The following is a 57,671-nucleotide window of genomic DNA, read 5'->3' as shown; positions in this document are numbered from 1 at the left end:
TCACTCCGGTATCTGTTGCCAAAGACCAGTTATTGTGTTTTCCGGAACCGTTAACTCCTTTGAATGGTTTTTCATGGAACAGCACTTTGAAATCATGGCGTTCTGCTACTTTCTGCATCACATCCATTAATAAAGAGTTATGGTCAACCGCAAGGTTTGTTTCTTCAAAAATAGGAGCCAATTCGAACTGATTTGGTGCTACTTCGTTGTGACGGGTTTTTACCGGAATTCCCAAAAGCATACATTCGTATTCCAACTCTCTCATATAAGAAAGTACTCTTGTTGGGATGGAACCGAAATAGTGGTCATCAAGCTGTTGTCCTTTTGCAGAAGTATGTCCTAATAAGGTTCTTCCCGTCATTAATATGTCCGGTCTTGAGTTTGCCAATGCAGAGTCAATCAGGAAGTATTCCTGTTCCCAGCCTAAGGTAGCGGTTACCTTTTTTACATTCTTATCAAAATAACGGCAAACCGATGCTGCTGCTTCGTCAATAGAGTGTAACGCTCTTAATAAAGGTGTTTTATAATCCAATGCTTCACCCGTATAGGAAATAAAAACAGTAGGAATACATAATGTTGTACCAAAAATAAAAGCAGGCGATGTAGGATCCCAGGCCGTATATCCTCTTGCTTCAAATGTGTTTCTGATTCCTCCGTTAGGAAAACTCGAAGCATCCGGTTCCTGCTGAACCAATTGTCCTCCTCCAAATTTTTCTACCGGGTCGCTGCCATCGAATGAAGTTTCAAAAAAAGCATCATGCTTCTCTGCCGTTGTCCCTGTTAAAGGCTGAAACCAGTGCGTATAATGTGTTACTCCTTTTGACAACGCCCATTCTTTCATTCCAAGAGCAATATAGTCTGCTAATTTTCTATCGATTTTCTTTCCATGCTGTATTGCATCTTTTACACCCTGATAAGCATCCTGCGTCAGGAACTGGCGCATTGCCTTGTCATTAAATACATTGCTACCAAAAATTGCAGATTTTTTCTCCAATTCCTCAAATTTGACAGGCTTTCTTCCGGCTGTCTGCGCTAATGCTTGAAAACGAAATGTCGACATATGAATTGTTTTAGATTTGACTAATTTGATGCAAAGATATAATTTTTGAATAAAAAAATAATTTATACCCCTATTTTTTTAGGGTATAAAATAATAAAAATAAAAATATACCCTAATCACCCCTTAAAAAACAAGCAAAAAAAAGAAAATAAATCTTCATCCCTTTTTACAATATGTATTTCACCTGCCAAATCTTATAACTTAATCTAAAAACTATATAATATTCATTAAAAATGAAAAATCCTACAAATAAATACACATAAATCAACGATTTGTTAATTATGTTAAACATTCCATAACAGAAATACACTTTTCCATTCATTATAATTAATTTTAGAAGAAAGAAAAAAATAGTAACTCAAAAAGATTAATCATGAGCTCAAAAAAATTAGTTATCGGGATTGCAGCCGGAGTTGCTGCTTTAGCCATTGTAGGACTTATAGTCGCAAAAAAGAAATCCAAAAAAGATAAATTTTCAGAAAAGGCCAGAGAAGCGCGGGATAATTTCAAAAGCAAACTGAATGACCTGCAACGAAAAGCAAAAAGAGAATTCAATGATGCTTTGGAAGAAGGTGAAAATTTAGCCAATAAAGCAAAAGATAGAGCCAACGAATGGGCTAATCGTATTACATCATAATTATTTTTAACTGATTTCAGAATCGTCAAACTGCCAAAAACTGAATAACACATGAAAAACCTACCACACAGCTCAACATTAACTGATTTAAATCCAGAGGCTCCTGCCTTTCCTTCACGTGCTAATACACTTACGGACGAAGAGCTATTACCTGAAATTCTGTTTATCACTTCATATCCGCCAAGAGAATGTGGTATTGCTACCTATTCACAGGATCTGATGAAAGCACTGAACAATCAGTATGTAAGTTCATTTTCTTTGACTGTTTGCGCCCTGGAAAACGATCATGAAAGACATCACTATTCTGATGAGGAAGTAAAATATACTTTAAACACTTCAGATCCTTCTTCTTTTAAGGCCATTGCAGCAACAATCAACAGCGATCCTACTATTAAGGTTGTGGTAATTCAACATGAATTCGGGCTTTTCCGCGATCATGAAAGTTTTAATTTGTTTCTCACTGAAATCAAAAAACCTTTGGCTGTCGTATTTCACACGGTCTTACCAAGACCGGATGAGGCATTTAAACAAAAAGTACAGCAGATTCTTGACCGGGCAGATTCGATTATCGTAATGACCAAAAATTCTGAGGCTATACTTTTAGAAGATTATACGGTAGTTTCTGAAAAAATCTCTGTGATTCCACATGGTACCCATTTAGTACCCCACAATGATAAAAATGCATTAAAGGCTAAATACGGGGTTAAGGGTAAAAAAATACTTTCAACGTTTGGTTTATTAAGCTCCGGAAAAAGCATCGAAACTACTTTAGAAGCCTTGCCCAACATTGTTGACAAGAGCCCTGATGTCCTTTTCCTTATTATAGGAAAAACCCATCCGGGTGTCGTTGTTAATGAAGGTGAATCCTATCGCGATTCGCTTAAAGAAAAAATCAAAGAACTGAAACTTGAAAACCACGTTCAGTTTGTAAACAAATACCTTCCTCTGGAGGAATTGCTGGACTATCTTCAATTGACGGATATCTACCTTTTTACCTCGAAAGACCCAAATCAGGCTGTAAGCGGTACTTTTTCTTATGCCATGAGTTGCGGATGTGCCATTGTTTCTACTCCAATTCCCCATGCCAAAGAAATGCTTCAAAATGGCTCGGGACTTACTTTTGATTTTGGAAATTCCAAACAATTGGCCGAAGCCGTCAACCAGTTGATTTATGATATTGGTCTTCGAAAAAATATGATATTGAACGGACTTCACAAGATTATGCACACCGCATGGGAAAATTCTGCCGTTGCGCACGCTATCTTATTCCAAAAAGTATCCGGAGGAAAAATAGAACTGCATTACAGGAATCCTAAACTGAATCTGGACCATATCAAAAAGATGACGACTGAATTCGGAATATTGCAGTTTTCCAAACTCAACCGCCCGGATCCTAATTCCGGCTACACGCTGGATGATAACGCACGCGCGCTTATTGCCCTTTGTCAGGATTATAAACTGACCCGTGATATTGAAGATTTAAAATACATCAGTATTTATCTGAATTTTATTTCTTTTTGCCTGAGTGAAGATGGCAAATTCAAAAATTATGTGGATATCGACCATAATTTTACACCACAAAATAACAGCGTAAATCTGGAAGACAGTTCCGGTCGTGCTATATGGGCTTTGGGATATCTGATTTCACTGGCTCCTATACTGCCTTCAAATTTCACCAAAAAAGCAGAAACTTTATTCCGAAAAGCCATGCCGCAAACTGAAAAGATGCATTCTACAAGGGCGATGGCATTTATTATAAAAGGACTTTATTATTTCAACCGACATATTAAAGATCTTGATTATAAAATTTATATTGAAATATTTGCAGACAGGCTCGTACAGATGTATAAACACGAAAGTTCTGAAAACTGGAAATGGTTTGAAAGCTACCTGACCTATGCCAATAGCGTACTTCCGGAAGCGTTGCTTTGCGCTTATGCTGTAACCGATAATGAAGAATACCGCGAAATTGCTAAAGATTCTTTCGACTTCCTTTTAGGAAATACATTTTCGGAAAACCAAATCAAAGTTATCTCTAACAAAACCTGGCATTTTAAAGGGCAGGAAAAACACAGCTACGGGGAGCAGCCTATTGACGTGGCGTATACTATATTAGCACTCCGAAAATTCCATGATATTTTTAAAGATGAGGAATACCTCAACAAGATGGAAATAGCTTTCAACTGGTTTCTGGGTAATAACCACCTGAAACAGATTATCTATAATCCATGTACGGGGGGTTGTTTTGACGGACTGGAAGAAACCAATGTCAACCTGAATCAGGGAGCAGAATCAACCTTAAGCTATCTTATGGCAAGGCTGACCATTGCGCGCTATTTTGGAAATCCAAATACCATATACTTCCGCAAAAAATTAAAAGCAACCAAACTTTTACTTCTTAAGAGTTAATTATTAATTCGCAAAAAGTCCCGCTTTGAGCGGGACTTTTTTAACTTTCGTGCTTATTTGTTTTATGATGTTAAATGATTAGATAAAAACAAAAGACTGTAGTACAATGCAATACCACAACCTTTAATGATTTTATTTTTGGTTTTAATCTTTAAAAACCATTCAACACAAGAAGCTATGCTGCTATAGTGAGATTCGCAGTAAATTAATGATTATGGTCGTGAGCAATTACCTCTGCCTTCGTAGTACACAATACCAAAGCATCATGTAAGTGTGCCGGTGTTTCCAACTGGATAGTTACGTGATGTATTTTTAAGTGCTCCAAATCGTGTTCTATTTTACGAAGCATAATCTCTCCTGCTTCAACTGTCATTTTTTCATCTACTACCGCATGGCAGGTCAATGCGTTTAGTCCGCTTGTAATCGTCCAGATATGTAGGTCGTGGATACTGATAATACCTTCAGTTTCCAATATTTTTTGTGTTACTTTTTCAACTTCAACATTATCCGGTGTGCCTTCCATCAACACATGTACCGATGATTTCGTAACCAAATAGCCGCTACGCAATACCAACACAGAAACGATAACACTTGCGAATGCATCTGCCCAGACCCAACCAAAAAACATAATGAGCAAAGCCGCGATGATGGCGCCTACCGAACCAAGCATATCACTTATCACGTGCAGATATGCCCCTCTCATGTTCAAATTTTCCTTGACATCTGCACCACGCATCATTATCCAGGCTACAAGCACATTTACGGCCAGACCTATAACAGCGATGATGAGCATTCCGCCGGAAGTAATCTCCGGTGGCTTTTGAAAACGTTCAATAGCTTCATAAATAATATAGACTGAAATCAGTATGAGTGTTGCCCCATTGATAACAGCAGCTAATATTTCAAATCGTTTGTAACCATACGTTTTGCTATAATCTGCTATTTTGCTGCTGAATGTAAAAGCCATCAGAGCTATAAAAAGTGATATGGCATCACTAAGCATATGCCCGGCATCTGCCAGCAGAGCCAGACTGTTTGTAATCAATCCGCCTACAACCTCTATAACCATATAAGCCGTAATAATAACAAGGCTAATGATTAAGGTTTTTTTATTTGTGCTACCAGAATGATTGTGGTCGTGGTCATGTCCCATAACTGTATTTGCTGTGAATTATTTAATGTCGTATTTCTAATTTATTTATGTAATACGATACAAAACTGGCGACAATCTACGTAACTAATGTTGTGGAATTCTTTGATAGATTTGTAAGATTTACCTTTTGTCAAAAAAAAAGAGACCGAAGTCTCTTTTAATTATTTTCTTGTTACTATATTTTCTTCCTTAATGCCATATGCTTTAACTACAGCTTCATAATCTTTATAATCGACTGTCTGAGTTACTGTCTTACCTTTACTTCCTGCAGACCTTGCGAATATTGGGTTTTGCCCAGGAACAACTATAACTCTAAAGAACTGGCCTACACTATAATTTGGGATGGAAGCAAGGTTAATATCAGTTTCTGTCCAAATTTTAGCCTCCGTAGTTGTAAAATCATAGTTATAAGTTAAATATCCTGATATACTTGGATATTCATTATTAGGGAAATAAATATTTTGCGGAATTAATCTCCAAACCGGATTTCCGTTAGTAGTAGTACTTTCCATCCAGTAGATTAAAACTACATCGCCAGAAAAAACTTCACCTGCATTAAACGGGAATATAATTTCTCCTTGTGCATTAAAGCTTTTATTAATATCAAAAACTAATCCGACTGTATCGTTATCAACGCGGTCGTCATCATTGCTACAACCTTGTAATGCCGTCATTCCGACGATAGCTAAAAGTAAAAGTATTCTTTTCATAATATTATTTTTTAATATGTTCATTACTTATGTTTCAAAAATAAGGCCAAAAAAATAATTTTTTAAAAAATAAATGCTAATATTTTCCTACAGCATGATTTTAAAGAAAAAACCTACTATTTTTGTTTTATTTTTTTTAACTTATTCAAAATAAAAACAAAATTCTTAAAATCATGAAAAAAATATTATTATTTTTTACAATACTAATTTCTAATTATCTGTTTTGTCAAGTTACTATAGACGGAATAACAGTAAATAATGTTGGAATTAGTGGCACAACAATTAATTTAGGTACATCATCATCTGTAAGTGTCTATCTAAATGCGGCAGTTAATCTCAACACAGTACCTAGCGATAGTTCTCCCGGAACAATAACAATTTATTACAAAAAGGCTCCTTCACTCCCGGCCATAGTTGCAAATGGTGGAGATGGTGGTTCACTTCTCTTTCTCGGATCGACTTTTGCTATAAAAAGTTTTCGTCTAACTCTTGACAGTGCCCAATTTGATACAACAGGAGGAATACTTTATGCAGAATATAAGACATTTTCAGGTATAATAACTAAAAGCGCAAACATATCTATAAAAAAAGATACTACAAGTGAGCCTGGAGGACAACCTGGTGGCGGTGGAAACGCTTGCCATACCTGTGGTTTTGAACGTATTCCATTTGGAGGCATACCAATATTGCCATGGAATAGCCCAAGCGTTAATACTGATTATTTAAAATGGTTTATTAAAAGACCCTCAGGAGAAACTGTTCCTTATTCAACAGATAGAGGTAAAGAAATTTATGAGCCTGTTCAAATGCATTTAAAAGAAAATCAATCTACCACTAGTCCAACTTATGTATTTAATATATACACTGAAAGGCCATATTCTCGATATGATAATTATATTAAACGTCTTAATATCTCAAACTCAATAGAACAGAATCAAACAATTGAATATGGTGGTACCCCCGAAACTATTATAGGAACAGCAGGAAATGTAAACGGCCAACCAAACAATACTTACCAGTGGCAAGAAAGAGTCGTTGCAGAACATCAAGCTTATGGTGGCTATGCATCATATAATGTTTGGTATAATATTTATGGCTGGAAAAATATTCCAAATGCTAATCAAATAAATTATACTCCTCCCATCAACGCTACTGAGGTCAAAGCTTACAGAAGATTAATATTTGACACTTATAATATTCCAATGTCAAGTAATGAAGTAACAATTTATGTGGTATCTACTGGAGGCATTAACAATACTATATGTTGTGACAAAACTTATTTTTCAAACAACTCAATTGATCCAATCGTTGGGTCTCCTATGCATAATGCTGAATTTTATATTCAATGGCAAAAAGGCATCATAGTTAACAATCAGATTATTTGGTATAACATAGATGGTGCTAATTCGCAAGATTATACTCCTACTCGCCCTGGAGGCAGAAACTCTAGCGGGACCTTTTATTACAGAAGAGCTTTAATAAGTTTGATTAATAACAAATTTTACGTAAGTAATACTACAACTATTATATTCAGCAATGCTAGCGGTAGAAACAGTTCTGAAATCTTAAAAAACAAAGAAATATCAGATATAAATATTATGCTTTATCCAAACCCAAGTTCATCAGTTGTAAATATTGAAAGTGAACATGACTTATCATCTTTTAATGCTAAAATCATAGATGTGACCGGAAGACTCATCCTAAAAAACAACTATGAGTTAAGCGGATATTCAACTCAATTAAATATTTCAGATCTGCCGACAGGGATCTATACTATCATAATAGAAAATGGTCAGGACAAAATAATTAAAAAGCTAATAAAAAAATAAACAGTAATAAAAAAATTTGTAAAGATTAATTACCACTACTCTTTCGTTTTTGCTTTCAAATAATTTTGCAAAAAAGAACTCAAATCTACTTTATGCAATTTCTGCGTTTTATTGATAAATGGCTTTCTCGAAAAATTTTCATTGGTTACATAATAATGGAATCCGTCTTGTGTAGCAATACCTTCAATCTGATGAAAAGGCAATCGTAGTTTAATTCTTCTTTTATTTCCGGTAAAAAAATCGGTTCCGTGAAAATCATACAAGAGATATAAAAAAGGCTTGAGGTGTTTTGAGTAGCCGCACAAAACAATGGTACTTTCTGCTTGTAAAAATACCGCACCCGTAACTAATCCACGAATGTCATGTACTGTTTTTAGTTGGGCAACATGATTTCCCGGAGTTTTAGGCAATGAATAGAGGGCCGTTTTTTTGGATGTCCATTGTTTGGTAAAAATATAAATACTGTCTTTTGAAACTACCATAGCCTCGCCGTCATAATCGGTTTGGTTGGCTTTTGATGGTATGAGGAGATTGGCCTGGTCTGAATAACGGAAAGAGATAGTATCTATGACAGGGTTTATGGCAAGGGATTTCTTTTCAATTCTTAAAATATGCAGGTCCGTTCTGTTACCGCCCACATTGTTGCCAAAATCGCCTATATACAGATAACTGCTGTCCTGGGAGATTTCTTCCCAATCTTTATTGACTACTTTTTTTAGTCCATAACTTTCCTGGATATTTCCCGAAATGGTACCAATTCCATAAATAACCGTGTCTTTATCATCATTATGTGTCCATAATTTTCCATTCCAAAAAATCAATCCCGAAGTTTCGTGTAATTTTTCATCCAGCTTTTTTGAAAATTCAGGTCGAATTGCTGCTCTTTTATATTGGCAACTCCCGTCATTTATTGTTGCTTCCGGATTGTAATTTTTAGATAACGGGTCTGTACAACCAGAAATTTGCGCTGCCATATCAGCTATAAAAAAAAGATTCAAAAAAAACAGCCAGCCGCAAATCGTTTTCATACTACCCAATTAAATCGTTTTTCCTTTGGCAGTCCTGGCACGTTCAATATCTTCCAATGTCGCACATTTGGTGTTGATTTTTACCTCATCTACAACAAAAGGCAGGTGAATATATTCTACTTCAGAAAGGTCTTCATTTAAATAATCGGCAACGTCCTTCAGGTCATAAAACCAATATTTATCAAATTGTATCTTCTTTATTGAAGCGTCCTTTAGGAGGATTTCTTCTTTTAGCTTCTTTACCATAACAATATCCGCTGATTTCTTTTCCTGCAAATTACGTTATTTGAATTATAGGAATGTTCAGTTTTTAGGTGTTTTAACAAAAAAAGACTTCTGCTAGGAAGTCTTCTATTTGATGAATTTTGCATCTCTGCGTTTTTGCGAGCAGCTGTTTTCACGCAAAGACGCAGAGACGCTAGTTAGGGTATAGCACATTTCGATGTAAGGTTTCTAAACTTAGCATCTTGGAACCTTAGCAACTTAGCACCTCTTTCTAAGATGTCAAAAAGTAATCAATTAATATCTCATTTTCTTGTTTCCAACGAATCCATCCTGATTTTATGGGATTTCCGTCATCATCACAATGCGAGCCCGTAAAAATCTGAATCCAGTCGCCTTTCATAGACTTGACCTGAAAGCAATCTTCGCCATCAAAAGGAATTGTTCTGGCTGAATCATTAGGTTGTGCTTTGATTTCTTGCGGGAAAGAATTTCGGGAAATCATAAATGCATTTTTCAGAAAACCTTCCCAAGTATCCAAGTCAACCGATTTTGTCTTTCTTATCCAGTAAGACTCACCGGTTTCGTTATTTACGATTACCTCAATCCAAAAACGTTCTTCTGATTTGCATCGGAAAACCAATTGGTCATAGTCCAAAAAGAAACCTTCCGGTTTCAGCCATTTTTCAACTGATTCAATATCGCGTATGTCAGGGCTTCCTGTTACTTCGTCCTGGTAAAACTGAATAATCTGTTTTGGCTCTTTATCATAAGCGGCTGCATACAAATTCAAAACAGAGTTACTTGTATATTTTATAGTTGCAATTCCAATTCCTAATTCTGATTGTGCGGTTGCATTGACTGCAAATAGAATAAATAGTGCTTGTAAAAATTTCATTATCAGGGCATGCTTGTTTTTGATAGCATACTACAAAGAACGCTCTAAAAAACTTTTTATTTTGTTTTTTAAGAAACTGTTATTTCTTTATTATTAAGGCTTATTGGGCTGTTGCGTTGTTTACTTTAAATATTTTGGAAAAAAACAACACATGATAAGGCAAGGAATTTTCCCAATATTCCCAAGTATGGGCACCCGGCCGTTCTGTATAATCATGCGGCACCTTACTGTAAACCAATCTCCTGTGTAATTCCCTATTAGGCCCAATCAGAAAATCATCAACACCACAGTCAATAATAAGAGGCAGACCGTTTGCTTTCATTTTATCTATCATATTCAACACTGCATGTGCGGCATATACTTCCTGAGGTGCTCCCTGAGACCCAAAAACAGGTTCCATCAATTGGTCAATTCTCTCCGGTGTATCGATTCCCATATTTTTCATGGTTCCCATGTCAACAGCTCCGCTCATACTTCCGGCTGCCGCATATATGTCCGGGTGTTTGGCTGACAAATACAACGCGCCATGTCCTCCCATTGACAATCCGGTAATAACCCGGCCTTTTTTCTCATTGATTGTCCTGTAGGTCTGGTCTATTTTCTGTACGACTTCTTTAGTAATATAGGTTTCGAACTGGCTGCCTTTATTGGCGGGACTGTCCAGATAGAAGCTAAACGTTTCGCCTTCCGGCATGACAATGATAATATCATACTGGTCTGCCAAATTCTTAACCGTCCTGTTTTTTGATGTAACATTTAGCCAGTCTCTGAAATGTCCGTAAGCACCATGCAGCAAATATACAACCGGATATTTCGCCTTGCTTTTTGCATATGAATTAGGAAGGACAACTGCCGCATTATAGGTTTTGTTCATGGCAACACTAGGAATTGCAAGCGTGTCTACCTTTGCCGCCTGAGAGGCCAACCCATAGAATAAGAAAACGGCACTCCATAGTAATTTCAGATTTTTCATAACATTATTTTTCAGGTTAATGATTCCGTTGATGTTTGCAGTCGTTAGCTATCCTTACCTTCCATTGATTTTACGTGATTCAGATAGTTTCTGATTTTAGAATCAAGTTCTGCAGGATATGCATAGCCCAGTTTTTGCGACATTGCGGTTCCCAGTTCTGTACCTATATCTGCATAGGCAAACAAGGCACGCCAATTGTCCTGTATGTCACTGCCGGAAAAAGTGGCTTCTATCTTTTTCCACATTTCGGGAGAAAGGTACTTTTTAAACAATCTCCCTTTTTTATTGGTTGATACATTCCAGTTGTGCTCCAGCCCTATATGCCATTCTATCATTTTCTGGAAGTATTGCGTTCTCATATTGTCTTCAAGCATGAATTTGGCATAAAAAAGATCATCGCGCCACAGGCATTTCGCCACATAGGTCATGTCCCACCAAAAATCATTAAATAGGGTTGTAAACTCCTGTTCTGTAGGTTTTTTAACCATAACCGCATTATAGGTTGGCGGCTTCATGTTTTTTGTAATGTCGTCTTTGTCCAGCAGTACCTTATAGCCTACATCCCAATCTTCCTGCAATTCTTCATTGTTTACTTCTTCGAGAAATTTATCTACGGAATAGATTTTATAGTCCACTTTGGTATAATCTTCATAAAAAACCATGCGCATGGCGTGTTTGCCTTCAAATGCTTCTTCGTTTTCTACAATCATGGCTATTTTTTTGCCGAAATTCTCTACCCAACTATCATCTGACAAGAACTGTTGCAGGTTACTCACGACAAACTCAATATCCAAATCGCTAAACTGGTCTACCGGAGCATAGGGATTAACAAGCGAACTTGTTAGTAGCACCGCCCTGATGTCATCATTCGATGTCGCCCAATCCATGATTTCCATTAATTGGGTTTCTCTTTTGTTTTCCATTGTGCTAAATCGTATCCAGGGTTCGTTTTGTAAGGTCGCTTTTTTCTGCATCGCCTGTATTAAGTGTCGATGCAGGTTCAAACAGCAAAACAGATACTTCCTGTGGCGCTACAGGCCTGTGTTCAACTCCGCGTGGTACAATCAAAAATTCGTTCTCTTTGAGTTCAACGGTCTTATCCCGAAATTCCATGTTGAATTGGCCTTTGACCACCAAAAACATTTCGTCTTCATTGTCGTGTTTATGCCATACAAATTCACCCTGAAATTTTACCAGTTTGACATGTTGCCCGTTTAATTCTCCAACAATTCTTGGGTTCCAGTAATCGTTAAATAAAGAAAGCTTTTGGGCGATAGTTACTTTTTCCATTTTCTTCAGACTATAAAGACGAAGTTATAAAAAATAACGCTTGATTGAACCCACTCTTTTCCAATCGTTATCCATCAATTTAAAATCCCTTTCCCAATTCAAACTTATTCTTCTGACTTAATCTTCATCAGATGTATTCTGCTTTATCCTATTTATTATAAACTCCTTCCTCTTCTCAACGGTATCTTTTGGCACTTCTATAATTTCATAGCCATAATCCTGATAGGTCTTTTTCATGGCTTCAAAAGTAGCTTCGGCTTCTTTCCAATCCTGTTTTCTTTCCTCATCTGTTTTGTAGATACCCTGCCAGGGCGGGAAGATGAATATTTTTGTATTATACTGATAATGTTCTGCTATTTCCTGTATTTCATTTGACAGGTCCAAACCTACCATTCGGGCATAGCAGACTGCATCCAAAATTCCCCTATCAAAAAAAACGGGAAGCAGACTGTTTTTAGAAATAGCCTCACGGTAGCTTTCAGCAGAAGCTTCTACCATTAACTGCATATAAAGTTCCTTGCTTTTCCATGGTAATGCCTCTCCGCCAGTTGCCATCTGCTCTTTGATAATTGCACGTGCTGTTTCTGGCATAACAGTGTAACCGCTTTTTTCCAGTTCGTTTAAAACGGATGTTTTGCCAACACCGGGACCGCCGGTAAGAATATAAAAGTTCTTGTTTTGGTATTTCATTTCATTATCATTATTCCCATTTATTCTTTAAACAATTCCAACATATGGGAGATTGCATTTTCAGAATGCAGGGCTTCGGTTTGTTCTAATGTCATTTTTGCAATTTCGGAGGCTCTTTTACGCATCTGCTTTTCATAATGGGCAATTGCTTCTTCAATATCTAAAAAATCTGTTCCCGTAAGACAATTGCTGAGTTCAAGGGCATCAAGCATTGCCATATTTACGCCTTCTCCGGCATAGGGTGGCATCAAATGTGCCGCATCACCAATCAGAGTACTGTCTGCCCGTGCTTTCCATGTCTGGTCTAACGGCATACAGTACTGCGGACGCGGGACAAAAGAAGTGCCTTCTGTTACAAATAATTCCATCCAGATTTCATCCCAATCTGAAAATTCTGTACGAAACCAAGTTGCTACTGACTTACTATTTTTAAAATCAATACCGCTATCGCGTACCCAGGTTTCCTGTGTTTTACAGCCTGTATAAAAAGAGAGACTTCCATCTCCTTTTGCGCTTACAATAAGTGACTTTTGATTACCAAAGGCAAAAACTTTTCCACCCTTAACCATTTCATAGATGCGGGGTGCTTTTTCCGCCGCCTCATAAAGACTGCCTTCTACGACTGTAATTCCGGAATAGAAGGGCCTGATAGTTGTAAGATAAGGACGTATTTTTGAATTGGCACCATCTGCCCCGATAACCAGGTCTGCTGTTTCTGTTTTTCCATTTTGAAAAACAAGCTTCCAGATACCGTTTTCCTTTTCTAATGCTGTAATATGACTATCCCATACTATTGTTTCCGGTCGTAACGAATCAAGCAGCAAATCACGCAAAGGACCACGGTCTATTTCAGGGCGAAAGTGTTCGTGTCCAAAATCAGCCATATTATCAGGTTCGTTATGCTGGTCGTAAACAAGGTTACCATATGGGTCCGCAATACGCATCTTGTCGGCACCAGGTCTGTAATATTTTTTAAACGCTTCCAATAGTCCGGCCTCTTTGAGTGCTTTAAGGCCTGAATCGTCATGAAGGTCGAGTGTGGCTCCCTGTACTCTTACAAATCTTCCCGCATCTCTTTCATATACTGTTACATCAACCCCTTTTTGTTGCAGCAGTCGGGCAAGTGTCAATCCTCCAGGTCCACCACCAATAATTGCTATTTTTTTGTTTTTAACTACCATGATTTTAAAGATTTAGTTTTATCAAGGCAAAACTATTTCTTATTCAAGGTGGAAAATTGTATAAATCGGTCGTTTTTATTTTGGGATAATTCTTTGGGAAGCACACCGGAGAACTTTTTTACATCACGGATAAAATGGGCCTGGTCTGCAAAATCCTGTTCGGGAAACAATTTCCCTTCCTTGAGATGTTTAAAGGAAGCTCTGAAACGCAAAATATTGCAATAGGTTTTTAACGGCAGTCCAAACTGATGGCTAAAATAACGGTTCATCTGGCGACTGCTCCATCCGGCCTTTTCAGAAAGTTCTTTCACCGTTAACGTACCATTTGAAGTATATATTTGGTCAAACAGTCTGAGTTTCCTGTTATCGGGTACTGTTTTAATAAGGCTTTGTATTTTTCCGGTTAGCTTGTTGCAAAAAGCATCAAAATCGGAAAGGTCTTCTTTGGCAATATTCCAGAAACCTTCCGGTAGAAGACGTCCGCCATTAAGCAAAGATGAAACGCTGGCTTCTAAAAGATATTCAACCGCTAAAAGGCGAAGGCTAACCGCAAACATGGTTCCTCCTGATTGCATCAGGGTTTGTGAAGCTTCCGTTTCCAACCCTAAAAGAACGGCACGAAATGGTTCGGTATCGGAATATGAAAAAATAATATCAATCCTCCCGTCTGGCAATACTATGATATTTTTGGGTTCTCCGGAAGGTGTCCTGATTTCCCAAAAGCTTTCAACATATCCGGCAATCGACGAATCGGGTTTTTCTATTTTATATTTAAACGGACCGTCCATTTTTTAATAATGGTCGTTAGGTTATTTTTTTACGGAAAGAAAAATATCCACTTCTGCATTGTTCCAATCTGCACATCGTTCATCATATATTTCAAAATCATATTGATAGGCCCTGTTCAAATTGGCATCTTCTTTCCAGATTTCTCTCCATGCTTCTGCAATACAGGCGGGCATGACGCCTTTGGCTATTTTTTGAGTATAGGTTTGTGTCGGTATTTTCAGACTTTTGAATCCTTGCGGAACTGCCGTACCTTCCGCCACTTTGCAGCCTATGAAATAGGAATACGGTTGCGTATGGTCGCCATCATAGTCAAAATAAACAGCATAGATTTCATTACCTAATTTACCTTCTATCTGGCCGTATCTCTTTTCCGTCTCGAATTGATGCCAAAGTCCGCCACAATCTATGGCAGCCTGACCATCTTTGTTGGTTGTTTTGTTATCAAGCTGAATGCCTATCAGTAGGAAGTTTTCTTTACCGGTTTCCATTTGTTGTATGTTATTTTTCGAAGCTAATATATCAGTGTGTTCCAGAAAAAAGAGTATTATTTTCTAAACCGGATAATCACATTATCTTACGAAATTAATAAAATAAATGGGATATGTCGCTGTGACCTTTCATCTGCTTTTCCAAAACTGACATTTATCATCTTTTACGACAATTGGTTTATCCATATTTGCAGCTATCTTAAATTAATATGCATTATGGCGCCTGATACTTCTGTACATACTTTTCATATTCCTGTAATGGGACTTTCTTTTACAATTGACAGTCCAATTCGGGTGGCTCATTATGGAATTTCTTCCGTAGTTTCTATTGTAGACGATGAACTTATTGAAAAGATGAATGCTTTTTACAGCAAGAAATTTTGTTTGCCTTATCAGGAAATTACAAAAAAAATCCATGACTATCGTGCCGAACGCATTAAAAGTTATCTGGATATGATGGACCATGTCGTAAAGGAAAAGTTTCAGGCTTTTAAACGCGAACTTTCTGAAAGTCGTCCGGCTTTGGAACGTTTTTTGGGTATGCTTCCGAACCAATCCGATTTTAAAAAAAGTTTACAGGAGCTTTTGGAGAATGGTTCCGAATTGAAACATGGCATCAAAAATTTCCTTGAAAAACATTTCACGCCCGGAGCTATTGATGTCAATATCATGACTAAAGTTGACAGAGAAAATTATGATAAAAAAGAAGCCCTGTCTATTGATTTTAATGATGCGCATGCCGCTTTGAGGGGATTTGCAAACAGTAAACTTCAATCTTCAATAGTATTTTCGGCAGGTATGAATCCAAGGCTGTATAGCTATCTTGAAAGTTTCAATTGTTTTTTTCCGGATACAGAAGGAAAACTCGAAAAGAAAATCACATTGAAAGTCAGTGATTACCGTTCAGCATTGATACAAGGCAATTTTCTGGCAAAGAAAGGCTTATGGGTTTCTGAATACCGTATTGAATCGGGGCTGAACTGTGGAGGACACGCCTTTGCCACCGAAGGTTTTCTTTTAGGTCCAATACTGGAAGAATTCAGAACAAAAAGAAAAGAACTCATCCAAACATCACACGAGTTGATGGCAAAAGCGCTAGAACAAAAAGGACTTCCTGTACCATCCCATCCGCTTGCTTTAAAAATTACGGCTCAGGGCGGTGTAGGTACTGCTGAAGAACATGATTTTTTATTACATCATTATAGAATGGATTCTGTAGGCTGGGGCTCGCCTTTCCTGTTGGTTCCTGAAGCTACTTCTGTAGATAATGACACCCGATTGTTATTGGCGAAAGCAGAAGAAAAAGACCTTTATCTGAGCCATATATCTCCTTTGGGCGTTCCTTTTAATACAATTCGCGGCACAAGCAATGAGCAGCTAAAACAGCATCGCATTACAGTAGGGCGACCGGGAAGCTCCTGTCCTAAAAAATACCTGGCATTGGACAGAGAACTAGATAAAAAGGGAATTTGTACGGCTTCACTAAAATACCAATCGTATAAACTGGAATCGTTAGAAAGCAGAAAACATGAACTCACGGCTATGGCTTATGAACAGGCAAAGTTTGATATTACCGAAAAAGCCTGTCTTTGTGTTGGACTCGCCAATGCTTCCTATCTTGAAAATAGTATTACCGTTAAAGGTGAAGCACAAGGCGTTGTTATTTGTCCGGGACCTAACATGGCCTATTTTAATAGAGAGGTTTCATTACAGGACATGCTACGTCACATCTACGGATATGATTCTGTAATGGATTTCCCAAACCGTCCAAATTTGTTTGTAAAAGAAATACGGCTTTATATTGATTATCTGAAAAAAGAAATAGCCCTACACCATAGCACTGCAACTTCAGCCCAATTTAAGAAATGGACAACATTTCAAAAAAACCTGCTTTCCGGAATTGATTATTATGAGAAGTTATTCTTACCAATTCCATTTAAATTCGGAATTGATAAGAATTTATGGAGTCATATAAGAAATGAGATAAAAAATATTGGGCAAAAACATTTAAATTAAAAGCAATAAGAATTCTATTTTTGGCTATTTTTTTTATGTAATCACCTCTTTACTAATTAATTATCAAAATTACTGTTTAATGATTTTTTTACTTAGAATTTCTCCTTTAATAGTTTGCATATTCAAAAAGTAAATTCCGCTTTTTAATTCTATTATATCAAGTTCAAAGTGTTTTTGCCCAACTTGAAATTCTTTGCTATAGACTGTTTTTCCATCCATAGTATAAATTTTAATTTTATTAATTAAAGTTTCAGATCCAATATTTACGATATTGTTTACAGGATTTGGATATATGGTCAAATTATATTGGGGAGTAGAAAAAATTTTTTTTCTGCTTTGATATATATCTTCTGGGCAATTAATATTTTCATCAATTCCATCTAACCATCCCATAAATCTGCCATCATGTGGCTGTACACCATAAGAACTTCCGTTTCGTAAATCTAGTGCTCTAAGGGCATCTCCAGTATATGACATGTTAATTAATAATAAATCAGATTTATCATTTTTAAATTTCCCAATTAAAGATCTGTCATTCGGATCAAGCCATCCATCGAAAGTTCCAGAGGCATTACTATTACAACCGAGATTTGCAGAAGAATAGGAAGCACAGAAAGTCGATCTTGCATTATTGAATAAATCAATAACATTAATTGCGTAAATAGCATTCGTAGAAGTATTAAGTAAAACCATTTCAAGCTTTTGATCACCAGTAACATCCTTAATAGAAATTTTATCACAGGTATCAAGCCATCCATCAAAAGTAGTACTTGCTATATCAGGGAAAATTCTTGATCCTTTTATTCCTCCAACATCATCAGACAATCTTATACATCTAATCGCATCTCCTATACCTGAAGTATTTATAAGAACCAGGTCATCTCCCCCAATCTGATCAACATTAGCAATTATTATTCGATCAGAAACATCCATAAAGCCACTAAAATTATTATTTGCGTTCAATGTAGTTGAGTGATTGGTTGCAAACAACGTATTACCAGTAGCCAAATCAATTACAGAAATAGCCCCTCCTCCTTGATAATCAGTATTAATTAGTATTACTTCTTTTTGACCATCTCCATTCGTATCACCAACAAGTACTTTATCGCCCGGGTCAACCCAACCTTCATAATAATTATTATTAGGATATATTCCATGACTCTTCTCAAGCAAAGTATTTCCAGTCATAATGTCTATGACTTTATAAGCAGTACCAATATTAGTTTTATTAAAAAAAATAAGATCTTCCCGCCCATCCGAATTTGTATCTCCTATTGAAATTAAATCATCTGCATCAAAAAAATCCATCAATCCTGCGCCAAATTCTTTAGGAGACAGATAACTTAAAAAATTATTTGTAACAAGATTAAAAACCAACAAATCAGGTCTGCTACTTCCTGTTGTAGATAAATTTAATAAGATGAGTTCTTTTATTCCATCTCCATTTAGATCACTAAAAAAAATCTTATCCTCTTCGTCTACCCAACCATCAATAATACCTGTTGGAATCGAATAAAGATTATTTTTTGTTTTTACATCAATTACTTTTAATGACCAGGCACTTTGGCAATATTCGGAATTTACAATAACTAAATCATCATATCCGTCTGAATTAATATCACATACTATTGTTTTATCATTTAATGCACTGTTATTACAGAGTTCGCCAGGATTATTATTTAACTCTTTAAAACCTTTTTCTTGCCAATAAGGATAAAAATCGCAAGACGAATCCTGTTGATGAACTATTGAGGTATCATTATGTAAAAATTTTGGTTTATATACTTTAATATAATCAATCTCATAATCATAATCCATAGTGTTGGCATCTGGTTCTTCATTATATATAAAAGCACCAATATCGAAAAGTATCTGCATTGGCTTTAAATCATGTAGAAAATCCAATTTATTATTTCCTTGCATTATATCATGTCTAGTAGCTTTTCTTACGAGTACATTATTTTTATAGAATGCAATTTCATTCCCACTCCAATAACACCCATAGATGTTAAAATCATCATTCCCTGATATATTATTTACTGGGTATGCTTCATTTTCACTTGACATTACAAACTGTTCCTCGTTGTCTATAATTTGATTATTACTTGCCCCATAATATAAATTACTTTTATAACGATGTTCTGGAGATTGGAAAAAATCAGAATTAGTTTGTGCTGACAAAGGATAACTATATTTTCGATTATGAAACTCAAAAATGTCTATTTCAGAATATGTGGTTCCGGGACAACCATTTTGATTACTTCTTGAAAACAACCAAAAAGTCGCACCTATCCCACGATAATTGTATTGTGGCAAAGGTTTTTTTACTCTACATTTTATTTCAAAGTAGCCGAATCGAAATTTCTGATTACTAATAAATTTTGAAGGTCCTGTATACATCCATTTTAAATTACTTATTTTCGGTGAAGTCGGTGTTTCCCCTTCAGGAGAAAGATAACTATTTGTAGCCGATGGAAAATTATTAACCTCATCAACAGTAATTGCATCAATTTGAGCTTCAGTAAAATTCAGCCCGTGCCATTTAACATTTTCTTTTAGTCTCTGCTTAAAATTTAAAAGACGTTCCTGTTCATTGTTTCCGGTACATGGATTTGGATATCCGTTACCAACAGAACAAGGATAATACCCATAATAATGTAGAATTGTTTTTGCCTGAGAAAAGCTATTTGATTGCGGCGGATATACATTAATATCTTCTCTTTTAAATTTTAATGTCATAATTCCATTAGCAAATTCAATATTTTTTTTCTGTAGATACCTATGCCCTGCATAACCTGTAAATGCTTGAATATTATTTAAAGTTCCATTTGGAGTATAGGGATCGAAACCATTATACAATGACCATTTTTGGGAAGTTTCTAGCTGTGATATATTAATATAGTCGAAATTGTCCTCAAAAATCAACTCCCAATTAGAATCACTAGAATCCATAAGTGGCGGCGTATAATTTAATTGAGAATATAGACTAACACTATTTCCTAGAAAAAAAAATAATGATAAAACTTTCATAAATGAATTTTAGTTAAATTTATAAATACTAAACTATATTTAAACATAATGTTTTATTTTTAATTAGTCTAATATTTTTAGTTTTAAAATAAATGATATAACATAGATTTAAACTTTATATTTTTTTATTATATTCTTTGGATTAAAAAGTTAATTATCTTAAAAAAGAAATAACAACAAACGGCCTTACAGCCACAACCGCCCAATTTAAGAAATGGACAACATTTCAAAAAAACCTGCTTTCAGGAATTGATTATTATGAGAAGTTATTTCTTTCTGTTTCTTTAGGAACTGACTCCCATCCGTGGAACAACTTGCGTAAAGAAATTGAGGCAATTGAAACAGGTCAGGTTTCTTTTGAGAATCTTCAGACAAGTTAACCAAACAAACAAAACCTTTGCTATATTTATATTAAAATAGGGAAATATGCAAAATGAGACACATTACATAACCCGTAGCGGCTGGCTTAGGGCTGCGGTATTAGGAGCCAATGATGGAATTCTCTCTACCACGAGTCTGGCTATTGGAATAGCTGCTGCTTCCGAAACCAGGTCACCTATCATACTGGCTGCTTTGGCCGGAGTGGTAGCAGGCGCGCTTTCTATGGCAGCGGGAGAATATGTATCTGTCAGCTCACAAAGCGATATCGAAAAATCCGACCTGAAACGGGAAATGAAAGAATTAGAAGAAACGCCTGAATCGGAACTGGAAGAACTCACGCAAATTTATATTTCCCGCGGACTTACTCCTGAACTTGCAAAAGAAGTGGCCCTGCAGCTCACCACACATAATGCACTCGAAAGCCATGCCCGTGATGAGCTTGGAATCAATGAAATTACTCAGGCCAGGCCTATGCAGGCAGCATTGGCTTCTGCCCTGGCATTTATTTGCGGGGGAATATTGCCGCTTTTGGTAGCAATTTTTGCCCCGTTGAAGTATATGGTGTTTTTGCAATACGGATTTGCTATTATTTTTCTAGCCCTGTCGGGAACATTGGCTGCAAAAGCCGGCGGTTCAAATAAAATAAAATCAGTGGCCCGTATCTGTATCTGGGGAACAGTTGCCATGGTAGCTTCAGCGCTTGTAGGCTATGCTTTTGGTGTTCAGACTTCGTAAGGTAATCTTAAGCCAATCTTAAGGAAACTGCAATACATTTTCAGAACACTATTACGTTAATCTGCTATAACAATAACTGTATAGCGATGAAACTTTTCACCTTCTTATTCTTGCTGGCATTTGTTCCTTTAAAATGGGAAACAGATTTTGACACCGCCCAAAAAGATGCCAAAGAAAAAAAACAACTAATCCTGCTCAATTTTTCAGGGTCTGACTGGTGCGCGCCCTGTGTAGCTACTAAAAGGGACTATTTTGAAAACGATTCCTTCCTGTCTATGGCAAAGGACAATCTTGTTCTGCTTAATGCTGATTTTCCAAGAAAAAAGAAAAATCAACTCTCTCCCGAACAAATCAAAAAAAATGAAGCACTTGCTGAAAAATACAACAAGCAAGGCAATTTTCCATTCACTCTATTATTGGATTCAAATGGCAAAGTGCTGAAGTCATGGGTTGGAAAACCTGAAGTTTCTGTCGAAAAATGGACAAAGGAAATCAAAAATATCTGTGACTCTCACAAATAAGAAACAGGCACCATGCTGGAATTTTCACAATCGCTAAGGCTGATGGGTAATCAATTTACCATAACGGTAGTAAGCCCTACTAAAACAGAGGCAGAATCACATATCAATACTGCCATAGAAGAAATAAGGCGTATAGAAAGGCTGCTTACTACTTTTGATGAGAATAGTCAGACCTGCCTAATTAATAGCAATGCAGGCATTTCACCTGTAGAAGTTGATACAGAAGTAGTAGAATTAATTGAACGAAGCATCGGAATTTCAAAAATTACGCAAGGTGCTTTTGACATAAGCTATGGCAGCATTGATAAAACGCTCTGGAATTTTGACAGGAATATGACTCAACTTCCTTCACGCGAAGAAGCCCTGAAAATGGTACATCTTATTGATTACAGAAATATTCTTGTTGATAAAGAAAACAGTACCGTATTTCTCAAGAATAAAGGCATGAGGATAGGATTTGGAGGTATTGGTAAGGGCTATGCCGCCGAAATGGCGAAAAGGCTGTTAATGCAAAAAGGCGTCGGGAGCGGAATCATAAATGCCAGTGGCGACCTTAGCGCATGGGGACATCAGCCTTCAGGAAGACCGTGGAGAATAGGAATATCTAACCCTGACTTTCCGGAAGACATTTTTTCCTATTTAGACATTAGCGGAAAAGCCGTAGCAACTTCCGGTAATTATGAAAAATATGTCATGATAAACGGAAAAAAATATTCGCATACCATAGACCCTAAAACAGGATTACCCATATCAGGAATTAAGAGTGTTACAATAATCAGCAACAATTCTGAATTTGCCGATGCAATGGCAACTCCCATCGCTGTCATGGGCATAAAAGCGGGGCTTTATCTCGTCAACCAGATACCAGAACTGCACTGTATCATTATTGATGATGACAACCAGCTATATACTTCAAAAAATATAAATCTTACATAAAATGAAAAATCTCCCCGTTTGGATAGCAGCATGCTGTATAGTCATGACTGCCGGGTGCTCGTCCGTTAAAGAGTACCAAAAAAATAAGATAAACGATTCCGAAATGGCATTGTCTAACCGGAAAGTCGAAAAAACTGAACTGAGCTTCCAATCTTACAGGGAAGGCTCATCTGGTGCCAATGCCGGAAAAAGTGGTGGCGGATGCGGTTGCAATTAATCCCTAACTGTATAACAAAATGAAAAGAGTTTTTATAACCGGCTTTGCTCTGCTGGGGCTTTTAAAAGCCTATGCCCAAAATGAACAGGCAGATTCGACCGCATATAAGCCTAAAAAACTTAAAGTCGATGAGATAAATCTTGTGTCCAGCTATTACAGACAAAATGGAGACAATTCAGCTGTTACAGGAGGATTGGGAACAGAAAAACTTACTGATATATCCAATTCGATAGACCTCAGGGTGGTAAAATACGGCAAGAATAATATCAAACATAATTTTGATGTTGAAGTAGGTGTCGACCATTATAGTTCTGCCTCTTCAGACAAGATAGATCTTAATGCCAATTCGTCTGCATCGTCTTCTGACATAAGAGTATATCCTTCGTTGAACTATATCCGAGAAAATGAAGAAAAAGGGCGTACATTGGGTATTGGGGTTTCTTCCTCTACAGAGTATGATTACCAGTCTTTTGGAGGAAATGTGAGTTTTTCACAAAAAACCAAAAACAGAAATGGCGAATTTGGAGTAAAATTTCAGGCTTATCTTGATCAGGTAAAACTGCTTGCTCCTATAGAACTTCGCGGATTACCCAATGTTGATGATTCTGGCAATGCTTCCCGAAATACATTTGTTGGGTCACTCACTTATTCGCAGATCATTAACAAAAACTTCCAGGTAATGTTTCAGGCTGATCTGATATCGCAGCAAGGCTATCTTTCGCTGCCATTTCACAGAGTATATTTTACTGACGGTTCAGTACATCAGGAAAAACTTCCGGACAGCCGCCTTAAGATACCGCTGGCTGCCAGAGCAAGTTATTTTTTAGGTGATAATGTGATTATTAGGGGTTATTACCGGTTTTATACTGACGATTGGGGAATCCAGTCTCATACAGCCGATATTGAAATACCGGTAAAAATCACATCATTTGTATCCGTTTCTCCGTTTTACAGATATTATACGCAAACGGCTGCAAAATATTTTAAAGGCTATGAAATGCACAATCTCCAAAGTGATTTTTATACCAGCAATTATGACCTTTCAAAATTCAACAGCAGTTTTATTGGTCTTGGCCTTCGACTGACTCCGGTTAATGGCATTTTTGGCATCAAACATCTTAATATGCTGGAAATACGTTACGGACATTATGCCCGTTCCAATAATTTAAATTCTGATATTGTCAGCATCAACATCAGATACAAATAAATGAGAATTAGAATAGAGTTAAAAAAATCCGAAGCTAGCTTCGGATTTTTTAGTTACGTCAAGTCAATACTTTTATTTCGGTATCGCCAATAATTCGCAAACCTCGTCATAGCTCCTGTCTCTTAAATTTATAGATCTGGCAGCGGGAGTTCCTCCAGGGATTATAATATAACGAAATTTAACACCACTACCAACAGCAATAGTTGGAGTTAGTCCATCGTGACGATACCTGAAAATTTTCAGATTTCCTAAAGTAGTAATGGTCTCTATTGTATTTATATTACTACCTGCCCTTGAAGTATAGGGTAAAGCAAAAATATCTGCACCATTAAATTGCATATAAACCAGAACGGTACCGCTATTCAAAATTTCATTGGTTATCTGAGGTACGGAATAAGTATATAACATTCCAGAAGTTGCATCAATCGTCGTTTCTGTTCCATTTGGGCGGTCGAGCCAGTCGCTATAAATTACATTGGCTGTTCCGGGTTCACCATTCATTCCATTTAATCCGTCTACTCCATCTTTTCCGTCATCGGAACAGGAGATGATACTTGTTCCTAAAGTCATTAATAAAAGAACACTATTTTTTTGATTGGTTTCATGATAGTTAATTTAAAATTTATGGAACGAAACTAGGCATTCAATAAGGTCAAAAAAACAAGTAATAGACCAATGACGTTTTTAATCTACCAATGATGGAAAAGTGGACAGTGGATAGTGGTGGTTAATAAAAAAAGACCTTCGATGAAGGTCTTTTTTTGTGATAATTATGTGATATGTTCTTACATATTTCTTCTGTATTGTCCACCTACTTCAAACAATGAAGCAGTGATTTCGCCTAATGAACACACTTTGGTTGCTTCCATAAGCTGTTCAAAAATATTCTGGTTGTTGATAGCTACATCCTGAATGATAGCCAACTGTTCTTTCATTTTATCACCGTAGGCTTTGTGCAGGTTTTCCAGAGTGTGAATCTGGAATTGTTTTTCTTCTTCACTGGCACGGATAACTTCGGCAGGAATAACGGTTGGCGAACCTTTGGAACTCAGGAAAGTATTCACGCCAATAATAGGGAACTCCCCAGTATGTTTCAGTGTTTCATAATACATACTTTCTTCCTGAATTTTAGAACGCTGGTACATGGTTTCCATAGCTCCCAATACGCCTCCTCTTTCTGTAATCCTGTCAAATTCCTGCAATACAGCTTCTTCTACAAGGTCAGTCAATTCTTCGATAATAAAAGAACCCTGTATCGGGTTTTCGTTTTTAGCCAAACCAAGTTCCTTATTTATAATCAGCTGGATTGCCATGGCACGACGCACCGATTCTTCAGTTGGCGTGGTGATAGCTTCATCGTATGCATTGGTATGCAATGAGTTACAGTTATCATAAATAGCATACAATGCCTGTAATGTAGTACGGATATCGTTAAAATCAATTTCCTGAGCGTGCAATGAACGGCCTGATGTCTGGATATGGTATTTCAACATCTGTGCTCTTTCGTTGGCACCGTATTTATTTTTAAGTGCTTTCGCCCAAATCTTTCTGGCTACACGTCCAATTACGGCATATTCCGGGTCAATTCCATTCGAGAAAAAGAACGAAAGGTTCGGACCAAAATCGTTGATGTCCATACCACGGCTCAAGTAGTATTCTACATAGGTAAATCCGTTAGCAAGCGTGAATGCCAATTGTGTGATAGGGTTGGCTCCGGCTTCAGCAATGTGGTATCCTGAAATAGATACCGAGTAGAAGTTACGTACATTTTTGGCAATGAAATATTCCTGTACGTCACCCATTAACCTTAACGCAAATTCTGTCGAAAAGATACAGGTATTTTGTGCCTGATCTTCTTTTAGGATATCTGCCTGAACGGTTCCACGTACTTGTGATAAAGTTCTAACCTTTATCTGCTCATAGACATCTTTTGGCAATACCTGATCGCCGGTTACTCCTAAAAGCATCAGTCCCAAACCGTCGTTTCCTTCAGGAAGTGTTCCGTTATAACGCGGTCTTTCTATATTTTTCTTTTTATAGATTTCGGCTATGATTGCTTCTACTTCATCCTCCAGATTATTTTCCTTGATGTAGATTTCGCACTGTTGGTCTATTGCAGCATTCATAAAGAATCCCAACAACATCGGAGCCGGACCGTTAATGGTCATACTCACCGAAGTCAGCGGATGTGCCAGATTGAATCCTGAATATAATTTTTTGGCATCGTCCAAACAGCAGATAGATACTCCTGCATTACCAATTTTTCCGTAGATATCCGGTCTTAGGTGCGGGTCATTTCCATATAATGTTACACTGTCAAAAGCAGTAGAAAGTCTTTTTGCCGGAAGCCCTGCGCTCACATAGTGGAAACGCTTATTGGTTCTTTCAGGTCCGCCTTCTCCGGCAAACATCCTTGAAGGGTCTTCCCCTTCGCGTTTGAATGGATAAAGCCCGGAAGTGAACGGAAACTCACCCGGCACATTTTCCTGCAGGCACCATCTTAGAATATCGCCCCATGCCTCATACTTCGGCAAAGCTACTTTCGGTATCTGCGAATGTGATAAGGATTCCGTGTGTGTTGCTATCTTTATTTCCTTGTCACGTACTTTAAAAGTGTAGACAGGATTTTTGTATTTGTTTACTTTTTCATCCCAGGTAAAGATAATTTCCCAATTATACGGGTCCAAATCCATCTTTACTTTGTCAAACTGGTTGAGCAAAAGGTTTAGGAAGATTCTGGTTTCGTTATGTTCTTCTAATGCACTTGGCAATACAGAATCATCATTTATTCCGGCTTTTGTCAATTCCGGGGTTTTACCTGAAACCGATTCAATAGTTTTGAAAATACCGTATAATTTTTGTGCTACCTGCTGTTGTGTCAAAGCAACTGCATCGTATTTTCTGTTGTTTTCTGCAATTTCAGATAAATAGCGCGTCCTGTGTGGCGGAATGACAAAGATTTTTTCACTCATCTCACGCGTAATCTCAAATGTGGATTTAAGATCGGCTTCTGTCTTTTCAACAATCTTGTCCATGATTGCCTTGTAAAGCGTATTCATACCCGGATCATTGAATTGGGAAGCAATGGTTCCAAATACCGGAAGGTCGTCCGGATTGGCATCCCAAAGATTATGGTTTCTCTGGTATTGCTTTTTAACATCACGCAAGGCGTCCAGCGAACCTCTCTTATCAAATTTATTAATGGCTACCAAGTCTGCAAAATCAAGCATGTCGATTTTTTCTAACTGCGTAGCGGCTCCAAATTCAGGAGTCATCACATAGAGCGAAACATCGGAATGGTCCATGATTTCGGTATCAGACTGTCCAATTCCCGAAGTCTCCAATATGATAATATCGTATTTAGCGGCTTTGAGTACCTGAATGGCTTCTGCAACATATTTGGACAAAGCCAGATTGGACTGTCTTGTTGCCAAAGAACGCATATAAACACGTGGATTGTTGATCGCATTCATACGAATCCTGTCTCCTAAAAGTGCTCCGCCTGTTTTACGTTTTGAAGGGTCAACCGAAATCAAACCGATTGTTTTTTCCGGAAAGTCAATTAAAAATCTTCTGACCAATTCGTCAACCAAAGATGATTTACCGGCTCCCCCTGTTCCTGTAATACCCAGAACCGGAATTTTGCTGGTTTCATTTTGTTTGTGTATCGCATCCAGGGTTTCTTTTGCAATTTCAGGAAAATTTTCTGCTGAAGAAATAAGACGGGCAATTGCCGTCGGGTTCTTCTCTTCCAAATGTTTGGCCTCTCCGTTTAGCTTGTCGCCAATCGGAAAATCAGATTTCTGAACAAGGTCATTAATCATTCCCTGCAATCCTAATTCACGTCCGTCATCCGGCGCATAGATTCGCGTAATTCCATACTCCTGCAATTCTTTTATCTCATCCGGCAGGATTACTCCGCCTCCTCCACCGAAAATTCGGATATGGCCTGCTCCTTTTTGGTTAAGCAGATCATACATGTATTTAAAATATTCATTATGCCCACCCTGATAAGAAGTCATGGCAATGGCATTAGCATCTTCCTGAATGGCTGTATTTACAACTTCTTCAACGCTCCTATCATGTCCTAAATGGATTACCTCGACTCCTGTCGACTGGATAATGCGTCGCATAATATTAATGGCAGCATCGTGTCCGTCGAAAAGTGCTGCTGCTGTTACAATTCTTACTTTATTTTTAGGAATATAAGGTTTGGCTTGTTCCATTTTGAAATATATGTCTTTTTAAGGTCGGCAATTTACGAAATTCCTAAAAATTTCGAAGTGTTTATTAAGTATTTTAACTGAACAACGTTTCCGCACCCTGGCAGGATTTAAAACCCTGCCAGGGTGCGGAAACGTTAAAAAAAAAGAAAGCCCTTTCGGTAGAAAATTACCGAAAGGGCCCAGGGGGTCAAAACTCTAAAATATTGACTTATCTGTAAAATCCTGTTTATTAGGATTCTTATTTCATCATGGCCGGATCGGCTTCAACTCCCAAACCTTGTGCAATTCCCATTCCTAATCGCGGATCGGCCCGGAACCAATGGCAAAGCTGGCGGTTGATGATTTCCATTCTTTTTGGCCCTTCAATGCCTGACATCGCCCCCACTACATTGCTAATCAGATTCTTTTGCTGTTCCGGTTCCAATAAGCGGAAAAGATTACCCGGCTGTGTGTAATGGTCGTTTTCACCTTCGGCATTGCGGTCATACCATCCCGCTACATTGCTTTCCAATGCCCATGCAGGTTCTTTATACGATTGATCAACAACAATGTTGTCAAAACTGTTTGGGAAATAATTTGGAGCGCTGCCTCCGTTTCCATCAATACGCATCTGTCCATCTCTTTGATAATTGTTTGTAGCAAACGGACATCTGTTTACCGGAATTTGCTCATAATTGGCACCCAATCTGTAACGATGCGCATCCGGATAGGAAAGCAATCTTCCCTGCAACATCTTATCTGGCGAATATCCTATTCCGTCCACGACGTGCGCCGGAGCGAAGGCGGCCTGTTCTACATCCTGAAAATAGTTTTCGGGATTTTTGTTAAGTTCGATAACACCTACGTCAATTAGCGGATAATCGGCATGAGGCCAGACTTTTGTAAGGTCGAACGGATTAATATGGTAAGTTCTTGACTCTGCTTCGGTCATCACCTGAATTTTCATGTCCCAACGCGGAAAGTTGCCCTTGTCAATATTTTCAACCAGGTCTCTCTGAGCAAAATCCATGTCTTTTGACTTCATCTCTGCTGCTTCGGCATCCGTAAAATTTTTAATACCCTGTTTGGTAAGCATATGGAACTTTACATAGAATCGTTCGTTATCCTTATTGATAAAAGAAAAAGTATGGCTTCCAAATCCATGCATATGGCGGTAACCGTATGGAGTTCCTCTGTCAGACATTAATATCGCAACCTGATGCAAACTTTCCGGATTCAACGACCAGAAATCCCACATCATGGTAGGCGACTTCAAGTTAGTATAAGGATCACGTTTTTGGGTATGGATAAAGTCTCCGAATTTTTTCGGGTCTTTGATAAAAAATACAGGCGTATTGTTTCCTACCAAATCCCAATTTCCATCTTCGGTATAAAATTTCAACGCAAATCCTCTTGGATCTCTTTCCGTATCTGCCGAACCTCTTTCACCTCCAACCGTAGAAAAACGGAGCAGAAGTTTTGTTTCTTTTCCTATATGTGAAAAGATTTTTGCCTTGGTATATTTCGTAATATCGTGTGTTACAGTAAAAGTTCCGAAAGCTGCCGATCCTTTTGCGTGTACTACCCTTTCCGGAATACGTTCGCGGTTAAAGTGTGCCATTTTTTCATGCAGGATAAAATCCTGAAGCAAAAGCGGTCCTCTAGGTCCTACTGATTGCGAATCTTCATTTTCGGCATAAGGCTTTCCTGAGGCTGTGGTGAGTTTGTTGTGTTCTTTCATAATTTTTATTATTTGTTGTTAGTACCTAATTATCAGTTTGTTTTCCTCAAATTTAAACAATCCTTTTCGATAAACAAAATTGATTGTTTTTATATTTTAATAATTTTTAACTATATTATTAAACGGTATGATGTTTGATTATCTTTGAATCGAAAAACTTTACTCTCATGAAAAGATTATTACTAGTGGCGTTTTTAGTACCTGCAACCTGCTTTGCACAATTGGATGGATTTATCAAAAAGGCAACCGAAAAGGTACAATCGAAAACAGAAAAAACACAAACTAAAACAAGTTCTAAAAAAACCGGCAGTTTGTTAGGTACAACCGACATCAGTGCGGGCTTGAAAGAAGCCCTGCAAAAAGGAATTTCGGAACAGGTAACCAAACTGACAGCTGTGGACGGGTTTTATAAAAATGAAGCCGTAAAAATTCTCTTCCCGGAAGAATTACAGAAAGTGGACAAGACTTTACGTTCTATGGGATTGTCAAGCCTGGCTGACGAAGGAATTAAAGTATTGAATCGTGCGGCTGAAGATGCCGTAAAAGAAGCAACTCCTATTTTTGTAAGTGCCATTAAAAACATGAAGTTTGCCGATGCAAAAAACATTCTTTTAGGCAATGAAGATGCCGCAACAACTTATCTACAAGGTGCAACTTCTACTGAACTCTACACAAAATTCAATCCTGTTGTAAAAACATCATTGAGCAATGTAGGTGCTGATAAGGTATGGGAAGGTATCATTAAAAAATACAATACGATTCCTTTGGTCACAAAAGTGAATCCTGACCTTAACGACTATGTGACTGATAAAGCTATGGAAGGTGTGTTCAAGATGATTTCTGTGGAGGAGAAAAAAATTCGTACCGATATTGGAGCCCGTACTTCTCCACTACTAAAAAAGGTGTTTGCCATGCAGGATTAAGAGGAACAAACAGACCCTTAAAAAATTAGTAATCAATAACATATAAATAACATTGCCTTAACACATACGCTCCAAAAAAAGTTGGACATTTGCAGAGAGATTAATGGTTTTCTCATTTGGTTAGGGTTAGTTAGAAAAAAAATGCCAGTGTTTTTAGGAACACTGGCTTTTTTATTATATCAGCTGACAGTTATAGTTTCTAATAATAGATTATAAATTAGAATGCAGCTTTTTAAAATAATCAAAGGCTTTTGCCATTCGGCTTCCGTACCAGGAAAACATTTCGCCGTCAACAAAAACAGTCTTGGCATGATGTGTAAAACGTCCCAATTCAAAAGCATGCTCATCTTTGAAAGGAAAAGGTTCTGAGGATAGCAAAATCAAATCCGGATCACCTTGTATTCTCATTTTTTGAATCACAATTTCAGGATACCTGCCTTCGTATTTTGGATGATTATCATAAATATTGACAAACTTGTTCAGCTTTAGCATTTCATTGATAAAATTATCGCCTCCCGCTACCATATAAGGATTGGCCCAAATAAAATAGGCTACTTTTTGCTCTTCTTTGTCTTTGATAAAATTTTGAAAATCGGTTAAGGCAAATTGTATTTTGTCAATCCACTTCTGAGCTTCCGTCCGCTTATTAAATAATTGTCCAAAATCTGAAATCATCTGCAGACTGTCCTCAATAGTAAGGATATTGGTGACCCAAACCGGACAGATTTTACGCAATTCTTCTACAATTTCCTCCGTATTTTCTTCTTTGTTGGCGATAATAATATCGGGCTGTAACAGCTTTATCTTTTCATAATGCACCTTTTTGGTTCCTCCGATAATCTTTTTGGTTGATTTCAGATGGTAAGGATGAATGCAAAATTTGGTAATTCCCACAAGATTTTCTTCCAGTCCCAAATCAAACAGCAACTCTGTTTGTGATGGTACGAGGGAAATTATTCTTTTGGGAACCGATTCAAAAGTATGCGAATTGCCCAATTGGTCGCTGTACGTTTTCAATGGTTATTTTTTTGAAAGTTTACTATTTATTCCTTCCGGGAACATAATTGCCAAAAGCACAAAAATAAGAAGGAAGTTAAATTCAACGCCGTTTCTTCCGCCACCAACCACAAACCAACCTTCCGGATAATGAACCATGATAATGCCCATAATCAAAACGAAGATAGTAACGATAGAAGCAATCTTGATATATTTATTCAGCAAAAGCAATACCGCCGCAACTACGTGTGACAGCTTAATCAACCAGGCCAGTAAAACTCCATAAGGAGCAAATCCGACCGTATTCAGATATAAGGTTCCAAACTCATGGATACCATTATTGAACATTCCAGGCACACTATGCATAATGAGGATAAAGGCGACTGCAAAGCGAAGAATAAAAGTCCTGTCCATAGCAACTATTTTAGAATTTGTTCCATTTCCTGTTGCATTTTAAGGGCCTCTTCCCTGGCCTTTTCTGAAAAATCCTGCTGTTGTGAAGCATAAATGATTCCTCTTGACGAATTGATGAGCAATCCAACATTTTCAGACATTCCGTATTTGCAGACTTCCGAAAGGCTTCCGCCCTGGGCACCTACTCCCGGAACCAGCAAAAAGCTTGTCGGGATTATTTTTCGTATTTCGGTAAAATATTCTGCTTTGGTAGCTCCAACAACATACATCAGGTTTTCGGAATTTTTCCACTGTTTTGACGTTTCGATAACCTGCTTGTAAAGCTCTTTCCCATCAACTGATTTTGTCTGGAAGTCGAAAGCACCCTCATTGGAAGTCAGCGCCAAAAGTATTGTAAACTTATCTTTCACAGCCAGAAATGGTTCAACAGAATCTTTGCCCATATAAGGTGCCACTGTAACCGAATCAAAAGCCAGGTCTTCTAAAAAAGCCTTGGCATACATAGAAGAAGTATTCCCAATATCACCACGCTTGGCATCGGCTATTGTAAAAATTTCCGGATGTTTCTCGTTGATATAATGGATTGTCTTTTCGAGTGAAATCCATCCTTTGATTCCATAAGCTTCATAAAAAGCTGTATTAGGCTTATAGGCCACAGCCAGATCATGAGTAGCATCGATAATAGCCTTATTGAATTCAAAAATCGGGTCTTCCGTATTGAGCAGATGTTGGGGAATTTTATTCAAATCAACATCCAATCCAATGCAAAGGAAGGATTTTTTTTGGTGGATTTGTTCGGTTAGTTGTTGTGTTGTCATGGTGTTGTGTAGTTGGTCTTATAAAAAAAGCCCCAATAATGAGGCTTGTTTATTTTTAGAATACTTCGCTGGCTTCTTTTAATTTTTCTGTATTGCTAACCAGCTGAAGCTCGTCAACAATCTTATGGATATCTCCGTTCATGATGTTTCCTAAATCGTATAACGTCAATCCAATTCTGTGGTCGGTTACACGTCCCTGGGCATAGTTATACGTACGGATTTTTGCAGAACGGTCTCCTGAACTTACCTGAGAGCTACGTTTTTGAGCATCTTCTTCCTGTTTTTTAGCCAATTCCTGCTCATACAAACGGGAACGCAAAACGGTAAATGCTTTATCCTTATTCTTATGCTGTGACTTTTCATCCTGACACTGGGCTACCAATCCTGTTGGAATGTGCGTCAAACGAACAGCAGATTTTGTCGTGTTTACCGACTGTCCACCAGGTCCTGACGAACAGAAAAAGTCAATACGAACGTCATTCATGTCAATCTGAACGTCAAATTCTTCCGCTTCTGGCAAAACCATTACAGTTGCTGCAGAAGTATGCACACGTCCCTGAGTTTCGGTCTGCGGCACACGCTGTACACGGTGTACACCTGCTTCAAATTTTAAAGTTCCGTAAACATCTTCACCGGTAACCTCAAAAATAATTTCTTTGAAACCTCCGGAAGTTCCTTCGTTCATATCCACAACCGACGTTCTCCAACCTTTGCTTTCGCAATATTTGGTATACATTCGGAACAAATCACCTGCAAAAATACTGGCTTCATCCCCACCGGTTCCGGCACGGATTTCAACCATTACGTTTTTCGCATCTTCCGGGTCTTTCGGGATTAGCAAAAATTTGATTTCTTCCTCCAATTCCGGCAATCTCTGCTTGGCCTCATCCAACTGCATTTTTGCCATTTCGGTCATTTCCGGGTCGCTACCGTCAGCAATAATTTCATTTGCCTCATCAATATTGCCCATTATATTTACATACTCGTCACGCTTTTCTACAAGCGCTTTCAAGTCTTTGTATTCTTTGTTTAATTGAATATAGCGCTTTTGGTCGGCAATGACATCCGGCTGGATAATCAAATCCGAAATCTCGTCAAAACGCTGTTTTACAATCTGCAATCTATCTAACATCTTTTCTTCCTTATGTAATTGGAGTGCAAATTTACAAAAAAATTGTTTACGTTCCATCGGGCTTGAGATTGAGTTTTTATGTCTGTCAGGAAGTTTATACCGGATAAAGAAAAGCCGGTTTTCACGCGGTTCATTTCAATTGTAATTTTTTGTTTTAGGTCGCGGATTATCACATATTAAACAATTACGTGGATTTTAGAAGTCTAAACCACACAGGTAATGTCAATAATTTGTTCTTAAAAAACTTTGCGGCTCTGCGCCTTTGCGAGCAACTATTTCACGCAAAGGCGCAAAGCAAGTTTTCTGATAAACAATTGAGTTTTTTTTACTTACTTTAGTCTTTAAAAACTCTTGTATGGAAAATTTCGACTGGACAAAATTCACCAGAAAAATTGCAATAAAATCTAGCCTTTCAACACTTTACAATGCCTGGTCCACATCTTCAGAAATTGAAAAATGGTTTTTGAGCAACGCTTCCTATTTTGACCCAAATGGCAAACAGCTCGATTCGAAAACAGCCGTCGAAAAAGATGCCACCTATGAATGGCGATGGTTTTTGTATGACGATGTCGAAAAAGGAAAAATTACCGAGGCCAACGGTACTGATTATTTGCAGTTTACTTTTGCCGGAAATTGTCTTGTCGATATTCTACTTATGCAAGAAGACGGCTATGTATTGGTGGAACTCACACAAAAAAACATTCCGACTGATGAAAATTCAAAAAGGAATATTCGTCTGGGATGCCATACAGGCTGGAGTTTTTATCTGGTTAATCTGAAATCAGTATATGAAGGTGGCCTGGACTTGAGAAATAAAAACGAAAACACTTATCCAATGGTAAATAATTAAGATGAACTACCATGTTTTTTCGCCAAATGACAGGCTGTCAAAATACATCCGCTGTTATTGGAGCCTCGACAATCTTGATGATTTGGAACCGCATTCAAGAGAACGTATTTTTCCTGACGGCTGTATTGAAATGATTTTTAATCATGGCGACCTTTTTGTCACCTACACTAAAAACGGAGCCGAAACACAACCAAAAAACTTTATACACGGTCAGTTAAAAAAATTCATTGAAGTACAGGGAATCGGCAAAGTTGGTATTTTCAGCATCCGGTTTCAACCCGCCGGATTACAGCCTTTTATTGATTTTCCTGTCAGCAATTTGACCGGAATTTTTGTGGAGCTCTCAAAAATCTGGGAAGACAGCAGTTCTTTGGAAGAACAAATGAGTTGTTGCCAGAATAATGAAGAGCGCATTCGGGTTATCGAAAATTTCCTTGAGAACCATCTCAAAAATACCACCGACACGGATGCAATTGAAAGTTGTGTCAATGAAATCATCCTGTCCGAAGGAATGATTTCAATAGAAAAACTGACAGCTAATCTAAAAACCGGGCAGCGCCATCTGGAACGTAAATTTCTTTCCAACGTTGGATTGAGCCTGAAATTATTTTCAAGAATCATACGGTTCAATCATGCCTTACAGCTCATTGAAAATAAAGATTTTAGAAATTTTACCAATGTAGCCTATGACGGCGGTTTTTACGACCAGGCCCATTTCATAAAAGACTTCACATATTTTACAGGCCTGAATCCGAAAAAATACTTTTCGGAAAATCTTGAAATGGCAAAATATTTCAATTTAGAATAGAAAGTCGTTTTTTTACAATTTTATCAATCGATATTCATTCATATTTGTTTCCTGTAAACTAAATCAATCTTATGAAAAAAACTATTTATGCACTGGCTGTTTTGGCAACTTTAGGAATCACTTCCTGTAAAGAAGCCCATGATTCAAAGCTTCCTCCCGTTGAAGCTACTCCAAAAACTTATGCCGAAATCAAAAAAGCCGATTGGTTTTTAGGACGTTGGGAAAACAATTCCAAAGAAGGCAATCTTTCTGAGATATGGACCAAAGAAAACGATTCTACTTTTCACGGAGAAAGCTATTTTGTCATTGGTAAGGACACCGTTTTTGGAGAAAGCGTAAAACTTTGGCAAAAAGAAAATCAATTGATTTATGAAGTATCAGTAAGAAATCAAAATAATGAAAAGCCTGTAGAATTTGCCCTGACAAACTCTTCTGACAAGCAGCTTATTTTCGAGAACCCGAAACACGATTACCCAAACAAGATTACTTACAACCAAATTACAAAAGACAGCATCGTAGCTGAAATTTCCGGAATGAAAGACGGAAAAACGAAATCGGAACAATTTGCAATGAAAAAAGTTCAGTAAGTTTGAACAAACAAAAACAATAAAACAATCTAATATGGCACAAGTAAATCCTTATCTTACTTTTAATGGAAACTGTGAAGCAGCATTCCTATTTTACAAATCCGTATTTGGCGGAGAATTTACATATATCGGAAAGTTTAAAGATATGCCTTCTGAACAACCGCTTCCAGCCGGAACAGAAGATTTGATTATGCACGTTTCATTGCCAATCAGCAAAGAAACAATACTCATGGGAAGTGATACGAGTGAGGCTTTCGGACAACAGCCTGTTACTGCAGGAACGAATTTTTCAGTTTCCATCAATACAGAAAGCGAAGACGAAGCTAAAAAACTTTTCGACGGACTTTCCAATGGCGGAAAAGTAACCATGCCTTTGGAAAAAACTTTCTGGGGCGCTTTATTTGGAATGTTTGTTGACAAATTCGGTATCCTCTGGATGGTGAATTACGATTATGAGCAGAAATAAAACCTTAAGCCCCGCCAAAACGGGGCTTTTTTTTGCCCTGTGCTGGAAAAAGTGAACTATATTTGCGCCATCTTTTAAAAACAACATGAAGCAACAAAAAATAAGAGGCCTGCACCGTGATTTAGGCTATTTCTACATTGGATTGATTATTTCTTTTGCCTTTTCCGGAATATTGATGAACCACAGAGATAGCTGGCATCCGGAAAAATATACCGTTGAAACAAAAAACATTGAAGTAAAGCTACCGCCAGAAGAACTGATTAGCGAAAAATATGCTGAATCCTTAGGAAAAGAACACGGCATTGATGATAAAATCAGACGCCATTCCATCAAAAAAGGAACTTTGAAGATTTCATTTGAAAACCACGATGTGGAGATTGATATGAAAACAGGAAAAGGAGAAATTGTCGCTTTCAAAAAAACACCAATCATCAGCCATGCTATGAAACTCCACAAAAACACTTCAGAATGGTGGATTTATTATTCTGATATTTTTGGTATTTCATTAATTGTAATTGCGGTTACCGGTGCCCTGATGATTCCTTATGGAAAATTTACCTTTAAGAAAAGAGGCTGGAAACTCGCTATAGCCGGCATTGTGTTTCCGCTGTTGTTTCTCTTCTTATTGAGCTAAAATAAAAAACCTTGTTTATTTCTAAACGAGGTTTTTTATTTTTTGATGAAGAATTAGTTTGAATTTTCTTCTGTTACTTCTTCCTTAACTTTTGGTGCAGGAGCTTCTTTTGAAACCAGGCCTTTTGCCTGAAGCATATTGTACCAGTTCAAAACTTTTTTGATATCTGACGGATATACTCTGTCCTGATCATAGTCCGGTAAGATTTCAAGAAAATAAGCAGCCAATTTAGCATTGTCTTCTTTATGTGATAAGGCAGGTCCGTTATCTTCTTTTACAGCAATAGCTCTCATTACTTCAACCAACGGTTTTTCCTGCTCATTTGTATAAATAGAAATTTCTGAAAGCAGGCTGACATTGCTTCTCAAACCAACCGTAATTTTCTTTCCGTCAAGTAATGATTCGGCAACAAAACCGGTGCGGGTTTGAAGTTTAAGTGCGTATAAGCCCGGCTTGCCAGAAATGGCCAATATTTTGTCTAAATTCATTTTAAAGATATTTTATAATTGAAATTAATTTGTTCTTCTTATCTGCCTTTTTTGGCAACAAACTTCATTTTATAATCCGGACGTGTTTTTCCGTCCATAATGTTTTGAAGTTTTTTCTTTATTAACTGTTTTTTTAGTGAAGATATTTTATCTGTGAATAAAATTCCTTCGATATGGTCGTATTCATGCTGAATTACCCTTGCAATCAATCCGTCAAATTCTTCCGTTTTCTTATTGAAATCTTCATCAAAATATTCAATGGTGATTCTTTCATTTCGGTACACATCTTCACGGACTTCTGGAATACTCAGGCATCCTTCATTAAATCCCCATTCTTCCCCTTCTTCCTTAAGCATTTTTGGGTTGATGAAGGTTCTTTTAAAGTTTTTCAGTTCTTCACGCTCTTTTTCCTCTAAATCTTCATCATCACTAAACGGTTCCGTGTCAATAACAAATAGTCGAAGGCTAAGTCCTACCTGAGGCGCTGCCAGACCTACTCCATAAGCATTATACATCGTCTCATACATGTCTGCAATCGCTTGCTTCAGGTTAGGATAATCCTGTGGCACTTCCTCACCTACTTTTCTTAAAACCGGATCGCCATATCCTATAATTGGTAAAATCATTTCTTTCGTATTGAATTATAAAGAATTAGCAGAATCTCTGCAAAATCAGAGGGCAAAAATAGTGAAAAAAGATTATAGACGGTAATCTTTTAATAACATCAAAAGCATTAAATCTTTATTTTTTTAATTCCGAAAATGTTTATCAATTCCTATCTTTGCTAGTAACCGCTTCGCAATGATTCAGAAAGTCCGAAATTTTACCGATAGTACCAATTTTTCCAATGCCTTAAAAGTGACATTGGCCGCTGCTATTCCCGTGCTTTTGTTCTCTTATACAGGTAATTTTGAAATTGGTTTCAATATTGCCTTAGGTGCTTTTTTGACCTATCCGAGCGATATTCCCAGCAACAGAAAACACCGAATAAATGGTATTCTCGTTGCTGCCCTGATTGTAGCGGGAAACAATCTGGTCGTTAACCTGCTCTATCCGCAGCCCTGGATATTGTATCCGGCTATGGCGGCAATGATTTTCTTTTTCTCCATGATTTCGGTTTATGGACAACGTGCGACTCAGGTTTCATTTTCAGCCCTCTTATCTATCTGCCTTGCTTTTGGTCACATACACGATGGATGGGAAATGCTCCAATATTCAGGACTAATGTTTGTTGGCGGTCTGTTTTACCTTCTCATATCCCTGACATTTAATTACATCAGACCGCACCGCTATATCGAACTTCAGGTTGCCGAATGCTTGCGACTGACTTCAAAGTATATGAAATTGCGTGGTGATTTATGGAAGATTGATTCACCCCGCGAAAAAATTATCGAAAAGCAGTTATACCTTCAGGTAGAATTAAACACAATCCATGAAAACCTAAGGGAAATTTTAATACGAAACCGAAGCCATTCCAACGGTACTTCAGACCAGACCCGAAAGATGACCCTGGTTTTTATTTCACTGCTTGAAATTCTGGAATTGGCACTATCGACCTCATTTGACCATAATAAACTGCATCAAAAATTTGCAGACCATCCAAAAGTCCTGGCTACCTATCAGCACCTGGCCTACAACCTTGCTTCTACTTTAAAAGCAATTTTTAAAAGCCTCGAGAACCGAAAAAAATATGTACCGAAGCATTCGCTGCTAAAAGACCTTGAAGCGCTCGAAAAAGTAATTTCAGACTACGAACAGGAATTGGGAAAGGAAAAAGCTTCCGAAGGCGTTTGGATGCTTTCCAACATGCTGCATTATGCGGAAAAGCAGATTGAAAAAATCAAGATTGTGGAGCGTGCCTTCATGCCAAACTTCAACACTAACGATTATAAAGGAAGAGATAAGAATCTTGACAAATTACTGACTCCACAATATTATCCGTGGAGCACATTCCGTGAAAACCTGAGTTTTTCGTCAACCATATTTCGCCATTCGTTACGTCTGACGGCCACAATTATGCTTGCGTTTTTGTTAGGAAGCCTTTTCCCTTTTCAAAATGTATATTGGATATTGCTGACTATAGTAGTTATCATGCGTCCGGGCTACGGATTGACCAAAGAGCGTTCGTTCCACAGGATTATCGGAACCGTGGTCGGCGGACTTATTGCTTTTGCCCTACTGCTGTTTATCCATAATCACATTATCATTGGTGCCTTAGCTATTACTTCGATGATTTTAGGTTTTACCTTTACCTCAATAAATTATAAAGTAGGCGCTACTTTTGTAACCATTTATGTTGTTTTTGTTTACGGAATCATTACCCCAAATATTAACGATGTCATCCAATACCGTATTCTGGATACTGTGGTAGGGGCAGGCCTTGCCTTTTTGGCCAATTATTTCTTCTGGCCATCATGGGAATTTATGAGCCAGCCTATTTATATTAAAAAATCCATTGAAGCCAATCGTGATTATCTCAACGAGATTTCTATTTTTTACAACAACAAAGGAGAAGTGACAACCTCATACCGAATCGCGCGAAAAAATGCCTTCATTGAAGTTGGTAACCTGATGGCCTCGTTTCAACGTATGACCCAGGAACCCAAATCCAAACAGAAACAGGTGCAGCAGGTTTACAAACTTGCCGTCTTAAACCACACATTGCTTTCTTCATTGGCTTCTTTAGGAACTTATATACAGACGCATAAAACATCGACAGCATCTGAAGCTTTCAATGTAGTTGTCCAAACGGTAATCAAAAATCTGAATTATGCCATCACATTTGCTGATTTGGAGTTTTCCGGCACATTGGCACAAACCGAAACGAATGAAGATTTGGCCATGCGCTTTACCGAATTAAAGAATATGCGTGCCAAGGAATTAAAGGAAGCGCATCTTTCAGAAGATGAAGAATTCCAGCTTAAAATGCAGGAAGCCCAATTGGTTATCGAACAACTGGTTTGGTTGACCAACCTTTCTGAAAGTATTGTCAAAGCGGCCAAACTGCTGCATCAGACCAAATAAAAAGCCTGAAACAATTGCTTCAGGCTTATTTGTATAATTTCTATTTATTTACAACGTATCTAATTTCAAAACTTTAGCAGAATGTTCTCTTACCTGCTGAAGCAGAGATTCATTATCGTTTAATGAGATTCCATACGAAGGAACCATTTCTTTTAACTTTTTCTGCCATTCTGTTGTTTTTTCGTGTTCAGAAAAACATCTTTGAATCAGGTCAAGCATAATCGAAACTGCGGTTGAAGCTCCCGGAGACGCACCTAGCAAAACGGCTAACGAACCATCACCCGCTGTTACGACTTCTGTTCCAAATTCCAATACTCCTCCCCCATTCTCGCCTTTTTTGATAACCTGTACGCGTTGGCCTGCAGTTTCTAAAACCCAGTCTTCCATCCTGGCGTCCGGAAGGTATTCTTTCAAGGCTTCAAGCCTGTCTTCCGGCGACTGACGCACCTGGTCAATCAGATACTTTGTCAAAGGCAGGTTATGGAATCCGGCTGAAAGCATCGGAATCAAGTTATTCGGTTTTATAGAAAGCGGCAAGTCCAAATACGAGCCATTTTTCAGGAATTTAGTAGAAAAGCCTGCATAAGGCCCAAACAATAAAGCTTTTTTACCATCAATCATACGGGTATCGATATGCGGAACTGACATTGGCGGAGCACCTACAGAAGCCTTACCATAAACTTTGGCATTGTGTTTTGCGATTATTTCTTCATTGACACATTTCAACCATTGACCGCTTACAGGAAAACCTCCAAAACCATCACCTTCCGGAATACCTGCTTTTTCAAGTAACGGTAATGAACCACCTCCGGCTCCAATAAAAACAAAACGTGTACTGATTTTGGTTTTATCGCCTGTCTCCAGATTTTTGACCTTAATCTGCCATCTTCCATTTTCGCCTTTTTTCAGGCTTTTCACTTCATGATGGAACTTCATGCTAACACCTTCTAATGTTTTAAGGTAATTAAAAATACTTCGGGTGAGTTCACCAAAATTTACATCGGTACCAATTTTCATTGAAGTAGCCGCAATAACTGATTTTGGATTCCTGCCTTCCATAACCAATGGCATCCACGAACGTATTTTATCTTTATCTTCTGAATATTCCATTCCCTTGAAAAGACTGTATTGCTGAAGCGCGTCATATCTTTTCTTCAGGAAATCCACATTTTCTTCACCCCAAACAAAACTCATATGCGGGATACTCTTGATAAAATTTTCAGGATTGGAGATAAGATTTTTTTCAACCAGATAGGCCCAAAACTGCTTCGAAACTTCAAAAGATTCTGCAATCTTTACAGCTTTTTTGGTATCGATTTCTCCACCTGCAAGCTCCGGAGTATAATTGAGCTCGCAAAATGCAGAGTGACCTGTTCCCGCATTATTCCATGCATCAGAACTTTCGGCCGCAGCCATGTCCAGTCGCTCGTAAATTTCAATTTTAATATTGGGATTCAGTTCTTTAAGCAATAAACCTAAAGTAGCGCTCATGATTCCGGCGCCAATTAGAACCACATCCGTTTCTGTTCTTAAAGTTGTAGTTGCCATCACAAAAATTTTTGTCGTGCAAAGATACTTTGAAAGAAACAAAAAACTTTGTTATTTATATCTATTTTAAATTACAAACAGGTTTTTTAATAAAATAAAAATAAAATCTAGAATTTTTTTCTGGATAAGTAATCCTGAAGCATAATCGTTGCCGAAATCTCATCTATCAGCGCTTTATTTTGACGTTGTTTCTTTTTCAACCCACTATCAATCATGGTCTGGAACGCCATTTTTGATGTAAACCGCTCATCAACCCTTTCAAATGGCAGGTCTGGAAAATTATTTTTAAATTTTTCTACAAAAGCTTCAATCAGTTTTGCACTTTCAGATGGTGTATAATCCATCTGTTTGGGTTCTCCTATCAAAACTCTTTCTACTTTTTCCTTAGCAAAGTAATCTTTGAGAAAAGTGATGGCTGTTTCTGAAGGAATAGTTGTTAGTCCGGAAGCAATAATCTGCATTTCGTCTGTAACGGCAATTCCGGTTCGTTTTAGTCCGTAATCTATGGCTAGTATTCTTGGCATTTTAACTTTTCTTATTTTCTGAAATTATTTTCTTAAGCCTGCTTAATTCACCATTCATATTAAAACAGTCTACAATTGCAGATTTATTTGAAAAACTATATAATCCACACTTAAAACAAATCTTTGCCATTCCTGTTTCTTCCTTATTCATTTTAAAAATAAAGATATCTCTGTAAATAGGGTCGCAAGCGGCAATAAAAAATTGGTTACATCTCTTTTCTGCAAAAATCTGCGTTCTCAGCTCATCGTAATACTTAGGATTGATAGCAGTATTTTCTACTTTATCAACAGATTTAATGGCTTCTTTGAACTTTATTTTTTCTTCTTTAGTTTCCGGGCAAGGCTCTCTTAATAAAAATTCAAATATTTTACCTTTTTCAGAAATTGTATCTGCTAAAATCAAATCATAATATTCATTCTCGTCAATTGGAATCTGATAATGTATTACTTCATCAAAATCAAAAAAGGGCTTGTTTTGGGTTATCTTTTTATTAATGTCTTCCATAGATTCATAAGACAAGCTTTCTTCTTTCTTACAAGAAATTATCAAAAACACCAATAGGAACGGAACTAATATTTTCATAAATCAAATTAGATTGCCAAAATTACATTTTTAATTTTCCTAATCTCAAAAGCATCGGAAAAACAACCGTTTTATCACTTCTATTCCACGTAAGTTCTAATTCTTTACGAATCAAATCGATTGGATTTTCGTTGTTATGCGCTTTATAATGTTCTACTGCCGACCACGTTTCCAGATAACCTACAAGCTGCTCGAAAGTCCATGTAAATTTATTTTGAAAATGGAGCGTTTCCAATTCCTTAAAAGGAAAAGGAATCGTTTGGTAATTCTCATCCAGATATTTTCGTTCAGCATCCCAAAACGGGCCAACAATATTGTAATAAAAATCAGAAAGTATCTTATCTGACTCAGGATTAGTACGGAAAAGCCCATAACCAATTATTGCAAAAATTCCGTCGGGTTTCAGTAAACGATACACTTCTGCATAAAATTGGTCAAAATCAAACCAATGGATCGCCTGGGCTACTGTAATCAGGTCAAATTGTTTGTCTTGAAAATCAGTCTTTTCCGCAGGAAGTTTTTTGTAAATTACATTTAATAATTGTTTGGCATGCTGCAATTGATTTTCGCTGATATCTGTAGCATATACGGTCTGGAAATATTCAGATAGCTTTTGGGCAATCTGCCCATTGCCTGTGGCCACGTCCAATGCCATTTCTCTCGATTCCGTAAACGAAACGATATGTTCAATAAGTTCCGGCGGATAAGATGGCCTGAACTTGGAATACTCCGAAGCTTGATTTGAAAAATTATCTTTCATAGGAAATAGGGTGTCTTACAAATTTACGTAAAATCCGTTTATTCAACCTGCCAGAGTTTGAAACTCTGGCAGGGTTGAAAACGAAAAAAACATATCTTTGCTGAAAATCAAATTTTATGAGCACTTTGCAGACAATTATAGAGCAGGCATGGGAAAATAGAGCCCTGCTTCAGGAAGAAAAAACAACCACAGCAATCCGCGAGGTTATCGAACTGCTAGACAGTGGAAAATTACGCGTAGCTGAACCAATTGCCGGTGGATGGCAAGTTAATGAATGGGTAAAGAAAGCAGTTGTAATGTACTTCCCTATTCAAAAAATGGAAACCCTTGAAGCAGGAATCTTTGAATATCATGACAAAATGCCTTTGAAAAAAGGCTATGCCGAAAAAGGAATTCGTGTTGTTCCTAATGCTGTAGCCCGTCATGGTGCTTATATTTCGAGTGGTGTAATCTTAATGCCAAGTTATGTCAATATTGGTGCTTATGTAGATGAAGGTACGATGGTCGATACCTGGGCTACCGTAGGTAGTTGTGCCCAGATTGGCAAGAACGTGCATTTGAGCGGTGGTGTAGGAATTGGCGGTGTTTTAGAGCCATTACAAGCTGCTCCTGTAATCATTGAAGATGGTGCTTTTATTGGTTCGAGATGTATTGTAGTTGAAGGTGTTCGCGTTGAAACAGAAGCAGTTCTTGGCGCTAATGTTTGTCTGACAGCTTCTACAAAAATTATAGATGTGACCGGTGATGAGCCTGTAGAAATGAAAGGTGTCGTGCCAGCACGTTCGGTTGTGATTCCGGGCAGTTATACTAAAAAATTTGCTGCAGGAGAATTTCAGGTTCCTTGCGCTTTAATTATCGGAAAAAGAAAACCTTCTACCGATTTGAAAACTTCTTTAAACAACGCACTGAGAGAATACGATGTAGCCGTATAATAATTAGGAATTGAAATTAGGAATTACGAACAACCTGCCTGGCATAATTCGTAATTCCTAATTATTAATTTGTAATTCATACAATTTTCATGAAAAAGATACTTGTAATCCAGCAGAAAATGATAGGCGATGTTTTGGCCAGTTCTATTCTTTGCAACAACTTAAGGACTATTTATCCTGATGCACAGATTGACTACCTGATTTATCCTTTCACAAAGCCGGTGGTAGAAAACAATCCCAATATTGATAATTTGGTACTTTTCAAGGAAGAATTTCGCAAAAGCAAAAAAATGCTCCTGCGTTTTCTGGTTTCTATCCGAAAAGAGAAATACGATATTGTTGTTGATGCCTACGGAAAGCTGGAAAGCAATCTTGTTGTAGGAATGTCAGGCGCAAAGAAGAAAATCGGATTTCATAAGTCCTATACCAACTTTTTATATACGGACACGTTTAAGGAACTTTCAAAACCAAAAACTTCAGCCGGTCTGGCTATTGAGAACAGAATGCTGTTGCTACAGCCTTTTTCTTCTGGTATTCCGCTTGACAATCGCCCTAAAATTTTCCTGACAGAAGAAGAAATTAAAAAAGGAAAAGATATCCTGATTCAAAACAATATCGATTTTTCCAAAAAAATCTATATGATTGGTGTTTTGGGTAGTGGTCATAATAAAACCTATCCTTTTCTTTATATGGCAAAGTTACTTGATGCCATAGTTGCCAAAACCAACGCTACGCTTCTGTTTAACTACATGCCATCACAGGCGGAACAGGCAAAAAAAATATTCGAACTGTGCCAGCCGGAAACACAAAAGAACATTAAGATTAACATTGTTCCGGGAAGCATTCGGGAATTTTTATCGATTACTTATCATTGCAATGCCCTGATTGGCAACGAAGGCGGGGCCGTAAATATGGCCAAGGCCCTATTCAAGCCTACATTCACAATATTTTCTACATGGATAAAAAAGGAAGCCTGGAATTCGTTTGAAGATGGCATACATTATGCTTCTGTTCATCTTAAAGATTTCAAACCGGAATTATATGGTAAAAAATCTGCAAAAGAAATGAGAAATCAGGCCATGAAACTGTACGAGTCTTTTACTCCGGAACTCATTCTGCCGGAACTCAACAGTTATCTGGAAAAAAATTAATTGGAATCAATCCCGATTGGCGTCCTGATAACCTTATTTTTTCGGGTATTTTCACGAATAGCAAAATTCTTTTTCCAGGTAGCTTCATTTACGTAGCCTCTTGCATGGTCGAGATGAACTACGATGGCACTGTATCGAATCTGTTTTGATTTTAGCCCTTTATTAAAAAGCCTTTCACCCAGTTCCCTATCCTGTCCACCATATTGCATTTCCTGGTTAAAGCCATTGATAGCAACCAAATCGTCCTTCCAGCCGGAAGCATTGTGTCCGTTCCAGGTTGCTTTTGTTGGCGTAATAAAGTTCAGGAACTTTGCCCATAAACCGGTAGCAGAAAGTTTTGTGTTTTTAAATGACTTTTTAAGGCCTCGCCCAACAAGCCATTTTACATCAAAACAATTCTGGTGCAGGATATGATTTTTTGTGATAGCCTGTGAAATATTCATCGGAAGCATAAAATAGCCTCCGGAAAGAAAATAGCCCCTCTCACGATAGTGAAGATGTGTTTCCACAAAATCTTTCCTCGGAATACAATCGCCATCCGTAAAAATAAGATAATCTGTATTGGAAGCAACAATTGCCTTATTGAGTATTTGTGACTTTTGAAAACCGTTATCTTCCTGCCATACATGAATTAACGGCATTGAAAGTTGCGGTCTTAAAGTATCCAGCAATTCTTTGGTTTTAGGTTTTGACCCGTCATCTGCAATAATAATTTCAAAGTTGAGTTCAGTTTGCACACTAAATCCCCATATGACTTTTTCAAGCCATTCTTCAGAATTATAGGTACTCATTATTACGGATGCTTTCATAATCTATTTAAATGCAAAAAAATTATTTCCAGAAAAACAGTTTTTTCTTGAGCCGCTTCTTTCTATGAAACCTGTTTCTGAATGATTCCGTTTCAACAATCATCATTTGCAAAACCTCTTCATAAGGCCTGCCATAAAGCTTTGCATATTCGTCGCTCATTACTTCAACCAATTCTCTTTTGGGTGTGAGTTTGGATAAATTGATAATACGCTGCTTCAAGGTCATGGACTTATGAAACTGCATTCTGTTCAGGTCAACCAAAAAGAAATTATAATTCCCTTCACCGTTCTTTTTAATCAGTGTATTACCTGGCGTGTGGTCGAGAAATTCTATACCATTTTCATGTAAATTAAATGAAAACCGCACAAACTGCCTTAGTATGGTCTCGTGGTCAGGATAATTCAAATCTGTTGTCAATTCCCTAAACGTCAAATCTGCATTCAACTGTTCGCTGATGTAATAACTGTCGTAAAGAACATTTTTGAAATTTTCAAAATAAGCAATGGGCTGAGGGGTTCCTATTCCTTTTTCCAGCAAAATATTGGCAAACTCAAAAGAACGTCTGGCTTTTGAACGTCTGAAAAATTTATAGGCTACCTGATTGATAAAATTAGGAATCTTGAACGATTTGACATTCAATGTAATCTCATCCAATTCAAAGAGCCTGATTTTGTTGCGCTTTCCGTCAACAAACAAAATACCTTTAGCCTCAAAATTAGCAATACAGTCCCGTATGGCTTCTTTCTGGTGTAGGAATTTTGGATTGTAAACTTCGTGCATTTATGCTTTTCTTATTTTGTTCACAAAAGTAACCATTTTCGATTTTAGAGTTCAAATAATTAATTTAATTTTACAAAAAAATTGCCGAAAGGTTAATTAGCACCCAATAAATGTTTAAACACTATCTAATTACTAGGTTTAATCTGAGAAATCCTGATTGGAACGTTACTAAAAATAACGAAACCTTACTGACCGACGAGTGGATGGAAGACAGAATGTGGCTCTTTGAGAACTTTTGCTTCCCATCTGTTGTGGCGCAGACCAATACGGATTTTAACTGGCTTATATTTTTTGACACTACAACACCCGAAAAATATAAAAGTGCCATAACTAACCTGATTTCGGATAAGACAAACATCAAAGCCTTTTATATTGATGGTATGCCTGAATTTTATCCGGCTATCCAACAGTTTATTTCTGAAGATGCACAGAATGTTCCTTATTTGATTACTTCAAGAATTGACAATGACGATTGTATCCATAAAAATTTCATCAACGAAGTACAGCACAAATTTCAGTCACAGGAATATCAGGCTGTTGATGTTATCAAAGGCTATTCTCTACAGGTAAAACCCCGTTACATATTAGGTAAAAAAGAACATATTTTCAATCCGTTCATAAGCCTGATTGAAAAAAATGAAAACCCGAAAACTGTTTGGTTTAACGACCATACGTTGTGGAAAAAGGAAACCCGTATTACGCAGATTACAGACAAGCGTTTATGGATGTCAATCATTCATGAAAAAAACAAGGTGAATGAGTTTGACGGTTACGACAATGTAAAATGGGCGCATATCAATAAAGATTTTATTGTATCAGAGAAAATGAACAGCCTGATTGAAAAAGAACTTATTCCCTATAAAAACTGGATGTTCCTGAGTTTGAAAAACCGATTGTATGTAAAATTGGTTCTTTTAAGCAAAAAGATAAAAAAGGCATTGGGTGTTTATAAAATAAAATAATCTTGAGTCGAGATTCGACTTCTCTATCACAAGCATCTCACCCCCTAAGAATTTATTTTAAAGTTTCAGTTTTAAGACTGTTATTTTGCTTTTTACTGTTTAAATTCTAATCTTAATTGGTAAATCCTCATTAAAAACACCTGTAAATTATTGATTGTCAATTTAATTAAGATTTTTTTAACATATTATCCATATTGCTTGTTTCTTCCGTTTAAAAAAACTTATCTTTGCGGAAATCAAATTTTTTTACAAGCATTTTGCAAGTAATATTGAGAATTGAAGCAACCAACATTTAGGCAAAAGACATAAAACAAAAAGCAAAATCAGGTTCCATTTTAAGAAATTATTTCGTAATTTCTTATTGCAAACCGATACAAAGGAGATAGATGAAAATTGCGTTGATTAGTTTTGACAATTGGGGTTTGAATGAAGGAATTGCTAAAGTCTTAAAACAGGACGGTCACACTGTACACCATATTGACTTCCATAATTTTAAATATAAATATCCTAATTTTTATTATAAAATTTATAATGCTTTCCTGAAGGTCTTTTTCAGGAAAAACATCAAAAATATCTATTACGGAAAAGAAATCATCAAGCATCTGGAACAAATTGGTGAGAGGCAGGATTTGATTGTGACCATCAAGGGAGACTTCATTGACAAAAGATACCTGAAGCAATTAAAAAATTATACACGAAAGTCAATCGGTTTTTTTAATGACAGTGCTACCCGTTGTCCAAAAATAAAGCGGGTTGCTTCTGCATTTGACCAGGCATTTTCTTTTGAAAAGGAAGACTGTCAAAAATTAGGTCTAAAGTTTGCTCCTAACTGGATTTATGAAGAGAACAAGAACAGTAGTAAAGGGCCGTTTGATTTTCAGGTTTTTAATATCTGTTCCAAAGACAAAAGACTTCCTGTTCTTTCAAAAATCATTTCTGAATTAAAGTCGAAGCAGATAAAACACAAGATTATTGTTTTGAGCAGAGACAAGGAATGCCCGAAGAGCGAAATCGAATTTTTCTTTGAAAAAATCACATTGGAAGAAATCTCAAAATTTATAGAAAAGTCCAATGCCCTTTTAGACATCAAAAGAGATGGACAATTTGGGCTGACATTCAGGATTTTTGAAAGTATGGGATTAGAAAAGAAACTCATAACAACCAATCTCGATATTGTAAATTATGATTTCTACAATCCCAATAATATTTTGGTCATAGACGAAAAAAATCCGGTAATCCCTACCTCGTTCTTTGAAAGCGACTATGAAAAGCTTCCTGAAGAAATTTACCACAAATACACGATTAGAGGCTGGATTCAAAATGTTTTATTTCACAAATAGCTATTTATGTCAATAAAAAAAGATTTCCATAAATTTCAGCATCAGCTCATGAGCTTTTTTTTACAGGGACACCACAAATCCTTCAAAAAAAAATATTTTAAAGAACACTATTCCGACACAAAAAAACTAATCCTGTTTTTTGTTCCTTCCGGAACAGACAGGATTAATGGAGGAATTTTGTCAATATGCACCATTTATAACATTGTCAGGAAGTTAAAAGACATTCACGGATGTGACGTGGTTGCCAGTTTTTTGCCCGGGAAAAGTGAAACCGACTATAAATACAGGAAGTTTTCAAACGAAATGATTATTTTCACTTTCAAAGAAATTGAAAGGTATTTTGACCATCTTGACTTTGCGGAAATTCATATCCCGGATGTAATGATTGCTGCTTTCAATAAAGGGAACAAACGTATGGTTCCTTTTTTCAGATGGACGGAAAATATAAAAGATATAAAAATCAACCTGCTCAACCAGAATGACCTTTTTATGCCACCGATTGAAAAAATCGACAATGTCAAGAAAATGTTCCCAAACACGACTATGACCATGGCACACAAGCGTTATGCTACACTTGAAAAAAGAAATTATTACGGCGTGCCGCTTCATCTTTTTTCAGCCTGGTTAAGCCCAACTCCCTACAACAGAAAGGCATTTAGTGAAAAAGAAAATCTGGTTATCTATTCTCCAGATAAAATTCAATGGGTTCCCAATTCAAGTACGCTGACAAAAGAGGGAATTTTGGCAAATCTAAAAGCCAAACTGCCGCATTATACTTTTGTTGAAATAACAAACATGAAGTATGATACTTATAAGGATTATGCTTCAAGAGCCAAATTTGTCATTACTTTTGGTGAAGGATTGGATGGTTATCTTATAGAAACTATTTTCTCCGGAGGTATTTCATTTGCCGTTTACAATGAGATTTTCTTTACCGAAGATTTCAAGAACCTGCCAACGCTTTATTCTTCATTTGATGAAATGAATGAAAAGATAGCAAATGATATTAAACATTATGATAATCCTGAAACTTTTAAAGAATATCAGGACAAACTAGACATCATTGTTAACAAATTATACAGTTTTAACATGCTTGAGAATAACATAAAGCAGTATTATTTGCATAACTTTGATTTTAAATAATCAAAATGATAAACGTAACACAGACATTTTTACCACCGCAAAGCGAATATAACAACCTGGTTAAAAGAGCTTGGGATAGTTTGTGGCTTACAAACAGGGGCCAGTTGACCTTAGAATTGGAAAACAAGCTGAAAGAATGGCTGAATACTGATTCTATTTTAATCACCAATAACGGTACTGTTCCATTACAAATTGCACTGAAACTTTTGGGAAAAGGAGGAGAAATCATCACGACACCTTTTTCTTATGTTGCTACAACTTCTGCAATAGTCTGGGAACATTGCGAACCTGTTTTTGTTGACATCAACCCCGAATATCTTACAATTGACGAAACCAAAATAGAAGCTGCCATAACTCCAAAAACTACAGCAATACTAGCTACTCATGTTTTTGGCAACCCCTGTCAGGTGGAAGCAATTGAAGCTATCGCTAAAAAACATAATTTAAAGGTCATTTATGATGCTGCCCATTCTTTTGGTGTAGAATATAAAAATCAGTCTCTTTTTAATTTTGGCGATGTGAGTACCTGCAGTTTCCATGCAACCAAATTGTTCCATACGGGTGAAGGCGGAGCCCTTTTCTGTAAAGACAAAGAACTTTTTCATAAATTATATTACAGCCATAATTTCGGACACAACGGACCTTTGGATTTTCATGGTTTAGGAATCAATGCTAAAATTTCAGAACTTCAATCTGCTATGGGTCTGGCCGTTTTGCCTTATATCGATAACATTCTCGCCGAACGAAAAAAAGTGGTCGATTTTTATAACGCCAATTTAAACTTTTCCAATCTGCAAGGCTTGAAGATTCGGGAAAACACCAAATGGAATTACAGCTATTATCCTATAATTCTGGATTCTGAAGAAACGCTGTTAAGAGTACAAAAGGCATTAAACGAGAATCAGATTTTCCCAAGAAGGTATTTTTATCCATCCCTGAATACGGTTAATTTTATAAAAAATACCGAAATGCCTGTTTCGGAATCTGTTTCAAAAAGGGTGATGTGCCTTCCTTTGTATGTGGGATTAAAAACAGAAGATTTAGAAAAAATCACTTCTATAATCAATCAAAACATATGATAATTATTGGAGCAAAAGGTCATGCTAAGGAAGTTTTCGATGTTTTAACCATCGATGCACCCGATTCGTTTTATTTTTTTGACAACGTTAGTGCCGACCTTGAAGATTCTTTATTCTCATATCCGATTCTAAAAACTACCGAACAAGCCCGGTCCCAACTCAAAAAAAATCCCGATTTTATCTTAGGACTTGGTAATCCTTTTAGCAGAAATAAAGTTTACAACCTGTTTTTAGAATACAATGGCAACCCTGTTTCAGCAATAGCCAAAAACGCTGTTGTGAGCAAAAGTGCCGTTTTGGGAAAAGGACTGAACATCATGCCTTTTGCATTTGTATCTGCAGACACTTTTATTGGAAACGGTGTATTGATCAATGCTTATGCGAGTATCCACCATGACTGTAAAATTGGCGAATTTGCAGAAATATCGCCGGGAGCAAAAGTTTTGGGCAATTGCGAAATTGGTGCTTTTACAACAATTGGTGCCAATGCCACAATTTTACCTAAATTGAAAGTCGGAAAAAATGTAACTATAGGAGCCGGTGCCGTTATCACAAAAGACATTGAAGACAATGCGGTTGTTATTGGTGTTCCGGGAAAAATAATTAAATATAACGTTCCAAAAATATGAACGAAGAAGTTCACAAAGCTTACGAAGTAATCAAAGAAGGCGGTATTATTCTTTATCCTACGGAGACCGTTTGGGGAATTGGATGTGATGCGACCAATCCAGACGCAGTAGCGAAAATCTATGTCCTAAAAAGAAGAGAAGAGTCAAAATCAATGATTGTCCTGATGAATGGCGAAAGAATGGTATATAATGTCTTCAAGGATATTCCCGAAGTGGCCTGGCAGATTTTAGACCTTTCTGAAAAACCGACAACGCTGATTTTAGACAATCCGAGAAACATTGCCAAAAACCTGATTGCTCCTGACAACACTTTGGGCATGAGAATCGTAAAAGAACCTTTCTGCTACAAACTGCTGGAACGCATGAAAAAACCTCTTGTTTCTACTTCTGCCAACATATCCGGAGAACCTACTCCTATAAATTACAAAGAAATTAGCCCGGAGATTTTAAAGGGCGTTGACTATGTCGTAAATTTGCAGCAAGAAAAGATGACAGGAAAACCTTCTGCTATTATCAAACTGACTTCAGACAGCCAGGTTAAGATAATCCGAAAATAGCAATCGGTTTGCGGTTCTCAGAACTTTAAGCATAATAATGAAAGACAAAACTTCATATAAAGAAGCAGTAAACAGCAAAATATTCCATGTAATCGCGCAGGCTTCCAAAGAGCTCAACATTGACAGTTATGTTATTGGAGGATTCGTACGGGATTTACTTTTAAAAAGAAAATTTAAAAAAGATATCGATATTGTTGCTGTTGGAAGCGGCATTGAGCTGGCTTTGAAAGTTTCTGAAATGCTTCCAAAAAAGCCAAAAGTCCAGGTTTTTAAAACTTATGGAACGGCCATGCTCCGATTTGAAGATACTGAAATTGAATTTGTAGGCGCCAGAAAGGAGTCCTATCATTTTGAAAGCAGAAATCCTGTAGTTGAAAACGGAACTTTGGAAGACGACCAAAACCGCAGGGATTTCACCATCAATGCTTTGGCCATTTCACTAAATGAGGCCAATTTCGGAGAACTTGTTGACCCGTTCAACGGATTATCCGACCTGGAACTCAAAATCATAAAGACGCCTCTCAATCCGGATATTACTTTTTCTGACGACCCGCTTCGTATGATGCGCGCTATTCGTTTTGCCACGCAATTAAACTTTGATATAGAAGAAGAATCCCTCAAGGCAATCGAACGAAACAGAGAAAGAATAAAGATTATTTCCGGTGAACGAATCGTTGACGAGTTAAATAAAATATTGATGACAGACAAGCCTTCAATTGGTTTTCTCCTGTTGCATCAAACCAAGTTATTACACATCATCCTGCCTGAGTTGACAGCACTTGAAGGTGTTGACGAATCTGAAGGACAAACCCATAAGGACAATTTTTACCATACTTTGGAAGTTGTCGATAATATTGCCCCTAATACAGATGATGTTTGGCTTCGATGGGCTGCCCTGCTCCACGATATTGGAAAAGCGCCTACAAAACGCCACCATAAAAAAAACGGATGGTCGTTCCACGGCCATGAATTTGTTGGCGGAAAAATGGTCAAGAAATTATTCGAAAGGCTTCATATGCCATTGAACCATAAAATGAAGTATGTTTCCAAAATGGTAATGATGAGTTCGCGTCCTATCGTATTATCACAGGATATCGTAACCGATTCTGCCGTAAGAAGGCTTGTTTTTGATGCCGGAGAAGATATTGAAGACCTGATGGTTTTATGCGAGGCAGACATCACAACAAAAAATCCGAACAAATTCAAAAAATACCATAATAATTTCAAGATTGTACGCCAAAAGATTGTGGAAGTGGAGGAGCGCGACCACATCAGAAAGTTTCAGCCGCCTATTTCCGGAGAAGAAATCATGGAAACATTCGGCTTAAAGCCCGGAAGAGAAATCGGTATATTGAAAGAAGCTATTAAGGAGGCTATTCTTGAAGGAGAAATCCCTAACGAATATCAGCCCGCCTATAATTTCATGCTGAAAAGAGCGGAAAAATTAGGATTGCAAAAAACAGCCAACTAGGCGCCTCATCCAATTCGAATTCAAACTAACTAAAAATGAAAAAATATTTTTCCTCCATTACCAAAACAGCCCTGATTCTGGTTTATTTGGTAATCATTGCCGGTGCCTTAGTACGAATGACCGGTTCCGGAATGGGTTGTCCGGACTGGCCTAAATGTTTTGGCTACTATATTCCGCCAACAGATATTTCTGAACTTACGTGGTCGCCTGAACGCGAATTTAAAAAAGGGCAGGTAATTATTCGTGGCGAAAAATTGCTCGTGGCACAGGAGGATTTCAAATCAGGCAGTGAATTTGAAGAAAATCACTGGCAGGTTTATACAAAACACGACTATGCCTCGTTTAATCCAACGCATACCTGGGTAGAATATATCAACCGTTTGGTTGGAGCGTTGGCCGGATTGGCCTGCTTTGTCATGGCTGTCTTTTCTTTCAGCCTGTGGAAACAGAATAAAAAGATAACGCTGCTTTCATGGCTTGTGGTCTTTTTAATGGGTTTTCAGGCCTGGTTAGGAGCAACAGTTGTTTATTCTGTATTGAATCCTGTAAAAATTACCATCCACATGGTGATGGCGCTATTAATTGTATGCATTATTTTGTACATTTTAAATCTGGCAAAGCCAAAACCTGCAACACCACTAAAATTTGACAAAGTTTTTGACAGCGTCCTGATTATTTCGCTGATATTGACATTGACCCAGATTATCTTAGGAACACAGGTGCGCCAATTTGTGGATGAACAGGTTAAAATTTATGGCTATGATGCTATGCATAAAATTCTGGAAGACCCTATTATCGGGTTTTATTTCCACAGAACTTTTTCATTTGTAGTCTTGCTTGTCAATGTAATTCTAATTACCCGAAACAATAAATTACAGCTAGGTTTCAAAAAAATCAACTGGGTGATGTGGCTTTTAGGCATTGAGATACTTTCGGGAATTGTGATGTATTGGTACGATTTCCCGTTTGGTTCACAAACCATACATCTTGTAGTCGCATCACTTTTGTTTGGAACGCAGTTTTACCTAATTTTAGAAAGTAAAAACAGAGAAATAAAATAACATTTATGAAACAACCCTTCTTAGTGATTTGCAGTTGTCTTTTATTGACCACAATGGCTTTAGGCCAAAATAAAAAATCCATTTCGGATAAAGACCTGATAACAATCTGCAAAACCTGGGGACTGTTAAAGTATTATGAACCTGTTCTTTCAAGTGGTAAAATAGATGCCGACTCCTTATTGGTTAAGGCCTTAGACCAAAAGCTTCCTGCAGAAAAAACCATAACAGAGTGGATTGATTTTCTGAAAACTAAAACCGTGATAAAAAAGGCTGAAGCGGTAATTTGTAAAGACCAGGACAATAGAAACCTGTCAACAGCCTGGATTCAAAAGGATAAGAATCTTAATGCTGCACAAAAAAAATACCTTTCCGGTCTGGTTTCATCCAATCAGATACCGGGCGGCTATTATTGCCAAAAACCAAATTTTATCCGTTATAGTGGCGGTAATGAAAAAACATACACAGAAAAAGCATTACAAGAAAACTACCGTATCCTGAACCTGTTCAGAGCTTGGAATGTTATTGAATATTTTTACCCTTACAAATATGGTATTTCAAAAAAATGGGACAATGTTTTGGCAGAATTTATCCCATTGGTTAAAAATGCAACTGATGCGCTTTCTTATAAAAAAACAATGATGCTTTTTTCAGGCTCAATTGAAGACACGCATTCAAGAATTGAACCTGTAAATTACAAAGAGATTTTTGGAAATTACGGTGCTCCTTTTACCTATCAGATAGCCGAAAATAAAATTGTAGTTACAAAACCTGTTGATGTTGAAATATGCAAAGCCATAGGCATTGAATATGGAGATGTGATTGAAACGGTAAATGGCGAATCTATTGACAGGATTA

At 37.3% G+C, this 57,671-nt stretch carries 56 protein-coding genes (2 of these 56 only partly in view); 27 read left to right on the top strand and 29 right to left on the bottom strand.

What is annotated here, in order from left to right; all coding sequences use genetic code 11:
- Positions 1-1,060: the start of a glutamine synthetase III family protein gene (locus tag B0G92_RS07855; protein ID WP_101471698.1), read on the bottom strand. 1,130 nt of this gene lie to the left of the window's left edge; the window shows 1,060 of its 2,190 coding nt (coding positions 1-1,060); the start codon lies at positions 1,058-1,060; its stop codon lies off the left edge, out of view.
- 373 nt (positions 1,061-1,433) lie between these two features.
- Between B0G92_RS07855 and B0G92_RS07850 the strand changes: the two genes are divergently transcribed.
- Positions 1,434-1,697 (top strand): hypothetical protein, encoded by a 264-nt coding sequence (locus B0G92_RS07850; RefSeq protein WP_101471697.1) that lies wholly within the window; start codon positions 1,434-1,436, stop codon positions 1,695-1,697.
- A 51-nt stretch (positions 1,698-1,748) separates the two neighbouring features.
- Positions 1,749-4,106, top strand: coding sequence for a glycosyltransferase (locus B0G92_RS07845; protein WP_101471696.1), 2,358 nt, complete (start codon positions 1,749-1,751; stop codon positions 4,104-4,106).
- A gap of 205 nt (positions 4,107-4,311) precedes the next feature.
- Here B0G92_RS07845 and B0G92_RS07840 read toward each other — a convergent pair whose 3' ends face one another.
- Positions 4,312-5,259 (bottom strand): cation diffusion facilitator family transporter, encoded by a 948-nt coding sequence (locus tag B0G92_RS07840; protein WP_101471695.1) that lies wholly within the window; start codon positions 5,257-5,259, stop codon positions 4,312-4,314.
- A gap of 161 nt (positions 5,260-5,420) precedes the next feature.
- Positions 5,421-5,969, bottom strand: coding sequence for a hypothetical protein (locus B0G92_RS07835; RefSeq protein WP_056070204.1), 549 nt, complete (start codon positions 5,967-5,969; stop codon positions 5,421-5,423).
- 173 nt (positions 5,970-6,142) lie between these two features.
- Between B0G92_RS07835 and B0G92_RS07830 the strand changes: the two genes are divergently transcribed.
- Complete coding sequence (locus B0G92_RS07830; protein WP_101471693.1) at positions 6,143-7,798, top strand: T9SS type A sorting domain-containing protein; 1,656 nt, start codon at positions 6,143-6,145, stop codon at positions 7,796-7,798.
- Positions 7,799-7,833: 35 nt separating this feature from the next.
- On the opposite strand, the gene B0G92_RS07825 is transcribed toward B0G92_RS07830, so the two are convergent.
- The 10 genes from B0G92_RS07825 to B0G92_RS07780 all read right to left on the bottom strand — a co-directional run bounded on the left by B0G92_RS07825 (position 7,834) and on the right by B0G92_RS07780 (position 15,357).
- A complete protein-coding gene (locus tag B0G92_RS07825) occupies positions 7,834-8,826 on the bottom strand; it encodes a hypothetical protein (protein WP_101471692.1) in 993 nt (330 codons plus the stop codon).
- Between the two features lie 9 nt (positions 8,827-8,835).
- Positions 8,836-9,102, bottom strand: a complete 267-nt coding sequence (locus B0G92_RS07820) for a hypothetical protein (protein ID WP_143395003.1) — start codon at positions 9,100-9,102, stop codon at positions 8,836-8,838.
- A gap of 220 nt (positions 9,103-9,322) precedes the next feature.
- The gene (locus tag B0G92_RS07815) at positions 9,323-9,946 is read right to left on the bottom strand and encodes a hypothetical protein (protein ID WP_101471690.1); all 624 of its coding nucleotides are present in this window, start codon (positions 9,944-9,946) and stop codon (positions 9,323-9,325) included.
- Between the two features lie 100 nt (positions 9,947-10,046).
- Positions 10,047-10,919 carry an alpha/beta hydrolase gene (locus B0G92_RS07810; RefSeq protein WP_101471689.1) on the bottom strand — a complete coding sequence of 291 codons (873 nt, stop codon included), beginning with the start codon at positions 10,917-10,919 and terminating at the stop codon, positions 10,047-10,049.
- A 44-nt stretch (positions 10,920-10,963) separates the two neighbouring features.
- Positions 10,964-11,842, bottom strand: coding sequence for an AadS family aminoglycoside 6-adenylyltransferase (locus tag B0G92_RS07805; protein ID WP_101471688.1), 879 nt, complete (start codon positions 11,840-11,842; stop codon positions 10,964-10,966).
- A 4-nt stretch (positions 11,843-11,846) separates the two neighbouring features.
- A complete protein-coding gene (locus B0G92_RS07800) occupies positions 11,847-12,209 on the bottom strand; it encodes a cupin domain-containing protein (protein ID WP_056070185.1) in 363 nt (120 codons plus the stop codon).
- Positions 12,210-12,326: 117 nt separating this feature from the next.
- Positions 12,327-12,899, bottom strand: coding sequence for an AAA family ATPase (locus tag B0G92_RS07795; protein ID WP_101471687.1), 573 nt, complete (start codon positions 12,897-12,899; stop codon positions 12,327-12,329).
- Positions 12,900-12,919: 20 nt separating this feature from the next.
- Positions 12,920-14,080 (bottom strand): FAD-dependent oxidoreductase, encoded by a 1,161-nt coding sequence (locus tag B0G92_RS07790; RefSeq protein ID WP_101471686.1) that lies wholly within the window; start codon positions 14,078-14,080, stop codon positions 12,920-12,922.
- A gap of 32 nt (positions 14,081-14,112) precedes the next feature.
- Positions 14,113-14,868 (bottom strand): helix-turn-helix domain-containing protein, encoded by a 756-nt coding sequence (locus B0G92_RS07785; RefSeq protein ID WP_101471685.1) that lies wholly within the window; start codon positions 14,866-14,868, stop codon positions 14,113-14,115.
- Positions 14,869-14,889: 21 nt separating this feature from the next.
- The gene (locus tag B0G92_RS07780) at positions 14,890-15,357 is read right to left on the bottom strand and encodes a GyrI-like domain-containing protein (protein ID WP_101471684.1); all 468 of its coding nucleotides are present in this window, start codon (positions 15,355-15,357) and stop codon (positions 14,890-14,892) included.
- A 216-nt stretch (positions 15,358-15,573) separates the two neighbouring features.
- On the opposite strand from B0G92_RS07780, the gene B0G92_RS07775 reads away from it, so the two are divergent.
- The gene (locus B0G92_RS07775; protein WP_101471683.1) at positions 15,574-17,373 is read left to right on the top strand and encodes a hypothetical protein; all 1,800 of its coding nucleotides are present in this window, start codon (positions 15,574-15,576) and stop codon (positions 17,371-17,373) included.
- Positions 17,374-17,442: 69 nt separating this feature from the next.
- On the opposite strand, the gene B0G92_RS07770 is transcribed toward B0G92_RS07775, so the two are convergent.
- Positions 17,443-20,403 carry a T9SS type A sorting domain-containing protein gene (locus B0G92_RS07770; RefSeq protein ID WP_101471682.1) on the bottom strand — a complete coding sequence of 987 codons (2,961 nt, stop codon included), beginning with the start codon at positions 20,401-20,403 and terminating at the stop codon, positions 17,443-17,445.
- Positions 20,404-20,829: 426 nt separating this feature from the next.
- On the opposite strand from B0G92_RS07770, the gene B0G92_RS07765 reads away from it, so the two are divergent.
- The 5 genes from B0G92_RS07765 to B0G92_RS07745 all read left to right on the top strand — a co-directional run bounded on the left by B0G92_RS07765 (position 20,830) and on the right by B0G92_RS07745 (position 24,400).
- Positions 20,830-21,519 (top strand): VIT1/CCC1 transporter family protein, encoded by a 690-nt coding sequence (locus tag B0G92_RS07765; RefSeq protein ID WP_101471681.1) that lies wholly within the window; start codon positions 20,830-20,832, stop codon positions 21,517-21,519.
- An 86-nt stretch (positions 21,520-21,605) separates the two neighbouring features.
- Positions 21,606-22,040, top strand: coding sequence for a thioredoxin family protein (locus tag B0G92_RS07760; RefSeq protein WP_101471680.1), 435 nt, complete (start codon positions 21,606-21,608; stop codon positions 22,038-22,040).
- A gap of 12 nt (positions 22,041-22,052) precedes the next feature.
- Positions 22,053-22,976, top strand: coding sequence for an FAD:protein FMN transferase (locus B0G92_RS07755; protein WP_101471679.1), 924 nt, complete (start codon positions 22,053-22,055; stop codon positions 22,974-22,976).
- 1 nt (position 22,977) lies between these two features.
- Complete coding sequence (locus B0G92_RS07750; RefSeq protein WP_056070167.1) at positions 22,978-23,193, top strand: DUF4266 domain-containing protein; 216 nt, start codon at positions 22,978-22,980, stop codon at positions 23,191-23,193.
- 19 nt (positions 23,194-23,212) lie between these two features.
- The gene (locus tag B0G92_RS07745) at positions 23,213-24,400 is read left to right on the top strand and encodes a DUF3570 domain-containing protein (protein ID WP_101471678.1); all 1,188 of its coding nucleotides are present in this window, start codon (positions 23,213-23,215) and stop codon (positions 24,398-24,400) included.
- Positions 24,401-24,472: 72 nt separating this feature from the next.
- On the opposite strand, the gene B0G92_RS07740 is transcribed toward B0G92_RS07745, so the two are convergent.
- The 3 genes from B0G92_RS07740 to B0G92_RS07730 all read right to left on the bottom strand — a co-directional run bounded on the left by B0G92_RS07740 (position 24,473) and on the right by B0G92_RS07730 (position 30,346).
- The gene (locus tag B0G92_RS07740) at positions 24,473-24,970 is read right to left on the bottom strand and encodes a hypothetical protein (RefSeq protein WP_101471677.1); all 498 of its coding nucleotides are present in this window, start codon (positions 24,968-24,970) and stop codon (positions 24,473-24,475) included.
- A 215-nt stretch (positions 24,971-25,185) separates the two neighbouring features.
- Entirely contained in the window at positions 25,186-28,626 is a 3,441-nt protein-coding gene (locus tag B0G92_RS07735) for a methylmalonyl-CoA mutase family protein (RefSeq protein ID WP_101471676.1), read from the bottom strand.
- Positions 28,627-28,864: 238 nt separating this feature from the next.
- Positions 28,865-30,346 (bottom strand): catalase, encoded by a 1,482-nt coding sequence (locus B0G92_RS07730; RefSeq protein ID WP_101471675.1) that lies wholly within the window; start codon positions 30,344-30,346, stop codon positions 28,865-28,867.
- A gap of 167 nt (positions 30,347-30,513) precedes the next feature.
- On the opposite strand from B0G92_RS07730, the gene B0G92_RS07725 reads away from it, so the two are divergent.
- Positions 30,514-31,269, top strand: a complete 756-nt coding sequence (locus B0G92_RS07725; RefSeq protein WP_101471674.1) for a DUF4197 domain-containing protein — start codon at positions 30,514-30,516, stop codon at positions 31,267-31,269.
- A gap of 210 nt (positions 31,270-31,479) precedes the next feature.
- On the opposite strand, the gene B0G92_RS07720 is transcribed toward B0G92_RS07725, so the two are convergent.
- From B0G92_RS07720 to prfA, 4 genes are read right to left on the bottom strand one after another with little or no spacing between them, the layout of a single operon-like run.
- Positions 31,480-32,286 carry an ABC transporter substrate-binding protein gene (locus tag B0G92_RS07720; protein ID WP_101471673.1) on the bottom strand — a complete coding sequence of 269 codons (807 nt, stop codon included), beginning with the start codon at positions 32,284-32,286 and terminating at the stop codon, positions 31,480-31,482.
- 3 nt (positions 32,287-32,289) lie between these two features.
- Positions 32,290-32,679, bottom strand: a complete 390-nt coding sequence (locus tag B0G92_RS07715) for a DoxX family protein (protein ID WP_101471672.1) — start codon at positions 32,677-32,679, stop codon at positions 32,290-32,292.
- Between the two features lie 5 nt (positions 32,680-32,684).
- Positions 32,685-33,497, bottom strand: a complete 813-nt coding sequence (gene pyrF, locus B0G92_RS07710) for an orotidine-5'-phosphate decarboxylase (RefSeq protein ID WP_101471671.1) — start codon at positions 33,495-33,497, stop codon at positions 32,685-32,687.
- 55 nt (positions 33,498-33,552) lie between these two features.
- On the bottom strand, positions 33,553-34,629 hold the full coding sequence (prfA, locus tag B0G92_RS07705) for a peptide chain release factor 1 (protein ID WP_056070137.1): 1,077 nt from the start codon (positions 34,627-34,629) through the stop codon (positions 33,553-33,555).
- Positions 34,630-34,984: 355 nt separating this feature from the next.
- Between prfA and B0G92_RS07700 the strand changes: the two genes are divergently transcribed.
- The 5 genes from B0G92_RS07700 (at position 34,985) to B0G92_RS07680 (ending at position 37,974) form a co-directional block, all read left to right on the top strand.
- Positions 34,985-35,479: an SRPBCC family protein gene (locus tag B0G92_RS07700; RefSeq protein WP_101471670.1), complete on the top strand. Its 495-nt coding sequence runs from the start codon at positions 34,985-34,987 to the stop codon at positions 35,477-35,479.
- Between the two features lies 1 nt (position 35,480).
- Positions 35,481-36,287: a DUF6597 domain-containing transcriptional factor gene (locus B0G92_RS07695; protein WP_101471669.1), complete on the top strand. Its 807-nt coding sequence runs from the start codon at positions 35,481-35,483 to the stop codon at positions 36,285-36,287.
- A 71-nt stretch (positions 36,288-36,358) separates the two neighbouring features.
- Positions 36,359-36,874 carry a DUF6265 family protein gene (locus B0G92_RS07690; RefSeq protein ID WP_101471668.1) on the top strand — a complete coding sequence of 172 codons (516 nt, stop codon included), beginning with the start codon at positions 36,359-36,361 and terminating at the stop codon, positions 36,872-36,874.
- Between the two features lie 34 nt (positions 36,875-36,908).
- Positions 36,909-37,340: a VOC family protein gene (locus B0G92_RS07685; RefSeq protein ID WP_056070127.1), complete on the top strand. Its 432-nt coding sequence runs from the start codon at positions 36,909-36,911 to the stop codon at positions 37,338-37,340.
- Between the two features lie 85 nt (positions 37,341-37,425).
- Positions 37,426-37,974, top strand: coding sequence for a PepSY-associated TM helix domain-containing protein (locus B0G92_RS07680; protein ID WP_056070125.1), 549 nt, complete (start codon positions 37,426-37,428; stop codon positions 37,972-37,974).
- Between the two features lie 53 nt (positions 37,975-38,027).
- Here the strand turns inward: B0G92_RS07680 and B0G92_RS07675 are convergent, their stop codons facing one another.
- Entirely contained in the window at positions 38,028-38,462 is a 435-nt protein-coding gene (locus tag B0G92_RS07675) for a DUF5606 family protein (RefSeq protein ID WP_056070122.1), read from the bottom strand.
- 38 nt (positions 38,463-38,500) lie between these two features.
- Positions 38,501-39,088, bottom strand: a complete 588-nt coding sequence (gene def, locus B0G92_RS07670; RefSeq protein ID WP_056070119.1) for a peptide deformylase — start codon at positions 39,086-39,088, stop codon at positions 38,501-38,503.
- A 175-nt stretch (positions 39,089-39,263) separates the two neighbouring features.
- Here def and B0G92_RS07665 point away from each other — a divergent pair, with 175 nt between their 5' ends.
- Entirely contained in the window at positions 39,264-41,486 is a 2,223-nt protein-coding gene (locus B0G92_RS07665) for an FUSC family protein (RefSeq protein WP_101471667.1), read from the top strand.
- Between the two features lie 48 nt (positions 41,487-41,534).
- Here B0G92_RS07665 and B0G92_RS07660 read toward each other — a convergent pair whose 3' ends face one another.
- From B0G92_RS07660 to B0G92_RS07645, 4 genes are all read right to left on the bottom strand, one after another.
- Entirely contained in the window at positions 41,535-43,034 is a 1,500-nt protein-coding gene (locus tag B0G92_RS07660; protein WP_101471666.1) for a malate:quinone oxidoreductase, read from the bottom strand.
- Between the two features lie 107 nt (positions 43,035-43,141).
- Positions 43,142-43,558 (bottom strand): Holliday junction resolvase RuvX, encoded by a 417-nt coding sequence (gene ruvX / locus B0G92_RS07655; protein WP_056070110.1) that lies wholly within the window; start codon positions 43,556-43,558, stop codon positions 43,142-43,144.
- A 1-nt stretch (position 43,559) separates the two neighbouring features.
- Positions 43,560-44,141 carry a hypothetical protein gene (locus tag B0G92_RS07650; RefSeq protein WP_101471665.1) on the bottom strand — a complete coding sequence of 194 codons (582 nt, stop codon included), beginning with the start codon at positions 44,139-44,141 and terminating at the stop codon, positions 43,560-43,562.
- A 22-nt stretch (positions 44,142-44,163) separates the two neighbouring features.
- Positions 44,164-44,901, bottom strand: coding sequence for a class I SAM-dependent methyltransferase (locus tag B0G92_RS07645; protein WP_101471664.1), 738 nt, complete (start codon positions 44,899-44,901; stop codon positions 44,164-44,166).
- Positions 44,902-45,017: 116 nt separating this feature from the next.
- Between B0G92_RS07645 and B0G92_RS07640 the strand changes: the two genes are divergently transcribed.
- Positions 45,018-45,833 (top strand): 2,3,4,5-tetrahydropyridine-2,6-dicarboxylate N-succinyltransferase, encoded by an 816-nt coding sequence (locus tag B0G92_RS07640; protein ID WP_056070100.1) that lies wholly within the window; start codon positions 45,018-45,020, stop codon positions 45,831-45,833.
- 89 nt (positions 45,834-45,922) lie between these two features.
- Positions 45,923-46,984 (top strand): glycosyltransferase family 9 protein, encoded by a 1,062-nt coding sequence (locus tag B0G92_RS07635; protein ID WP_101471663.1) that lies wholly within the window; start codon positions 45,923-45,925, stop codon positions 46,982-46,984.
- Here the strand turns inward: B0G92_RS07635 and B0G92_RS07630 are convergent.
- Both B0G92_RS07630 and B0G92_RS07625 read right to left on the bottom strand, forming a co-directional pair.
- Complete coding sequence (locus B0G92_RS07630; protein WP_056070093.1) at positions 46,981-47,793, bottom strand: glycosyltransferase family 2 protein; 813 nt, start codon at positions 47,791-47,793, stop codon at positions 46,981-46,983. The two genes, B0G92_RS07635 and B0G92_RS07630, sit on opposite strands and share 4 nt — an antisense overlap.
- 22 nt (positions 47,794-47,815) lie before the next feature.
- On the bottom strand, positions 47,816-48,574 hold the full coding sequence (locus B0G92_RS07625; protein WP_101471662.1) for a lipopolysaccharide kinase InaA family protein: 759 nt from the start codon (positions 48,572-48,574) through the stop codon (positions 47,816-47,818).
- Between the two features lie 110 nt (positions 48,575-48,684).
- Here B0G92_RS07625 and B0G92_RS07620 point away from each other — a divergent pair, with 110 nt between their 5' ends.
- From B0G92_RS07620 to B0G92_RS07580, 9 genes are all read left to right on the top strand, one after another.
- Complete coding sequence (locus B0G92_RS07620; RefSeq protein WP_101471661.1) at positions 48,685-49,536, top strand: glycosyltransferase; 852 nt, start codon at positions 48,685-48,687, stop codon at positions 49,534-49,536.
- Between the two features lie 386 nt (positions 49,537-49,922).
- Positions 49,923-50,876 (top strand): WaaS/CpsH family glycosyltransferase, encoded by a 954-nt coding sequence (locus B0G92_RS07615; protein WP_101471660.1) that lies wholly within the window; start codon positions 49,923-49,925, stop codon positions 50,874-50,876.
- A 6-nt stretch (positions 50,877-50,882) separates the two neighbouring features.
- Positions 50,883-52,019 carry a hypothetical protein gene (locus B0G92_RS07610; RefSeq protein ID WP_101471659.1) on the top strand — a complete coding sequence of 379 codons (1,137 nt, stop codon included), beginning with the start codon at positions 50,883-50,885 and terminating at the stop codon, positions 52,017-52,019.
- Positions 52,020-52,024: 5 nt separating this feature from the next.
- Positions 52,025-53,098, top strand: coding sequence for a DegT/DnrJ/EryC1/StrS family aminotransferase (locus tag B0G92_RS07605; RefSeq protein WP_101471658.1), 1,074 nt, complete (start codon positions 52,025-52,027; stop codon positions 53,096-53,098).
- Positions 53,095-53,727, top strand: a complete 633-nt coding sequence (locus B0G92_RS07600; protein ID WP_101471657.1) for an acetyltransferase — start codon at positions 53,095-53,097, stop codon at positions 53,725-53,727. Before B0G92_RS07605 ends, B0G92_RS07600 begins: the two co-directional genes overlap by 4 nt.
- Positions 53,724-54,284 (top strand): L-threonylcarbamoyladenylate synthase, encoded by a 561-nt coding sequence (locus tag B0G92_RS07595; RefSeq protein WP_101471656.1) that lies wholly within the window; start codon positions 53,724-53,726, stop codon positions 54,282-54,284. Before B0G92_RS07600 ends, B0G92_RS07595 begins: the two co-directional genes overlap by 4 nt.
- A 37-nt stretch (positions 54,285-54,321) precedes the next feature.
- Positions 54,322-55,755 carry a CCA tRNA nucleotidyltransferase gene (locus B0G92_RS07590; RefSeq protein WP_101471655.1) on the top strand — a complete coding sequence of 478 codons (1,434 nt, stop codon included), beginning with the start codon at positions 54,322-54,324 and terminating at the stop codon, positions 55,753-55,755.
- Positions 55,756-55,790: 35 nt separating this feature from the next.
- Entirely contained in the window at positions 55,791-56,816 is a 1,026-nt protein-coding gene (locus tag B0G92_RS07585) for a COX15/CtaA family protein (RefSeq protein WP_101471654.1), read from the top strand.
- A 5-nt stretch (positions 56,817-56,821) separates the two neighbouring features.
- Positions 56,822-57,671: the 5' portion of a S41 family peptidase gene (locus B0G92_RS07580; RefSeq protein WP_101471653.1), read on the top strand. Its footprint extends 848 nt past the window's final position; the window shows 850 of its 1,698 coding nt (coding positions 1-850); the start codon lies at positions 56,822-56,824; the stop codon falls past the right edge of the window.

The organism is Flavobacterium lindanitolerans (assembly GCF_002846575.1).
Taxonomy (GTDB): Bacteria; Bacteroidota; Bacteroidia; order Flavobacteriales; family Flavobacteriaceae; genus Flavobacterium; species Flavobacterium lindanitolerans.
This window is presented reverse-complemented; position numbering and strand designations above follow the sequence as displayed.

Excerpts from the sequence above, each read along its gene's own strand:
- B0G92_RS07850 (WP_101471697.1), top strand. The coding sequence starts at position 1,434 with ATGAGCTCAAAAAAATTAGTTATCGGGATTGCAGCCGGAGTTGCTGCT.
- B0G92_RS07845 (WP_101471696.1), top strand. The coding sequence starts at position 1,749 with ATGAAAAACCTACCACACAGCTCAACATTAACTGATTTAAATCCAGAG.
- B0G92_RS07840 (WP_101471695.1), bottom strand. The coding sequence starts at position 5,259 with ATGGGACATGACCACGACCACAATCATTCTGGTAGCACAAATAAAAAA.
- B0G92_RS07835 (WP_056070204.1), bottom strand. The coding sequence starts at position 5,969 with ATGAAAAGAATACTTTTACTTTTAGCTATCGTCGGAATGACGGCATTA.
- B0G92_RS07830 (WP_101471693.1), top strand. The coding sequence starts at position 6,143 with ATGAAAAAAATATTATTATTTTTTACAATACTAATTTCTAATTATCTG.
- B0G92_RS07825 (WP_101471692.1), bottom strand. The coding sequence starts at position 8,826 with ATGAAAACGATTTGCGGCTGGCTGTTTTTTTTGAATCTTTTTTTTATA.
- B0G92_RS07815 (WP_101471690.1), bottom strand. The coding sequence starts at position 9,946 with ATGAAATTTTTACAAGCACTATTTATTCTATTTGCAGTCAATGCAACC.
- B0G92_RS07810 (WP_101471689.1), bottom strand. The coding sequence starts at position 10,919 with ATGAAAAATCTGAAATTACTATGGAGTGCCGTTTTCTTATTCTATGGG.
- B0G92_RS07805 (WP_101471688.1), bottom strand. The coding sequence starts at position 11,842 with ATGGAAAACAAAAGAGAAACCCAATTAATGGAAATCATGGATTGGGCG.
- B0G92_RS07800 (WP_056070185.1), bottom strand. The coding sequence starts at position 12,209 with ATGGAAAAAGTAACTATCGCCCAAAAGCTTTCTTTATTTAACGATTAC.
- B0G92_RS07795 (WP_101471687.1), bottom strand. The coding sequence starts at position 12,899 with ATGAAATACCAAAACAAGAACTTTTATATTCTTACCGGCGGTCCCGGT.
- B0G92_RS07790 (WP_101471686.1), bottom strand. The coding sequence starts at position 14,080 with ATGGTAGTTAAAAACAAAAAAATAGCAATTATTGGTGGTGGACCTGGA.
- B0G92_RS07785 (WP_101471685.1), bottom strand. The coding sequence starts at position 14,868 with ATGGACGGTCCGTTTAAATATAAAATAGAAAAACCCGATTCGTCGATT.
- B0G92_RS07780 (WP_101471684.1), bottom strand. The coding sequence starts at position 15,357 with ATGGAAACCGGTAAAGAAAACTTCCTACTGATAGGCATTCAGCTTGAT.
- B0G92_RS07775 (WP_101471683.1), top strand. The coding sequence starts at position 15,574 with ATGGCGCCTGATACTTCTGTACATACTTTTCATATTCCTGTAATGGGA.
- B0G92_RS07770 (WP_101471682.1), bottom strand. The coding sequence starts at position 20,403 with ATGAAAGTTTTATCATTATTTTTTTTTCTAGGAAATAGTGTTAGTCTA.
- B0G92_RS07765 (WP_101471681.1), top strand. The coding sequence starts at position 20,830 with ATGCAAAATGAGACACATTACATAACCCGTAGCGGCTGGCTTAGGGCT.
- B0G92_RS07760 (WP_101471680.1), top strand. The coding sequence starts at position 21,606 with ATGAAACTTTTCACCTTCTTATTCTTGCTGGCATTTGTTCCTTTAAAA.
- B0G92_RS07755 (WP_101471679.1), top strand. The coding sequence starts at position 22,053 with ATGCTGGAATTTTCACAATCGCTAAGGCTGATGGGTAATCAATTTACC.
- B0G92_RS07750 (WP_056070167.1), top strand. The coding sequence starts at position 22,978 with ATGAAAAATCTCCCCGTTTGGATAGCAGCATGCTGTATAGTCATGACT.
- B0G92_RS07745 (WP_101471678.1), top strand. The coding sequence starts at position 23,213 with ATGAAAAGAGTTTTTATAACCGGCTTTGCTCTGCTGGGGCTTTTAAAA.
- B0G92_RS07740 (WP_101471677.1), bottom strand. The coding sequence starts at position 24,970 with ATGACTTTAGGAACAAGTATCATCTCCTGTTCCGATGACGGAAAAGAT.
- B0G92_RS07735 (WP_101471676.1), bottom strand. The coding sequence starts at position 28,626 with ATGGAACAAGCCAAACCTTATATTCCTAAAAATAAAGTAAGAATTGTA.
- B0G92_RS07730 (WP_101471675.1), bottom strand. The coding sequence starts at position 30,346 with ATGAAAGAACACAACAAACTCACCACAGCCTCAGGAAAGCCTTATGCC.
- B0G92_RS07725 (WP_101471674.1), top strand. The coding sequence starts at position 30,514 with ATGAAAAGATTATTACTAGTGGCGTTTTTAGTACCTGCAACCTGCTTT.
- B0G92_RS07715 (WP_101471672.1), bottom strand. The coding sequence starts at position 32,679 with ATGGACAGGACTTTTATTCTTCGCTTTGCAGTCGCCTTTATCCTCATT.
- pyrF (WP_101471671.1), bottom strand. The coding sequence starts at position 33,497 with ATGACAACACAACAACTAACCGAACAAATCCACCAAAAAAAATCCTTC.
- prfA (WP_056070137.1), bottom strand. The coding sequence starts at position 34,629 with ATGTTAGATAGATTGCAGATTGTAAAACAGCGTTTTGACGAGATTTCG.
- B0G92_RS07700 (WP_101471670.1), top strand. The coding sequence starts at position 34,985 with ATGGAAAATTTCGACTGGACAAAATTCACCAGAAAAATTGCAATAAAA.
- B0G92_RS07695 (WP_101471669.1), top strand. The coding sequence starts at position 35,481 with ATGAACTACCATGTTTTTTCGCCAAATGACAGGCTGTCAAAATACATC.
- B0G92_RS07690 (WP_101471668.1), top strand. The coding sequence starts at position 36,359 with ATGAAAAAAACTATTTATGCACTGGCTGTTTTGGCAACTTTAGGAATC.
- B0G92_RS07685 (WP_056070127.1), top strand. The coding sequence starts at position 36,909 with ATGGCACAAGTAAATCCTTATCTTACTTTTAATGGAAACTGTGAAGCA.
- B0G92_RS07680 (WP_056070125.1), top strand. The coding sequence starts at position 37,426 with ATGAAGCAACAAAAAATAAGAGGCCTGCACCGTGATTTAGGCTATTTC.
- B0G92_RS07675 (WP_056070122.1), bottom strand. The coding sequence starts at position 38,462 with ATGAATTTAGACAAAATATTGGCCATTTCTGGCAAGCCGGGCTTATAC.
- def (WP_056070119.1), bottom strand. The coding sequence starts at position 39,088 with ATGATTTTACCAATTATAGGATATGGCGATCCGGTTTTAAGAAAAGTA.
- B0G92_RS07665 (WP_101471667.1), top strand. The coding sequence starts at position 39,264 with ATGATTCAGAAAGTCCGAAATTTTACCGATAGTACCAATTTTTCCAAT.
- B0G92_RS07660 (WP_101471666.1), bottom strand. The coding sequence starts at position 43,034 with ATGGCAACTACAACTTTAAGAACAGAAACGGATGTGGTTCTAATTGGC.
- ruvX (WP_056070110.1), bottom strand. The coding sequence starts at position 43,558 with ATGCCAAGAATACTAGCCATAGATTACGGACTAAAACGAACCGGAATT.
- B0G92_RS07650 (WP_101471665.1), bottom strand. The coding sequence starts at position 44,141 with ATGAAAATATTAGTTCCGTTCCTATTGGTGTTTTTGATAATTTCTTGT.
- B0G92_RS07645 (WP_101471664.1), bottom strand. The coding sequence starts at position 44,901 with ATGAAAGATAATTTTTCAAATCAAGCTTCGGAGTATTCCAAGTTCAGG.
- B0G92_RS07640 (WP_056070100.1), top strand. The coding sequence starts at position 45,018 with ATGAGCACTTTGCAGACAATTATAGAGCAGGCATGGGAAAATAGAGCC.
- B0G92_RS07635 (WP_101471663.1), top strand. The coding sequence starts at position 45,923 with ATGAAAAAGATACTTGTAATCCAGCAGAAAATGATAGGCGATGTTTTG.
- B0G92_RS07630 (WP_056070093.1), bottom strand. The coding sequence starts at position 47,793 with ATGAAAGCATCCGTAATAATGAGTACCTATAATTCTGAAGAATGGCTT.
- B0G92_RS07625 (WP_101471662.1), bottom strand. The coding sequence starts at position 48,574 with ATGCACGAAGTTTACAATCCAAAATTCCTACACCAGAAAGAAGCCATA.
- B0G92_RS07620 (WP_101471661.1), top strand. The coding sequence starts at position 48,685 with ATGTTTAAACACTATCTAATTACTAGGTTTAATCTGAGAAATCCTGAT.
- B0G92_RS07615 (WP_101471660.1), top strand. The coding sequence starts at position 49,923 with ATGAAAATTGCGTTGATTAGTTTTGACAATTGGGGTTTGAATGAAGGA.
- B0G92_RS07610 (WP_101471659.1), top strand. The coding sequence starts at position 50,883 with ATGTCAATAAAAAAAGATTTCCATAAATTTCAGCATCAGCTCATGAGC.
- B0G92_RS07605 (WP_101471658.1), top strand. The coding sequence starts at position 52,025 with ATGATAAACGTAACACAGACATTTTTACCACCGCAAAGCGAATATAAC.
- B0G92_RS07600 (WP_101471657.1), top strand. The coding sequence starts at position 53,095 with ATGATAATTATTGGAGCAAAAGGTCATGCTAAGGAAGTTTTCGATGTT.
- B0G92_RS07595 (WP_101471656.1), top strand. The coding sequence starts at position 53,724 with ATGAACGAAGAAGTTCACAAAGCTTACGAAGTAATCAAAGAAGGCGGT.
- B0G92_RS07590 (WP_101471655.1), top strand. The coding sequence starts at position 54,322 with ATGAAAGACAAAACTTCATATAAAGAAGCAGTAAACAGCAAAATATTC.
- B0G92_RS07585 (WP_101471654.1), top strand. The coding sequence starts at position 55,791 with ATGAAAAAATATTTTTCCTCCATTACCAAAACAGCCCTGATTCTGGTT.